The organism is Mesorhizobium sp. M0768 (assembly GCF_040320195.1).
Taxonomy (GTDB): Bacteria; Pseudomonadota; Alphaproteobacteria; order Rhizobiales; family Rhizobiaceae; genus Mesorhizobium.
In genome coordinates this window covers 1-56,148 of the sequence record NZ_JAMYPD010000010.1, presented here as the reverse complement: position 1 = coordinate 56,148, position 56,148 = coordinate 1, and the positions used below count along the sequence as shown (strand labels likewise).

At 61.4% G+C, this 56,148-nt stretch carries 57 protein-coding genes and 1 pseudogene (1 of these 58 only partly in view); 22 read left to right on the top strand and 36 right to left on the bottom strand.

Going from position 1 to position 56,148, the window contains the following annotated elements; translation table 11 throughout:
* A protein-coding gene (locus NKI08_RS15450) for a sugar ABC transporter substrate-binding protein (protein WP_502893787.1) crosses the window boundary here: on the bottom strand, positions 1-146 show its start. The gene continues 832 nt to the left of window position 1, outside the view; the window shows 146 of its 978 coding nt (coding positions 1-146); it begins with the start codon at positions 144-146; its stop codon lies beyond the left edge, outside the window.
* Positions 147-413: 267 nt separating this feature from the next.
* Here NKI08_RS15450 and NKI08_RS15445 point away from each other — a divergent pair, with 267 nt between their 5' ends.
* The 6 genes from NKI08_RS15445 (at position 414) to NKI08_RS15420 (ending at position 5,816) form a co-directional block, all read left to right on the top strand.
* A complete protein-coding gene (locus NKI08_RS15445; RefSeq protein WP_352470950.1) occupies positions 414-1,643 on the top strand; it encodes an ROK family transcriptional regulator in 1,230 nt (409 codons plus the stop codon).
* Positions 1,644-1,645: 2 nt separating this feature from the next.
* Complete coding sequence (locus NKI08_RS15440; RefSeq protein ID WP_352470949.1) at positions 1,646-2,092, top strand: RbsD/FucU family protein; 447 nt, start codon at positions 1,646-1,648, stop codon at positions 2,090-2,092.
* Positions 2,089-3,012: a carbohydrate kinase family protein gene (locus tag NKI08_RS15435; RefSeq protein WP_352470948.1), complete on the top strand. Its 924-nt coding sequence runs from the start codon at positions 2,089-2,091 to the stop codon at positions 3,010-3,012. Before NKI08_RS15440 ends, NKI08_RS15435 begins: the two co-directional genes overlap by 4 nt.
* Positions 3,013-3,266: 254 nt before the next feature.
* Positions 3,267-4,409 carry a DegT/DnrJ/EryC1/StrS family aminotransferase gene (locus tag NKI08_RS15430; protein ID WP_352540722.1) on the top strand — a complete coding sequence of 381 codons (1,143 nt, stop codon included), beginning with the start codon at positions 3,267-3,269 and terminating at the stop codon, positions 4,407-4,409.
* 18 nt (positions 4,410-4,427) lie between these two features.
* Positions 4,428-4,634 carry a hypothetical protein gene (locus tag NKI08_RS15425; RefSeq protein ID WP_352470946.1) on the top strand — a complete coding sequence of 69 codons (207 nt, stop codon included), beginning with the start codon at positions 4,428-4,430 and terminating at the stop codon, positions 4,632-4,634.
* A gap of 162 nt (positions 4,635-4,796) precedes the next feature.
* Positions 4,797-5,816, top strand: coding sequence for an LLM class flavin-dependent oxidoreductase (locus NKI08_RS15420; RefSeq protein ID WP_352470945.1), 1,020 nt, complete (start codon positions 4,797-4,799; stop codon positions 5,814-5,816).
* Positions 5,817-5,854: 38 nt separating this feature from the next.
* Here the strand turns inward: NKI08_RS15420 and NKI08_RS15415 are convergent, their stop codons facing one another.
* From NKI08_RS15415 to NKI08_RS15405, 3 genes are all read right to left on the bottom strand, one after another.
* Entirely contained in the window at positions 5,855-6,337 is a 483-nt protein-coding gene (locus NKI08_RS15415; protein WP_352503465.1) for an RES family NAD+ phosphorylase, read from the bottom strand.
* Positions 6,334-6,768, bottom strand: coding sequence for an antitoxin Xre-like helix-turn-helix domain-containing protein (locus NKI08_RS15410; protein ID WP_352470943.1), 435 nt, complete (start codon positions 6,766-6,768; stop codon positions 6,334-6,336). The genes NKI08_RS15415 and NKI08_RS15410 overlap by 4 nt, the downstream gene beginning before the upstream one ends.
* A gap of 69 nt (positions 6,769-6,837) precedes the next feature.
* Entirely contained in the window at positions 6,838-7,464 is a 627-nt protein-coding gene (locus tag NKI08_RS15405) for a CDP-alcohol phosphatidyltransferase family protein (RefSeq protein WP_352770542.1), read from the bottom strand.
* Here NKI08_RS15405 and NKI08_RS15400 point away from each other — a divergent pair.
* From NKI08_RS15400 to NKI08_RS15390, 3 genes are all read left to right on the top strand, one after another.
* Entirely contained in the window at positions 7,463-7,723 is a 261-nt protein-coding gene (locus tag NKI08_RS15400) for a hypothetical protein (protein WP_352614884.1), read from the top strand. The two genes, NKI08_RS15405 and NKI08_RS15400, sit on opposite strands and share 2 nt — an antisense overlap.
* Positions 7,724-7,774: 51 nt before the next feature.
* Positions 7,775-8,287, top strand: coding sequence for a phosphatidylglycerophosphatase A family protein (locus NKI08_RS15395; RefSeq protein ID WP_352470940.1), 513 nt, complete (start codon positions 7,775-7,777; stop codon positions 8,285-8,287).
* A 79-nt stretch (positions 8,288-8,366) separates the two neighbouring features.
* Positions 8,367-9,443, top strand: coding sequence for a tartrate dehydrogenase (locus tag NKI08_RS15390; protein ID WP_352470939.1), 1,077 nt, complete (start codon positions 8,367-8,369; stop codon positions 9,441-9,443).
* A 96-nt stretch (positions 9,444-9,539) separates the two neighbouring features.
* On the opposite strand, the gene NKI08_RS15385 is transcribed toward NKI08_RS15390, so the two are convergent.
* On the bottom strand, positions 9,540-11,141 hold the full coding sequence (locus NKI08_RS15385) for an FAD-dependent monooxygenase (RefSeq protein WP_352770538.1): 1,602 nt from the start codon (positions 11,139-11,141) through the stop codon (positions 9,540-9,542).
* A 97-nt stretch (positions 11,142-11,238) separates the two neighbouring features.
* On the opposite strand from NKI08_RS15385, the gene NKI08_RS15380 reads away from it, so the two are divergent.
* The gene (locus tag NKI08_RS15380; RefSeq protein ID WP_352470937.1) at positions 11,239-11,682 is read left to right on the top strand and encodes a MarR family winged helix-turn-helix transcriptional regulator; all 444 of its coding nucleotides are present in this window, start codon (positions 11,239-11,241) and stop codon (positions 11,680-11,682) included.
* A gap of 287 nt (positions 11,683-11,969) precedes the next feature.
* Here the strand turns inward: NKI08_RS15380 and NKI08_RS15375 are convergent, their stop codons facing one another.
* From NKI08_RS15375 to NKI08_RS15350, 6 genes are all read right to left on the bottom strand, one after another.
* Positions 11,970-13,277, bottom strand: a complete 1,308-nt coding sequence (locus NKI08_RS15375) for a type II toxin-antitoxin system HipA family toxin (protein ID WP_352770535.1) — start codon at positions 13,275-13,277, stop codon at positions 11,970-11,972.
* Positions 13,277-13,660: a helix-turn-helix domain-containing protein gene (locus tag NKI08_RS15370; RefSeq protein ID WP_502899609.1), complete on the bottom strand. Its 384-nt coding sequence runs from the start codon at positions 13,658-13,660 to the stop codon at positions 13,277-13,279. Before NKI08_RS15370 ends, NKI08_RS15375 begins: the two co-directional genes overlap by 1 nt.
* 135 nt (positions 13,661-13,795) lie before the next feature.
* Entirely contained in the window at positions 13,796-14,974 is a 1,179-nt protein-coding gene (locus NKI08_RS15365) for a hypothetical protein (RefSeq protein WP_352470935.1), read from the bottom strand.
* Between the two features lie 55 nt (positions 14,975-15,029).
* On the bottom strand, positions 15,030-16,037 hold the full coding sequence (locus tag NKI08_RS15360) for a succinylglutamate desuccinylase/aspartoacylase family protein (protein ID WP_352470934.1): 1,008 nt from the start codon (positions 16,035-16,037) through the stop codon (positions 15,030-15,032).
* Between the two features lie 9 nt (positions 16,038-16,046).
* The gene (locus tag NKI08_RS15355; RefSeq protein WP_352470933.1) at positions 16,047-16,391 is read right to left on the bottom strand and encodes a RidA family protein; all 345 of its coding nucleotides are present in this window, start codon (positions 16,389-16,391) and stop codon (positions 16,047-16,049) included.
* A 49-nt stretch (positions 16,392-16,440) separates the two neighbouring features.
* A complete protein-coding gene (locus tag NKI08_RS15350) occupies positions 16,441-17,760 on the bottom strand; it encodes a type III PLP-dependent enzyme domain-containing protein (RefSeq protein WP_352503469.1) in 1,320 nt (439 codons plus the stop codon).
* A 77-nt stretch (positions 17,761-17,837) separates the two neighbouring features.
* Between NKI08_RS15350 and NKI08_RS15345 the strand changes: the two genes are divergently transcribed.
* Positions 17,838-18,779, top strand: a complete 942-nt coding sequence (locus NKI08_RS15345; protein ID WP_352770533.1) for an amidohydrolase family protein — start codon at positions 17,838-17,840, stop codon at positions 18,777-18,779.
* Here the strand turns inward: NKI08_RS15345 and NKI08_RS15340 are convergent.
* From NKI08_RS15340 to NKI08_RS15325, 4 genes are read right to left on the bottom strand one after another with little or no spacing between them, the layout of a single operon-like run.
* Entirely contained in the window at positions 18,753-19,724 is a 972-nt protein-coding gene (locus NKI08_RS15340) for an ABC transporter permease (protein ID WP_352770530.1), read from the bottom strand. The genes NKI08_RS15345 and NKI08_RS15340 overlap by 27 nt on opposite strands.
* Positions 19,721-20,686: an ABC transporter permease gene (locus tag NKI08_RS15335; protein ID WP_352770527.1), complete on the bottom strand. Its 966-nt coding sequence runs from the start codon at positions 20,684-20,686 to the stop codon at positions 19,721-19,723. The genes NKI08_RS15340 and NKI08_RS15335 overlap by 4 nt, the downstream gene beginning before the upstream one ends.
* Positions 20,683-22,191 carry a sugar ABC transporter ATP-binding protein gene (locus tag NKI08_RS15330; protein ID WP_352614870.1) on the bottom strand — a complete coding sequence of 503 codons (1,509 nt, stop codon included), beginning with the start codon at positions 22,189-22,191 and terminating at the stop codon, positions 20,683-20,685. The genes NKI08_RS15335 and NKI08_RS15330 overlap by 4 nt, the downstream gene beginning before the upstream one ends.
* An 18-nt stretch (positions 22,192-22,209) precedes the next feature.
* Complete coding sequence (locus NKI08_RS15325; protein WP_352470927.1) at positions 22,210-23,262, bottom strand: ABC transporter substrate-binding protein; 1,053 nt, start codon at positions 23,260-23,262, stop codon at positions 22,210-22,212.
* 239 nt (positions 23,263-23,501) lie between these two features.
* On the opposite strand from NKI08_RS15325, the gene NKI08_RS15320 reads away from it, so the two are divergent.
* Complete coding sequence (locus tag NKI08_RS15320) at positions 23,502-24,302, top strand: IclR family transcriptional regulator (RefSeq protein WP_352470926.1); 801 nt, start codon at positions 23,502-23,504, stop codon at positions 24,300-24,302.
* Positions 24,303-24,467: 165 nt separating this feature from the next.
* On the opposite strand, the gene NKI08_RS15315 is transcribed toward NKI08_RS15320, so the two are convergent.
* From NKI08_RS15315 to NKI08_RS15285, 7 genes are all read right to left on the bottom strand, one after another.
* The gene (locus NKI08_RS15315) at positions 24,468-24,665 is read right to left on the bottom strand and encodes an SDR family oxidoreductase (RefSeq protein WP_502899608.1); all 198 of its coding nucleotides are present in this window, start codon (positions 24,663-24,665) and stop codon (positions 24,468-24,470) included.
* A 39-nt stretch (positions 24,666-24,704) separates the two neighbouring features.
* The gene (locus NKI08_RS15310; protein WP_352770524.1) at positions 24,705-25,994 is read right to left on the bottom strand and encodes an ABC transporter substrate-binding protein; all 1,290 of its coding nucleotides are present in this window, start codon (positions 25,992-25,994) and stop codon (positions 24,705-24,707) included.
* Positions 25,995-26,022: 28 nt separating this feature from the next.
* Positions 26,023-26,859: a carbohydrate ABC transporter permease gene (locus NKI08_RS15305; protein WP_352770521.1), complete on the bottom strand. Its 837-nt coding sequence runs from the start codon at positions 26,857-26,859 to the stop codon at positions 26,023-26,025.
* On the bottom strand, positions 26,849-27,796 hold the full coding sequence (locus NKI08_RS15300; protein ID WP_352770518.1) for a carbohydrate ABC transporter permease: 948 nt from the start codon (positions 27,794-27,796) through the stop codon (positions 26,849-26,851). Before NKI08_RS15300 ends, NKI08_RS15305 begins: the two co-directional genes overlap by 11 nt.
* A 24-nt stretch (positions 27,797-27,820) precedes the next feature.
* Positions 27,821-28,684: a TauD/TfdA dioxygenase family protein gene (locus tag NKI08_RS15295; protein ID WP_352503733.1), complete on the bottom strand. Its 864-nt coding sequence runs from the start codon at positions 28,682-28,684 to the stop codon at positions 27,821-27,823.
* Between the two features lie 111 nt (positions 28,685-28,795).
* A complete protein-coding gene (locus tag NKI08_RS15290; protein ID WP_352683792.1) occupies positions 28,796-29,458 on the bottom strand; it encodes a TetR/AcrR family transcriptional regulator in 663 nt (220 codons plus the stop codon).
* Positions 29,459-29,728: 270 nt separating this feature from the next.
* Entirely contained in the window at positions 29,729-30,211 is a 483-nt protein-coding gene (locus NKI08_RS15285; RefSeq protein WP_352540712.1) for an Lrp/AsnC family transcriptional regulator, read from the bottom strand.
* A gap of 87 nt (positions 30,212-30,298) precedes the next feature.
* Between NKI08_RS15285 and NKI08_RS15280 the strand changes: the two genes are divergently transcribed.
* The 4 genes from NKI08_RS15280 to ftsH all read left to right on the top strand — a co-directional run bounded on the left by NKI08_RS15280 (position 30,299) and on the right by ftsH (position 35,358).
* Positions 30,299-31,399, top strand: coding sequence for a pyridoxal-phosphate dependent enzyme (locus tag NKI08_RS15280; protein ID WP_352770514.1), 1,101 nt, complete (start codon positions 30,299-30,301; stop codon positions 31,397-31,399).
* Between the two features lie 68 nt (positions 31,400-31,467).
* On the top strand, positions 31,468-32,085 hold the full coding sequence (locus NKI08_RS15275) for a glutathione S-transferase family protein (protein ID WP_352470919.1): 618 nt from the start codon (positions 31,468-31,470) through the stop codon (positions 32,083-32,085).
* A gap of 514 nt (positions 32,086-32,599) precedes the next feature.
* Positions 32,600-32,962 (top strand): hypothetical protein, encoded by a 363-nt coding sequence (locus NKI08_RS15270; protein WP_352770511.1) that lies wholly within the window; start codon positions 32,600-32,602, stop codon positions 32,960-32,962.
* Between the two features lie 461 nt (positions 32,963-33,423).
* Complete coding sequence (gene ftsH, locus NKI08_RS15265; protein WP_352770509.1) at positions 33,424-35,358, top strand: ATP-dependent zinc metalloprotease FtsH; 1,935 nt, start codon at positions 33,424-33,426, stop codon at positions 35,356-35,358.
* A 91-nt stretch (positions 35,359-35,449) separates the two neighbouring features.
* Here the strand turns inward: ftsH and NKI08_RS15260 are convergent, their stop codons facing one another.
* The 7 genes from NKI08_RS15260 to NKI08_RS15230 form a co-directional block, all read right to left on the bottom strand.
* The gene (locus NKI08_RS15260) at positions 35,450-36,307 is read right to left on the bottom strand and encodes a protein-L-isoaspartate O-methyltransferase family protein (protein WP_352770506.1); all 858 of its coding nucleotides are present in this window, start codon (positions 36,305-36,307) and stop codon (positions 35,450-35,452) included.
* A gap of 187 nt (positions 36,308-36,494) precedes the next feature.
* Positions 36,495-38,126: an ABC transporter ATP-binding protein gene (locus NKI08_RS15255; RefSeq protein ID WP_352770503.1), complete on the bottom strand. Its 1,632-nt coding sequence runs from the start codon at positions 38,124-38,126 to the stop codon at positions 36,495-36,497.
* A complete protein-coding gene (locus tag NKI08_RS15250; RefSeq protein WP_352770500.1) occupies positions 38,116-39,000 on the bottom strand; it encodes an ABC transporter permease in 885 nt (294 codons plus the stop codon). The genes NKI08_RS15255 and NKI08_RS15250 overlap by 11 nt, the downstream gene beginning before the upstream one ends.
* A complete protein-coding gene (locus tag NKI08_RS15245) occupies positions 38,997-40,043 on the bottom strand; it encodes an ABC transporter permease (RefSeq protein ID WP_352770497.1) in 1,047 nt (348 codons plus the stop codon). The genes NKI08_RS15250 and NKI08_RS15245 overlap by 4 nt, the downstream gene beginning before the upstream one ends.
* Before the next feature lie 94 nt (positions 40,044-40,137).
* A complete protein-coding gene (locus tag NKI08_RS15240) occupies positions 40,138-41,745 on the bottom strand; it encodes an ABC transporter substrate-binding protein (protein ID WP_352770494.1) in 1,608 nt (535 codons plus the stop codon).
* A gap of 112 nt (positions 41,746-41,857) precedes the next feature.
* Positions 41,858-42,211 carry a Rieske (2Fe-2S) protein gene (locus NKI08_RS15235; protein ID WP_352770491.1) on the bottom strand — a complete coding sequence of 118 codons (354 nt, stop codon included), beginning with the start codon at positions 42,209-42,211 and terminating at the stop codon, positions 41,858-41,860.
* An 11-nt stretch (positions 42,212-42,222) separates the two neighbouring features.
* Complete coding sequence (locus NKI08_RS15230; protein WP_352770488.1) at positions 42,223-43,305, bottom strand: amidohydrolase family protein; 1,083 nt, start codon at positions 43,303-43,305, stop codon at positions 42,223-42,225.
* Positions 43,306-43,438: 133 nt separating this feature from the next.
* On the opposite strand from NKI08_RS15230, the gene NKI08_RS15225 reads away from it, so the two are divergent.
* A complete protein-coding gene (locus NKI08_RS15225; protein WP_352503720.1) occupies positions 43,439-44,296 on the top strand; it encodes a LysR family transcriptional regulator in 858 nt (285 codons plus the stop codon).
* A 91-nt stretch (positions 44,297-44,387) separates the two neighbouring features.
* The gene (locus tag NKI08_RS15220; protein ID WP_352614844.1) at positions 44,388-45,464 is read left to right on the top strand and encodes an FAD-binding oxidoreductase; all 1,077 of its coding nucleotides are present in this window, start codon (positions 44,388-44,390) and stop codon (positions 45,462-45,464) included.
* 234 nt (positions 45,465-45,698) lie between these two features.
* Here NKI08_RS15220 and NKI08_RS15215 read toward each other — a convergent pair whose 3' ends face one another.
* From NKI08_RS15215 to NKI08_RS15200, 4 genes are all read right to left on the bottom strand, one after another.
* Complete coding sequence (locus NKI08_RS15215; RefSeq protein ID WP_352614842.1) at positions 45,699-46,844, bottom strand: LacI family DNA-binding transcriptional regulator; 1,146 nt, start codon at positions 46,842-46,844, stop codon at positions 45,699-45,701.
* Positions 46,845-46,932: 88 nt separating this feature from the next.
* On the bottom strand, positions 46,933-48,462 hold the full coding sequence (locus NKI08_RS15210) for an amino acid ABC transporter permease/ATP-binding protein (RefSeq protein WP_352503717.1): 1,530 nt from the start codon (positions 48,460-48,462) through the stop codon (positions 46,933-46,935).
* Positions 48,463-48,538: 76 nt separating this feature from the next.
* Positions 48,539-49,375 (bottom strand): ABC transporter substrate-binding protein, encoded by an 837-nt coding sequence (locus tag NKI08_RS15205; protein ID WP_352770484.1) that lies wholly within the window; start codon positions 49,373-49,375, stop codon positions 48,539-48,541.
* A gap of 180 nt (positions 49,376-49,555) precedes the next feature.
* Positions 49,556-50,392 carry a PfkB family carbohydrate kinase gene (locus tag NKI08_RS15200; RefSeq protein WP_352770481.1) on the bottom strand — a complete coding sequence of 279 codons (837 nt, stop codon included), beginning with the start codon at positions 50,390-50,392 and terminating at the stop codon, positions 49,556-49,558.
* Between the two features lie 103 nt (positions 50,393-50,495).
* Between NKI08_RS15200 and NKI08_RS15195 the strand changes: the two genes are divergently transcribed.
* The 4 genes from NKI08_RS15195 to NKI08_RS15180 all read left to right on the top strand — a co-directional run bounded on the left by NKI08_RS15195 (position 50,496) and on the right by NKI08_RS15180 (position 53,824).
* On the top strand, positions 50,496-51,497 hold the full coding sequence (locus tag NKI08_RS15195; protein ID WP_352503714.1) for an SIS domain-containing protein: 1,002 nt from the start codon (positions 50,496-50,498) through the stop codon (positions 51,495-51,497).
* A 64-nt stretch (positions 51,498-51,561) separates the two neighbouring features.
* Positions 51,562-52,689, top strand: coding sequence for an NAD(P)/FAD-dependent oxidoreductase (locus NKI08_RS15190; RefSeq protein WP_352770478.1), 1,128 nt, complete (start codon positions 51,562-51,564; stop codon positions 52,687-52,689).
* A 456-nt stretch (positions 52,690-53,145) separates the two neighbouring features.
* Positions 53,146-53,388, top strand: coding sequence for a type II toxin-antitoxin system Phd/YefM family antitoxin (locus NKI08_RS15185; protein ID WP_352467423.1), 243 nt, complete (start codon positions 53,146-53,148; stop codon positions 53,386-53,388).
* A complete protein-coding gene (locus NKI08_RS15180) occupies positions 53,369-53,824 on the top strand; it encodes a type II toxin-antitoxin system VapC family toxin (RefSeq protein ID WP_502899607.1) in 456 nt (151 codons plus the stop codon). Before NKI08_RS15185 ends, NKI08_RS15180 begins: the two co-directional genes overlap by 20 nt.
* Before the next feature lie 141 nt (positions 53,825-53,965).
* Here the strand turns inward: NKI08_RS15180 and NKI08_RS15175 are convergent.
* From NKI08_RS15175 to NKI08_RS15160, 3 genes and pseudogenes are all read right to left on the bottom strand, one after another.
* Positions 53,966-54,401, bottom strand: a pseudogene (locus NKI08_RS15175) (TA system VapC family ribonuclease toxin).
* Positions 54,398-54,625, bottom strand: a complete 228-nt coding sequence (locus NKI08_RS15170; RefSeq protein ID WP_352503709.1) for a CopG family transcriptional regulator — start codon at positions 54,623-54,625, stop codon at positions 54,398-54,400. The pseudogene NKI08_RS15175 and the gene NKI08_RS15170 overlap by 4 nt, the downstream one beginning before the upstream one ends.
* A gap of 333 nt (positions 54,626-54,958) precedes the next feature.
* Positions 54,959-55,984: a zinc-binding alcohol dehydrogenase family protein gene (locus NKI08_RS15160; protein WP_352770743.1), complete on the bottom strand. Its 1,026-nt coding sequence runs from the start codon at positions 55,982-55,984 to the stop codon at positions 54,959-54,961.
* Positions 55,985-56,148 lie beyond the last annotated feature (164 nt).

The following is a 56,148-nucleotide window of genomic DNA, read 5'->3' as shown; positions in this document are numbered from 1 at the left end:
CCGGCGTAAGTCTTGAGATCGACGCCAAGCTCCTTGGCCTTGGCCGCCGCACCTTCCTTCATCTTGACGAAGAAGGGATTGGTGTCGGTCTTGGTGATCAAGCAGGCGCCGACCCCGGCGGCCGATGCCGTCGACGCAAAGGCCATCAGGCTCAGTCCGGCCGCGGCAAACACGGTGGATTTCAACAGTTTTGACGTGGTCACGATTTTCCTCCCATGGAACCATTTAGGATGCCGGCCAACCGGCATCTGCAGCGCGTCCGACGAAATCTCCCAGTGTCGGCGCCGACCTCAAGAGACACCAGTCCGGCAGCACTGTCAATAATTAAATCACTCTTATTTATTATTGACAACGCAGGATTGTTCACTCACTCTAGACCAAAAGCATTGAGGGGAAACGACGGGAGGAACAGGGTGGAGACCGGCATTACGAGGCACGGCTCGCCCGATGCGGCCGAAAGCCGCCTGCACCGCGGCACCAATCAAAGCGGCATGCGGGACCACAATGAGCGGCTGGTGCTGTCGCTGGTGCGCCAGCACGGCAGCCTGGCCAAATCCGACATCGCACGTATGACCGGCCTTTCGGCGCAGACAGTGTCGGTCATCATGCGCGAGCTGGAGGAGGACGACCTGCTCGTCCGCCAGGCGCCGTTGCGCGGCAAGATCGGCCAGCCCTCGATACCCATGGCGCTCAATCCCGACGGCGCCTATTTCATCGGCCTGAAGATCGGCCGCCGCAGCGCCGAATTGGTGCTGATCGATTTCCTCGGCAGTGTGCGCTCGATGCTGCAGCATTCCTACCGCTATCCGGCGCCGCGCGAAACGGTGGAATTCGTCACAAGCGGCATGAAGAAGATGCGCGGCGAACTCACCCCGGCGCAGGATAAACGCATTGCCGGGCTTGGCATCGCCATGCCGTTCGAATTGTGGAACTGGGCCGACACCGCCGGCGCGCCGCGTGAAATCATGGACGAATGGCGCCATCGCGACATCCGCGCCGATATCCAGGCGCAATGCGAATTTCCAGTCTATCTGCAGAACGACGCCACCTCGGCCTGCGGCGCCGAGCTCGTGTTCGGCCACGCGGCGGGTGCGGCACGCGATTTCGTCTATTTCTATATCGGTGCCTTTGCCGGCGGCGGCATCGTGCTGAACGGCCGGTTGTTTGGTGGCCCAACCGGCAATGCCGGCGCGCTGGGCTCGATGCCGGTGCCAGGGCCGGACGGCAAGCCGACGCAGTTGATCGACGTGGCGTCGATCGCCATGCTGGAAAAGGCGCTCAACGCGCGCGGCATCGAGGCCTCGCATCTGTGGACATCACCGGGGGACTGGGGCGAGATCGGCGCCGAGCTTGACGACTGGATCGCCAGCGCCTCGCAGGCGCTTGCCTATGCCATCGTTTCGGCCTCCTCCGTCATTGACTTCGATGCCGCGGTGATCGACGGATGGATGCCGCTTGCCGTGCGCAGGCGGCTTGTCGATGCCGTTATCCAGGCCATCGGCCGGATCGACGGCGAAGGCCTGAGGCTGCCGGCCGTTCGCGAGGGAACCGTCGGCATCCATGCGCGGGCGCTGGGTGGCGCCAGCCTGCCGCTGTCGGAGCGCTTCCTCATCGGCTCGACCACGATTTCCCGGAGCTTCTGAGCATGCTGATCGGCATCCCGGCGCTGCTCGGCCCCGAGCTTCTGGCGATATTGCGCGCCATGGGCCATGGCGACGAGATCGCCTTGGTCGACGGCAACTACCCGGCCGAGCAGCAGGCACAGCGGCTGGTCCGCGCCGACGGTCATCATCTCGTCCCCGTGCTCGATGCGGTATTGAGCGTATTGCCGGTCGACGACGCCGTGCCGCAGGCGCTGTTTCGCGCCTCGGCCAAAGGCGATCCCCTGCTCGCCGATCCGGTTCACTATGAGATGGAAGCGATCTGCGCCAGGCGTGCGCCGGGCCGCAAGGTGGTTGCGCTTGCCGGTGCCGACTTCTATGCACGGGTCAAGGCCGCGCACGCGATCGTCGCGACTAGCGAGCCGCGGCTTTATGCCAACATCATCATTCGCAAGGGCGTGATCTATCCGCCGGAAAGCAAGACTTCATGATCCTCTGCTGCGGCGAAGCCCTGATCGACATGCTGCCGCGGACCACGACGGAGGGCGAGCCGGCCTTTGCCCCCTATGTCGGCGGTGCCGTCTTCAACTCGGCCATTGCGCTAGGCCGGCTCGGCGCGCCCGCTGCCTTTTTCTCCGGCCTGTCGTCGGATCTGTTCGGCGGGCAGTTCAGGGAGGCGCTGGGGAACAGCAAGGTCAGCTCGACCTATGCGCACACTTCGCCGCGGCCGACCACGCTCGCCTTCGTGCGGCTCACCAACGGCCAAGCGACCTACACCTTCTATGACGAGAACACCGCCGGGCGCATGCTGACCATCGAGGACCTGCCGGAACTCGGCAGCGAGATCGAGGCCATGCTGTTCGGCGCCATCAGCCTGATCTCGGAGCCGGCCGGATCGGCCTATGAGGAGTTCATGCGGCGCGAACATGAGCGTCGCGTGATGATGCTCGACCCCAACATCCGGCCAAACTTCATTCCCGACAAGGCCAAGCACCTCAGGCGCATCCGCGGCATGATGGCGATGGCCGACATCGTGAAACTGTCGGACGAGGATTTGAACTGGTTCGGCGAAGCCGGCTCGCATGAAGACGTCGTCCGTAACTGGCTGGATCGCGGCCCAAAGCTGATCGTGGTCACCCACGGCAGCGAAGGCGCGGTCGGTTACAGCAGCCAGCACCGGGTCACCGTCGTGCCGGACAAGGTCGAGGTGGTCGATACGGTCGGAGCCGGCGACACATTCAATGCCGGCATTCTTGCCTCCTTGCATGAACAGGGTCTGCTGTCGAAGACGGCAATCGCCAGTTTGCCGGAAGACGCCATCCACAAGGCGCTGACGCTTGGCGCCAAGGCCGCGGCGGTGACGGTATCGCGGGCCGGCGCCAACCCGCCATGGCGGCATGAAATCGCCTGACCGGCTGGTGCGCAGCCCATGGACTGCTCACCGGCGATCACTTTATGTTTCGTCCAGCCTGGCGGGCGGGGTGCGAAGCCTGTAACAGGCCGGCCGAAGCCCGGATTTCCACGCCTTTAAGAGGCCAGATCGGAAATCAGAGGTAACAGGCTGCGACACTTGAGCAATTCAGGGTTTTTGCCCTGCGGCTTTCTCGGCCGTACCAAGTCTGCTACCAGCGGCCGGTTATCTGACTAAAACCGTTTGAGGCCGACATGCAGTTCATCGATCTTGGCGCGCAGCGCGAACGCATCCGCGACAGGCTGAAAGCGGCAATCGACCGGGTTGTCGACGAAGGCCGCTATATTCTCGGACCGCAGGTCACCGAATTCGAAAACAAGCTCGCCGCCTATATCGGCATCAAGCACGTGGTCGCTTGCGCCAACGGCACCGATGCGCTGCTGCTGCCGCTGTTTGCCGCCGGCATCGGCCCGGGCGACGCGGTGTTCGTGCCGAGCTTCACCTTCGCCGCCACGGCCGAAGTGGTGGCGCTGACCAAGGCCGAACCGGTGTTCGTCGATGTCGATGCCGACAGCTACAATATCGACATCGCCAGCCTCGAGGCGGCAATTGCCATGATCAAGGCGGAGGGCCGGCTGAGGCCGAAGGCAATCATTCCCGTCGACCTGTTCGGCCTCGCCGCCGATTACGAGGCGATCATGGCCATCGCCGATCGCGAAGGCCTGATGGTCATCGAGGATGCGGCGCAGGCGACCGGCGGCTCGGCTGACGGCAAGATGTGCGGCTCGTTCGGCACCGTCGGCTCGACCAGCTTCTATCCGGCAAAGCCGCTCGGCTGCTATGGCGACGGCGGTGCGATGTTCACCAATGACGATGCGCTGGCCGAACAGCTGCGCTCGTTCGCCTTTCACGGAAAGGGCGAAACGCAATATGACAATGTCCGCGTCGGCATCAATTCACGGCTCGACACGCTTCAGGCGGCGATCCTGATAGAGAAGCTGGCCATCCTCGAGGACGAGATGGTGGCGCGGCAAGCGGTCGCCAATCGCTATGCCGAAGGTCTCGGCGATATCGTCAAGGCGGCGCGCAATCTGGGCGGCGGCCGCTCGGCCTGGGCGCAATACGCCATCGAAACGCCGAAACGGGACGGGCTCAAGGCACATCTCGGTGAAAAGGGCATTCCGTCGGTCATCTACTATGTGAAACCGCTGCACAGCCAGATTGCCTATCGCGATTATCCGCGCACGCCGACCGGCCTTGCCGTTTCGGAAGAGCTGCCGAAGCGCATCCTGTGCCTGCCAATGCATCCCTATCTGAGCGAGGCTGACCAGGACCGGATCATCGAAACGATCCGAAACTATATCGGCTCGAATTCGGCGCATGTAGCGGCGGCATAAATTCGAAAGCTTCGAAGCATGGTCGCGGAATACATCGACGAGTTCATCATGTTCTGCGCCGGGTTGTGGATGGCTGGCATCGGCTTCGGATTTCTCGCGGACCCGTTCCAAGCTCGCCCCGGCCAGCAGCAAGCATGGTGGACCAACTTTGGGACTCGCTTCAAATGGATGGGACCGCTGTTGATCCTCATCGCGATAGCGCTCGCATTCGCGGCACCTTCCTAGGCTGGCGTCCGACGGCAGCTCGGCACGGTCGGCCATCGTTGATCAACAACCGCCGATTCAAGCTTTGCGCGTCAAGGCAGGCGGTCATCGGCACCGATTTTGCGATGCTTTGCTGCGCGCCGCAGCATAGTCTGCACCTGGCTCCCCTTTAGGCTGGTTCTCATGAAGAAGATTGGTTTCCTCTCGTTCGGGCACTGGACGCCCTCGCCGCAATCGCAGACGCGGACGGCATCCGACGCGCTTTTGCAGTCCGTCGAGTTGGCGGTCGCGGCCGAGGAGCTGGGTGCGGACGGCGCGTATTTCCGCGTGCATCACTTCGCCCGCCAGCTCGCCTCGCCCTTCCCGCTGCTGGCGGCGGTCGGCGCAAAGACCAGCCGAATCGAGATCGGCACGGCGGTGATCGACATGCGCTATGAGAACCCGCTCTACATGGCCGAGGACGCCGGCGCCGCCGACCTAATCGCCGGAGGGCGTCTGCAGCTGGGCATCAGCCGAGGCTCGCCGGAGCAGGTGATCGAGGGATGGCGCTACTTCGGCTACGCCCCGCAAGAGGGCGAGAGCGATGCCGACATGGCCCGTAGACACACCGGAGTGCTGCTCGAAGTGTTGCTGGGCAAAGGCTTTGCGCAGCCCAACCCGCGGCCGATGTTTCCCAACCCGCCTGGCCTGCTTCGCGTCGAGCCGCACTCGGAGGGCCTGCGCGAGCGCATCTGGTGGGGCGCCGCCACAAACGCCACCGCCGAATGGGCGGCGAAACTGGGGATGAACCTGCAGAGCTCCACGCTCAAATTCGATGAAGGCGGAAAGCCGTTTCACGTCCAGCAGGCCGAACAGATCCGGGCTTTTCGTGAGGCCTGGAAGGCGGCCGGACACACGCGCGAGCCGCGGGTGTCGGTGAGCCGGAGCATTTTTGCGCTGGTCGACGATCGCGACCGAGCCTATTTCGGCGGCAACCAGAGCGGAGATCATTTCGGTTACATCGAGGCAGACAGACGCGCGGTGTTCGGCCGCTCCTATGCCGCCGAACCGGACGTCCTGATCGAGCAGCTAAAGGGCGACGAAGCCATCGCCGAGGCCGATACGCTGCTGCTTACCGTCCCCAACCAGCTCGGCGTCGAGTACAATGTCCATGCCATCGAGGCGATCCTGACCCATGTCGCTCCAGGCTTGAGTTGGCGCTGACGGGTTGTGTTAAGTAGGAACCTGCCTCTCTGCCCGGCTCAGGAGCCAAACAGGCGGCTATCCCAGTATACGGGTTGATGCAGGCTGGCCGTGATCAGGGAAAACTCCGGATGTGCCGGATTGATCAACACGTTGTTGTCGGGGCGAGCCACGACGCTTGGCACGATCAGGATCGCGCTGCGGCGCTCGACACACCATGTCTCACCGAATTCCTTGCTCACCGTTGCCGGCATCATATCCCATCCGGGCAACGACGGCTGAGAAAAGATTTCGTAGCTCAGCCCGCGCGGAAGCATGATCTGGACGTAAGGCTGGTTGGGCGGCAGTCTGCCGCTGCCGTGCACCAGCTTTTCCAGCAAGGCCGTTGAATAATGCTCGCTGGTGTAGATCAACGGGCTGCCGGGCGTGTTCCAGCGGCCAGGCGCTATCGTCGAGCCCGTCGCGTCGAAGATCGGATATGTGCCGGCTGGATCGCCGATCCTGAAGCACTGCAGCATGCGATCGAGTATCTGTGCCGTCAAGCAGCGGTGCCGTACTTCAGGCCTGCAAGGATATCGAGCACCAGTTCGGCGCCGATCTCGCTTTGAATGACCACGTCGATCGGGCGTCGGTCTTCCAGCATGGGATGAGACCGAAACAGAAAGTCACGAGCCTCACCTTCGATCTGCCAAACGTCGAGGGCCAGGTTCCATAGGCGCGCCACCCGCGCCACCCGCATGCCCTCTTCCGAAGAGAGTCGGAGAGCACCTCTCTTGCGGCGCTCATAAGTTGCCTTTGGGACGAGGCGATATTTGAATTGCGTATCGGCCGGTGCCAGCAATTGTGAGACGCGTTCAAGCGCACCCAACGGCAATCCGTCTTCGATTCGAGCCATCAGCCCGAATGGCGACCGTGCAGCCGTCTCCTTGGGCGGCAGCCCCAGCACATCGGCTATATTTCCAAATGCCAACATCGCCGCTCTCCATTCATGTGAAGCATTGCATAGCCTCAGGTGAGGCCAAGTGCAAGCATCCCCGTAGTCTCACGGCTGCTTCCCGTCGGCTCGTTTCAGCATCGCAAATGCGCGACTGACCCGTTGCAGGGCTGTGGCGTTGGCCAGCACTGCGTACAGCGCGAACCCACCCGCCAGAATCCAGGGCGAAGCCGCGCCCATCGCGGTCGCGACTCCGTCGGCGGCGAGCAGCACGCAAATGAACACCAGACGTTCCATCCGCTCGAAGAAATCCGGCCAACCGTGGTTTTTCACAGGGATTTCCAGCGCCGTCCGCGCCTTGGCGTAACTGGTGAGGATCCCGCCCGCGAATGCGAACATTGCGATCGCCCACAGATCGGCAACCCAGCCGATAGCCGCAAAGACGGCCAATTCCTGATAGCGGTCGACGACGGCGTCGAAATAGCCACCGGCCTTGGTGCTCATATTTGTCCGGCGGGCGACCGCACCGTCCAGCGCATCGAAGCTGAAGGCAAACGCCAGGCAAAGGCCAAAGGCAAGACTTGAATGATGAAACGCGTAGGCGGCCGAAGACAAAGCCACGAGCACCAGCCCGCTGGCCGTAACCTGGTTCGGCGTCATGCCGATCCCGATCAGCGGAGAGGCGGCCTGCTCCCATAGCGGGTCGATGCGACTTTTCATGAGACCGGCGATCATGGCGGCTCCTCTGATGATGTCGGTTGACGGAGCTTTACCAGCAATTTGCGGGTTTGTTCCACCGTCGCCACCGTTTCGGTTGGCCAATGCGGGCCGAGACCGGGCTCAGCAACGTTCTCAACTTGCCGCAAAAATGATCTCGTTTGGCGAATGGGGCCGGCGGATTAAGGTACTCGCCGAGCTGGCGGCGAAACAGAACTTCCAGTCGCTGCGACAGCTGCCCGACAGCATTTTCACGGTTTGGGCGATGCCCTTGTGAGGTGGTGCAAATCGAACAGCAGTCTGGCGGCAGCACCCGAACGATGTGACTATGATCGCTTGCGATCCGTGGGAAGCCGGCCGAAAATCGATGCATAAGTTTCCACCCAAGTTCGCCTACCTGCTCGCGACCTCTGTCGGCGCGGGATTATCTCCAATATGGCCGGGCACGGCCGGCGCAATGGTTGGAGTGGCTGTTGCCGCGGCTCTGATACCCGCATCACCTTGGCTGACGGTGCTTGCCTACGTGGCCCTGTTCGCCGTCGGCGTATGGGCGTCATCGTATGTTATCTCCCGTACCGGGACGGAGGATCCGCAGATCGTCGTCATTGATGAGACCTTCGGCGCGGCCCTAACCCTTTCCATGCTGCCCCTCGATCCGCTCTGGTGGGCAGCAGGCTTCCTTGCTTTCCGGTTTTTCGACGTCGTCAAGCCTTGGCCCATCCGTATCGCACATGACAAGGTAAGGGGTGGGGCCGGTATCATGGTGGACGATGCGGCTGCGGCTGTGGCCGCCGGGGTGCTGCTGCTCCTGCTGAACGGATTGATTGACCATTTGCCGTAATGGCGGCATTCGGCCTCACGGCCAAAGGCCAGCACGATGGTCCATGCTAGTTTAGCGCCACAAGGGGAGGACTGGACTAATGCGAAGCTATAGGATCGCGGCCATTCCAGGCGATGGGATCGGCAAGGAAGTCGTAGCGGCCGGCCTTCGTGCGCTGGCCGCCTGCGCCACGCGCGACGGCGGTTTCAGTCTCGAGGTGCAGCATTTCGACTGGGGCTCGGACTACTACAAGTTCAACGGCGTGATGATGCCCAAGGACGGCACCGAGCGGCTGAAGGCCTTCGATGCGATCTATTTCGGCGCTGTCGGCGCGCCAGACGTGCCCGACCATCTGACGCTTTGGGGGTTGCGGCTCGCGATCTGCCAGCCCTTCGACCAGTACGCCAATGTCCGCCCGACCCGCATCCTGCCCGGTATCGAGAGCCCGCTTCGCGGCGTCACGGCAGGGGATCTCGACTGGGTCATCGTTCGGGAGAATTCGGAAGGCGAATACGCCGGCCAGGGCGGGCGCTCGCATCTCGGCCTGCCTGAGGAAATCGCGACCGAGGTCTCGATCTTCACCCGCGCCGGCGTGACGCGCATCATGCGCTTCGCCTTCGAGATGGCGCGGTCGCGGCCGCGAAAGCTGTTGACCGTGGTCACCAAGTCGAACGCCCAGCGTCACGGCATGGTGCTCTGGGACGACATCGCCCGTGAGGTCGCGGCCGATTTTCCTGATGTCGCATGGGACAAAATGCTGGTCGACGCGATGACAGTGCGCATGACGCTCAATCCGCGCTCGCTCGACACAATCGTCGCGACCAATCTTCACGCCGATATCCTGTCGGATCTTGCGGCCGCACTTGCCGGATCGATCGGCATTGCGCCGACTGCGAACCTCAACCCCGCGCGGCGGTTTCCGTCGATGTTCGAGCCGATCCACGGCTCGGCCTTCGACATCACCGGCAAGGGCATCGCCAATCCGGTCGGCACGTTCTGGTCGGCGGTGATGATGCTGGAGCATCTTGGCGAGCCGGCTGCCGCGGCGCGCCTGATGCGCGCCATCGAGCGCGTGACGGCGGACGCCTCACTGCACACGCCCGATCTCGGCGGAAGTGCCACCACCGATAAGGTCACCGAAGCGGTGTGCGCGGCCCTACTCGGCGACAACGAGTAGGAAAGGAGCAAGCGCCTGGCATCGTTGTCATTCCCAGTGATGGCATCGGCAAGGAAGTCATGCCCGAAGGCGGGAGGCATCCGCACTCGCCGCCGCTCACCGATGATGTTCGTGCGCCTCCGTGCGGAAACCGAGCCCATCAAGTGTTTCGATCAGCACCTGTACAGGATCAGGCACACCGTGCGTTGACCGCCACGCGACAAATCCGTCCGGTCTGACCAAGGCGGAACCGCCGCTTTTAACCCCGAGCACGGAAGGCCACCGATGGTCCAAGTCAAGCAGATCCCCATTCGCACCCAACGAGTGGCACGTCAGCGGCATCCCGAGGCGCTGGCTTACGGAGTCAGCGGCCTGACACCATGCTTCGTCGGCGCAGAGGAGAAGAAGATCGCGGTCGCACAAATCGAGACTCGAAATCCGCTGGCCGGCACGCCCGACCGCGAAATGCGGCAAACGCGTGCCGGGGCGGCCCGACAGCTCCGTGGATTTTTGGAATGGGTGATCGTCCGGTGTGGATTCCAGAGCCACGATGCCTGCAGCGTAGCGTTGGCCAAATACCACGCCGTAATCCTCGACGATCGCAACAGGAGGAGGCAACCGCTTCGACGGATCGTCGAACCATTTCTGTAGGCGGGCGAGCGCTTGCGCCAACGTAGCCTCGATGACCGGCCGGCGCTCCGTGTCATAGCTATCCAGCAACGAGGGATCGGCATGCCCGCGTGCTACCATCGCAAGCTTCCAGGCAAGGTTATGGGCGTCGTGGATACCTGAATTGCCACCGAAAGCGCCTGTTGGGGGCATCACATGTGCGGCATCCCCCACAAGAAACGCGCGGCCTCGGCGGAATTGGCGCGCTGTGAGGGCGGCCACTTCCCAGGAGCGCGCATCGACAAGCCTCGTCGTGATGTCCGGCCGGCCCGCACCTCGTATGATCAGTTCCCTGCACTTGGCTTCATCAAAATCCTGTGGTTTCTCGCCCTTTTCGGGAAAGTACTGGAGCGCCAGAAGCCATCGTCCACCCTGTCTGGGCGTGAAGGTCCCGTTGAGGTCCGTCACGAAGCACGACGTGAAGCGCTTGCCGCCTATCGTCGGAGGCATGTCCGTGTCAAAGACGACATTCATCCAGTGCTGAAGGCCGCCTGCCCCGCTGCGGCTGATCTCCAGCCTCTCTCGCAGGGAACCGTTCGCACCGTCCGCGACGATCAGATAGTCGGCCGAGATGACCTCCTTTGCGCAGGTCGCGATACCGCGAATTTCCGCGCGGACGACGGTCTCGTCCTGATCGAAAGTCACCAGCTCCGTGCTGAAACGCACGTCTGCACCGTTCCGCTCGGCGTAGCGGCGCAGAATCGGTTCCAGGACGTGCTGATCACACGTCGCTGGTTGCGTGGGGCTGAGGGCACTTGCATCCGGCCACGCCGGTCCGCCCCATTGAATCTGCGGATCGGCGAGATTCCTGGCGCGCGCAATAGCGCCTGCCTGCTGGTCCCCCGTCCGATTTGTACGAATCTCCTCCTCGAGGCCGAGGCTTCGGAATATCTCCATGCTGCGCGGGGAGATGCCGGCAAACTTGTACTGGATTGACGTGTCGGGATGACGCTCGACGAGGACACACGCAATGTCGTTGTGAGCCAAAAGGGCGGCCGCCGTCAGACCGTTCAGGCCGCCTCCGACGACGAGAACCGTGGTATTGGTCATCTCGGATCTCCTCTCATTGCTTTGACCACAAAAACATTTTGATTGATCAAATCATACGATTGGTCCAAGTATGTGTCAAGACATGAAGGAGCGTGGAATGAGACCGAGCCAAGATCGCTTGCAGCACGCCACCGAGGCATGGCGCCTGATGTTTGATTTCCTGATGCGGTCCGCGCCGGACCGGTTGGCGATCCAGCAGAAATTGGGCCTGACGCCCAACGACTCCCGCGCCCTCTTCACGCTCGACAAAGATGCGGGCAAGCCGATCGGCGCATTGGCTGCTCAATGGCAGTGCGATCCATCGACGGCGACCTGGCTGGTCGACCGGCTTGAGCAGGCGGGGCTCGCCGAACGGATTCCGTCGCCAGGCGATCGCCGTGTGAAGCTTGTCAAGCTCACACCCAAAGGTGCCGCAACCATCAAGGAATTGATGAAGGAATATCACAAACCCCCGCCCGAGATACTTGCGCTTCCACGCGCTGATCTGGATCAGTTGATCGGCCTCGTAAGAAAGTTACAGGCTGGCAAATCCGTGAGTTGATCCTATCCCGGAAAGGCACTGGCTAGGATCGGGTAGCGCCGCGTCACACTTTCCATGCTGCCGCTCGAGCCGCTCTGGTGGTCGGCAGGTTCCTTGCTTTCCGGTTTTTTTGACGTGGTCAAACCTTGGCCCATCCTATCGCGCATGAGAAGGTAAGGGGTGGGTTCGGCATCATCTGGACGACGCAGCGGCGGCCGTGGCCGCCTGGATGCTGCTGCTGCTGAAGAAGACCATTTGAGCGTTGTTGCAATGGCGACATCAGTCTCGTTGCGTCTCTACTTTCAGCATCACGCCTCTTCCAGTCTGCGTACACGAGCCCTGACCCCATTGCCGATGGCATCAGCGACTTCCGCAGGAAAATCCTTTGGGAGCGATGCAGAAACCAGTTCGACCGCCGCTAGCGCCTGTTGGCGCAGCTCATCAAAGATCGCCTTGACGGGTTTCGGACCGATCCCTGCTTTGGCGGCGGTCTGGATAAAATGGCGTGGCATGACGCTGTCGACGAGGTAGTGGCGTGTGTCACCAATAGCCATCGCCAGTTTCATTTTGTTGCGCTTGATCTGTCCCGCATCAAGGCTGGGCTGCGCTGAAATCACATCATAGAGCGGCGTTATGCGGAACCGGCCGCCGGGGGAAAGAAAGACGCTAAAATTCTTGGCGTGCCCATCTGTGGCGCCGAGAAGCCAAAAGGCAACCACGGCCTTTAAAACCGCAGCCTGGTCTACCTCCGGTTGGTCGCTTCCCTTCATCAAATTGAGGATAGCCGGAACGCCAGGCCCGCCGTCGGATTCGTATTTCAGTGACGGCGGCACAGAAAGGGCCTGGCAGCAGTCTTCCTGGGGCAAACGCAGGAGACGATTGTCACTGGTCCATCGGCGATCGAACCGCTCGATCGCGAGCACGCGATTGCCTTCGAACTCCTCGATTGCGACGACGGCGCTCGGGAGCCCTAGGGCGGTTGTCAGCTTGAGGCAGAAAAATTCGTTCTCGACGCTGAAGGAAAGATCGATGCCATTTGGCAACCGTCCAATCTGTGGTTTGAGGATGTGCGTCGTGGCAGTCGTCGCCAGCGGCTTGTACCAACGTCCTTTCCAGAACAAGAGCGCAGTCTTTTCCTGAGCGCCAGCGATCGAGATCCGGAAGTCCTCGTCCTCGCCAAGCCCAAGGGGAGCCGATGCCAGATCGAGGAGAAGACGAGCAATCTCGGTATCGTCAACGGGTTTGCCGTTGACAATACCGGCGGGGCCTGGCTCGACACCATCCGGCAGGAATTGCAATGCGCCGACACAATCGCGCCCGACAGCGGCAAGCAGGTCGTAAGCGTCTATTCCTTGAGCATGAACACGCTCCGCCATACGGCGGCGAATGGGGACGTTGTCGGGCAGGAGATTGTCGAAGACGGCGATGACGGGCGCACCGATATAACGATCTTCACGCAGAGGCAGTGATAGCGAGACGGGCAGCGCGTGCTCCCAAGCAAGCCAGGACGGATCGTACTGAAAATCGATCGCGCCGCTGGATTGTCTATTCAGCCGCCCGACGAGACGGCTGTTCAAGAAGACATTTAGCGGGATGTGCTGCCGCGGACGAGCCATCAGAAGATGTCCTCGATCTCAGCCGGCTTTGCCTTGGTCCGAGGGCGGACGACGAATTCGAGGTCGAGCGCTGCGAGAATATCGCAAAGCGTTCCGAGCTGGGTCCCAGGCGCGCCACTCTCGACGGCCGAGATGGTCGCCTGACGCAGCATCGTTTGGTCCCCGACATTGGTCTGGTTGAGGCGGAGCTTGCGACGCTGCCGGCGGACGGCATCTCCAATTTGCTTGGGTGTTCGGGCGATTTGGTCCACAGCATACCTCTCTAGCCATGGTATTATACGCTCGCGCAGATAAATTTCAATATACGCTTTTCCGTATCGAATTTTGTATACTTTGAAGCGTATAAGCAGCAATATGGTCGGCGTATGATCTTCGATCCGCATGGACCGTCACCGCCATGCTTTCAGCTTGTCCGGCCGCCGCCGGCCAATGTGACCGAAGCGAATAGCCGGCATGCTCATAAAGCTCCAAGGCAAAGTGAGGTCAGTCCTAGCAGACTGCGGCAACGGATCGGTTTTTCAAACGGATCTTGCGGCACTCACCCAATCGAGGCGTGCGGCAGGGACAAGGCCATAATTGTAAAAATTGATGCCGTCGACATCCGGCGCCATCGCAGCTTTGACCTTGGCGGTGAGGATGTCGGGGCCGGCCATTTCCGGATAGAACAGCCGGTAGCCGGCGCCGAGGAACTTTTTCACGCCAAGGGCTGCGCGTCCGGCCGCCATCAGGCTGGCGACATCGCCGGGCTGCATGTCGTAGGCACACAGGATTGCCCCGTCACAGACCTTGCCGAGCGCCGCGAGATCGCAGCCGCCAAGCCAACCGTCTTTCAAATCGATGATGACAACGCGGGTCGCCGGATTGGCCACCTCGCGCAGTTCGGCGACCAGGCTGGTCACCGGTTCGAACCGCCACAGCAGGTAGCCATGGAGTTCCGGCCATGGCAAAAAAGTGTCGAGGCCGCTCCCCGGAAAGTCTGGAAAGCGCCGTTCGGGCACGGCGCGCTCGCAGGTCTCGACGATCCATTGCCCGACGAGCTTGCGCGCTACTTCGCCGTCGACGCCGGCCTCGGCCGCGCGCGCAAGGCAGGACGGGCAGAAACATATCGACAACAGAAAATCGTCTTCCGGCATCAGCCCGACACCGTCTTTCTCATGATGGTATTCGTGGGCGAAGCCCATGAATGACGGGCTTTCAAGCTCGATCCGGTCCGGCCTGTAGCTGTGCGAGATATCGGCGATCAGCGCGCGGACATAAGCGCGCGCTTCCGGATGTGATGGGCAGAGATTGTAGTAGTTGGCATCGCCGAAGGCGTTGCGGGTTACGGCCTGCGGATGAAGCATGCCGAGCCGGGTGTTGTGCAAGCAGACCGTCCAACACGAAACGCCCAGCCCGCCCACCTCGCGCCGGCGGACAAGGTCGCCAAGCACATCGCCGCCTTCCATGATCACCTTCGCCACCTTGGGCTGGATGGCTAGGTCGGCCCAGTGTGCCGCATCTGGCTTGAAATAGATGGTTCCGTCTTCCGGAAAATAGGCTTTCCGGCGCGGGCTGCGCGGCTGCAGAAACCGGCCAGCGTGATACGAAGTCGCCAGACTGATCATGTTGAGCCCGGCACGCTCGACAAGATCGCGCTCGACCATCTCCAAGCCCAGATCCTGGACATCCCAAGGATAGGTCCACATCGACAGTTGCATCCGGTTATCCTCAGTCTTGATCCTGATATGGGCGTATGGTCGGGAGGGCTTCTTATCAGTCGACCGGCTCGGCGACCTGCATGAGGCAGTCTCCCGCCTCGCACATCGTGTGCAGCCGGCGCGAAAGCACAATGCCGCTTTCGAGGAAGTGCAGGGCTTGCTCGGCGAGGTCGAGTCGTTCGAGGTCGTGGTACCAGCCCGCCAGTTGGCCTGAAGTCACGCTGTCGCCCAGCCTGACTGCCGGCTCGAACCAACCACGGCTTGTGGCATAAAGGCCCTGACTGTGCCGAGACAACGAAAGAAGCCGCGTCGGCGCCGAAGGTCCGGTTGCCGGTGCAAGAACCGGCGCCTCAACCACTCCCAAGGCGGCCATCAGGGCGTCGAGTGCGCGGGCGGTAATCTCCATCGTATCGACCGTGACAGTGCCACCGCCGCCGAACTCTCCGCTGACGCCGATGGCGCCGGCCCGGCGCGCCGCACCCATGGAGGTCGGTGAGGCCTGGCCGTTGTCGGCCACGAACCCATAGGGCATGCTGAGCGTCCGCATTAGCTCCACACCGCGCCGGTGCCGGTCGGGATCGGTATTGTGCTCGACAAGCGCGGTCGGCAGATGCTCCATCGAGGTGCCGCCAGAATGAATGTCGAAGATGACGTCGTGCCGGGGAAACAGTTCCATCTCCAGGAAATTGGCAAGCCGGCTTGTTGGCGTGCCTGACGGGTCGCCCGGAAAGGCGCGGTTGAGATTGCCGCCGTCGAGTGGCGAGCAGCGCTTTGCGGCGATCACCGCCGGCACGTTCGCCATCGGCAGGATGGTGACGCGACCCTTGATCTGCTTGGGATCGAGCCGGCGCACCAGCTTTGCCAACGACAGCTCGCCTTCATATTCGTCGCCGTGATTGCCGGCCATCAGAAGCACCGACGGGCCTTCGCCGTTGCGGACAAGGCAGATCGGGACCTTGACCTGGAAATAGGGCGAACGGTCGATCGAAAACGGAATGCTGAGATGGCCGAGTGTCTTGCCGTCCCGGTCGAAGTCGAGCGTATGGCTGAGGCCGGTGTGCATGGCGGCGGCTCAGATAGCTGCGATCGCAGTGACCTCTATGCGGAGATCGGGATCGGCGAGACGCGCCTCGACACAGGCGCGCGCCGGCAGGCGCGCAGGATCCACCCAGGCATCGTAGATGCTGTTCATGGCATCGAAGTCGGCGATCTGCGGCAGGAAGATGTTGATCGCCACTAGCCTCGACTTGCTGCTGCCGGCCTCAACAAGGAGCGCCTCGACCTTGGAGAGCACGTCGCTCGTCTGACCCTCGATGCCGGCCTTGCGGTCGTCTGCCACCTGGCCTGCGATGTGCACGAGGCCGCCATAGACGACCGCCTGAGACATGCGGGAGCCGGACTGGAAGTACTTGATCATATCAGATCCTTTCGAGGTTCTCTTTTTTGGAAGTGGCCGCGATATCTGCTCAGCCGAAATAGGTAGGAAAGGCGTGGCGGACATACCCGGCCGCGTCGGCGCCGAAGATCACGCGATAGCGATCGAGGCAGGTGCAGGGGTGCGAGATGCCGAATTCAACGACGTCACCAACGGCAATATCGTCGCCCGACGCAATTGTCAGGAAGGCGTGCTGGTCGTTGAGCTTGAAGACCTCGGCACGCGCTTTCGGCAGCTGCTTGCCGGCACGAAAGATGGTCACGACCTTCGGAAAGCCCTGGTCGAACGACACGTCGCGCATGCCCATACCGCAGATAGCAAGGCCGGGCTCCGGCCGCGACAGTACCTCGGCCCAAAGACGTAAAGCCGGATGGAAGGAGTTTCGTGCGGAAGCACCGACGCCGCCGATCGCAAAACCGTCGCGGGCATCGAGTGCGCCGAGCGACCTGTCGTAGACGCCATGGTCGTGAAAGAAGATGGCGCCGCTGCGCAGCACCAACGTGGCATTGCCGTCCCTGGAGACGAGGGGCGAAAGCGCTGCGACCACCTTGTCGAAGTACACCGAGCCGCCGGCGGTGGCGATCAGCGGGGTGTCGCCGCCGACGCGGGCGCGGAGCCGCAGGAACATATCGGCTGTCATTGCCAACAGCGCGGATATCGCCTCATCGGTACGGCCAGGATCGGCTTGCGCCGCGGCACCTTCGTAGGCTGCGACGCCGGCGATCAGCAGCCGCCCTCCGGCAGCTACAACCGCGTCGGCGATCGCCTCGGCTTCGCCGGTGGTCCGGGCGCCTGCCCTCCCCGCACCAAGTTCGACGAGCACGCGCAATGGCGGCAGCGTCGCATTGGCGCGCCAAGCTTCAGCAAGCGCATTCACGGCGTCGAAAGAGTCGGCAAAAACGTAGAACTCGGCGCTTGGCCAGGCGCCGACAAGGACAGCAAGTCGGTTCGCACCACCTGGTCCGCCGACCTCGTTGGCGATGATCAGCCGAGAGAGCCCGGATCTGAGCATTACTGTGGCCTGCCTTATGTCGGCGACGGTCGTGCCCCATGCTCCGGCCTCGACCAGCGACCGGGCAAGGTCCGGCGCCATCGGGGTCTTGGCATGCGGGGCGATCACGGCGCCCTGTTCTCGCGCATACCCCAAGAACAGGTCACGATTGGCGATGAAGGCCTCCTCGTCGAGGGTCAACACCGGCAACGACATACGTCCATGCGCTGGATGCCAGCGCTCAGATGCGACAAAGCTGCTGTCCAGGCCGAGGGTGCCAGGCGGAACGCCGCGGATACGATCGTCGAGCAGGAAATTTTCACGGGTCGCGAGCGACAGTACGGGTGAGTTTTCGGTCATCCGATGCTAGTCCTTTCGCTTTCGCAGGATGAAGTCCGGATCGATTTCCGATGCCGGCCACACCATGAGAGAGATGCGTGCCAAAGCGTTACTGCGGACCGATCATCGATGCCCACCATCACCTGTGGGATCTCGGCCTCGGCCGCCATCCCTGGCTCGCGCCCACGGCTGGCGAACGCGGCGGTCTGGGCGAGCTTGGCCCCTTGCGGCGAAACTACCTTCCTGAAGATTATTTGCGCGACGCCGGCCAGCACAGTGTCGTCGCCACCGTCCATATTGAAGCCGGTTGGGCCGGGGATGACTGCGTGGGTGAAACGCGGTGGCTTGAAACCCTCGACAAGTCGCGCGGCGTGGCCGCCCGTTACGTCGTTCACGTACCTCTGGCGAACCGCCAAGCGCCGGCGCTGGTCCAGGCGCAGGCGGCATTCGACCGTGTCGTCGGCGTACGCGACATACTGAGCTGGGATCCTGATCCCGCCCGTCGTTTTGCCGCCCGCGACGGCATCATGGACGATCCGGCCTGGCGTGCCGGCCTGTCCCTGCTTGGGCGCCGCCGGCTGGTTTTCGACCTGATGGTGTTTCCGCGCCAGCTCACCGGCGCGGCGCGCCTCGCAGCGGCATTTCCAGACCAGCTCTTTGTTCTCAACCATTGCGGCAGCCCGATCGATCGCGATGCGGACGGAATGCGGGTGTGGCGCGAGGGGCTGCGGCTTTTGTCGGAGCGCGAGAACGTCGCCATCAAGATATCGGATCTGGTCGCCTACGATCATGATTGGACGCTCGACAGCCTAAGGTCGGTTGTCATGCATTGCATCGACTGTTTCGGTACGCGGCGCGCGATGTTCGGCAGCGACTTTCCGGTCGCCGGCCTGCATGCATCGTTCGGTGCGGTGTATGACAGCTTCAAGGCCATTGCAGGAGAGCTTTCCGCGGACGAGCAGACGGCACTGTTCTACGGCAATGCACGGCGCATTTATCGGCTGGACGATATGTCATCGGCGGGCCTGCTCTCTGCCTGAGAGAAGCAGCAGCCCCAGGATCAGCGACCCGAACAGGATACTGCGCCAGCCAGGCGATGCGTTGACCACGGTGATCAGCGCCGTGATCGTAACCAGCAGGATGGCGCCGGGGATGGTGCCGGCATAGGTGCCGAGCCCGCCGAGGATCGAGGTGCCGCCAAGCACCACGGCGGCAATCGAGGCGAGCAGATAAGGATCGCCGATACCGACATAGCCTTGTCCGTTCATGCCGAGGACCAACACACCGGCAAGTCCCGCACAGAAGCCGCTGATGCCGTAGACCGCCAGCGTGGTCGAGGCGACGGGAACCCCGGACAGCGCCGCGGCGAGCGGATTGGCGCCCATCGCGAATATCCGGGCGCCAAAGGATGTCGCATGCATCGTGGTCAGAACGATCACTGAAATGACCACCCACAAAAGCACGCCTGCCGGAATACCGACCGGCCGCGCATTGCCGAGCCAGCGGACCAGCGGGTTCTCGGCGGTCACGGCACTGCCGCCGGCGATGATGATCAGCAGACCTTGCAGGAATGTCGCCATCGCCAGCGTCATGATCATTGGATGAACGCGCAACAGCGCCACGCCCAGCCCGTTCACCAGACCGATTGCGCTCGTCAACGTGAGAACTGCAAGAACGGCGGTGAGCCCTGTCGGATCCGCCTGCCATGAAAGCAGCGGCAGGCTGACAGCGCTAACCGTGACGATCGCCGCGACGGAAAGGTCGATTCCGCCGGCAATCACCACGAAAGTTTGGCCCGCCGCGACCAGGCCGACCACCGCGCCCAATTCAACCAAATAGCGCAAATGCCCATAAGCGCCGAAGCCAGGTGAAGCGAAGCTCGCCGCGATCCATACCGCCGCAACTATAGCGATCGTAAGGAAGGGCCGGCTGCGCAAAATCGTCACGGCGCGCCTGCCGCTCACACTGACTTTCCGTGCTGTCATTGCTGCACCTTGCGGAATTGCGGGATGGCGACCGCCCCGATGATGATGAGGCCCTGGGCGACATATTGGGCGACCGGCGTGAAGCCGAGGAAGAACATGACACTGATCATCAGGCTGAGCAGCAGGCTGCCCGCAAGAGCGCCGCGCATGGTACCTTGGCCGCCAAGGAAACCGATGCCGCCGAGCACTGCGGCGGCTATGGAATTCAGCGTGAACGCCGTGCCGATGACTGGATCGCCCGAACCCGTTTGCGCGGCGATGAACAGGCCGGCGCCTGTGCAAAGCAGGCCGCTAATCGCGTAGGCGGCGATCCGGGCACCGTCGACCGGCACGCTGGAGCGGTAGGCGCCGACGGGATTTTCGCCTGCAGCATAGATGCTCAAACCAAGCGGCGTGGCGAGATAGAGTTTCCACAAAACCACGATGAGTACCAGCAGCACGAATGCCGCCGGCGTGTTGCCGGCAAGCAGGTCCGACAGCCACTCGGGTATGGCGCCCCCCGGCCTCGGCAGGATGAGCAGGGCAGCGCCGCCGATAATGAAGGAGCCAGCGAGCGTCACCACGATCGCCGGAAACCGAAGTTTCACGACGATGAACCCGATCGCGGCACCGATGACGAGACCGGTCAGCGCCACCGCAGCGACACCGCCGGCTACGCCCAGCGGTCCAGTCATCGTCGTCGCAGCGATCACTGCGCCCAGGCTGACCATGGCGCCGATGGCCAGGCTTATGCCGCCGGTGAGCATGAGGATCGCCTGGGCCATGGCGACCAGCGCCAGCGGAAACCAGCTCTGGGTGAATTTGGCGAAACCGGACGCTGTCAAGAGGCCGGGAAACAGGAAACCGTAAGCAATGACGAACGCCAGGACCACAGCGAACAGGCTGCGCACGCCGACATTGCGGCGCAGCTGAACCGGCCAGTAGAGCGCGCCGGCTTGGTTTGAGGATGCGACCGCGCTCATGCCGCAACTTTCTGCTGTTCGGCGCCCATTGCGGCGGAAACGATGGCTTCCTCGCTCAGTGCCTCGCGCTCGAGCATGGCCACGATGCGGCCTTCGCGGACCACGCCGACGCGGTCGCAAAGGTGCACCAGTTCGGGTGTGTCGGAACTGAGCAGCACGATCGCCTTGCCGGCGGCGGCGAGTTTGCGAAGCATCATGTAGATCTCACGCTTGGTCTCGACATCGACGCCGCGCGTCGGGTCGTTGAGGAGAAGCACAAGCGGCTCGTGTGGCATCCATTTCGCCAGCGCGACCTTCTGCTGGTTGCCACCTGAGAGTGCCTGTGCCGGGCGGTCGAGGTCGCCCTTGATGGCAAGCTGGGCGGCGAGACCCCTTGCCATATCGCGCTCGGCACGCCGACTGCGCAGCTTCAGCGCCGGCAGCCTTGCGAAGGCGGGCAGCATCATATTGGTGATGATGGGATGGATCAGGTGCAGGCCTTCGCGCTTGCGGTCAGCCGGGACATAAGCGAGGCCGAGCGCATTGGCGTTCGGCACGCCGCCGGGCAAACCCGAAACACCGTTTACGGTCGCGGATACCGTCCTGGCGGGGATCGCGCCGTAGAGGCCAAGCAGCAGATCTTCCTGCCCCTGCCCGACCAGGCCGCCAATGCCAAGCACCTCGCCCGTCCTGATGTCGAGATCGACGTCGCGCATCAGGCCGGCCGAAAATTTACGAACCGAGATGGCGTCGGCCGGCGATGGCGAAGGCCGCCATCGTGGAAAGAGATCGCCGGGGTCGCGTCCTACCATCAGGCGTACCAGCCCGGCGGCATCGGTTCCTTCCAGCGAGCAGTCCGCCGTGCAGGTCCCGTCCTTGAGCACGGTGACATGCTTGCACAGCGCCATCACCTCGTTCAGTCGGTGTGAGATGTAGAGAATAGCGATGCCCTCGCCCCGAAGCCTCTCCAGCAGGTCGGTGAGGATTTTTGTCTCAGTTGCCGATAGCGATGAGGTGGGTTCGTCGAGAATGAGCACGCGCGGCCGGCGGTAAAGCGCCTTGGCGATCTCCACCATCTGCCGGCGGCCGAGGGACAGGTGCCCCACCGGCGCAGACAGCGGTTCGTAAAGCCCGACAAGATCGCATGCGGCCCTGGCCCGGACGGCAAGCTCGTTGTAGTCGATCAAGCCGAACCGCTTGGGATAGGCACCGAGCCCGATGTTTTCGGCAATGGACAAGCTGGTCGTCAGGCTGAGTTCCTGCTGGACAACGGCGATTCCGGCCTGTCGCGCATTAGCGGGGGTCATGCGCGAGACCGGGCGCCCATCGACCTCGATCGCCCCGCCGTCCGGGCGCAAGGCGCCGGACAAAAGGTTGATCAGTGTCGACTTACCTGCGCCGTTCTCGCCCAGCAGTGCATGCACGCGGCCGGGCTGGAGAGCGATTGAAACGTTGCGCAGAACGGGGTTGCCGAAAAAGGACTTCGACACCCCCTGCGCGGCGAGAAGCGGAGCCGTGGTTGTCAATGCTACAACCCTTCAGGCTTATTTTTGGGCCAGCAGCTTCTTGAATAGATCCTCATCGTACGGCGAATAGATGTAACCGTCAGCCGGGAAATCCTTCGCCCGGGCGAGGTATTCGTCGATGTTGGAATTGTCGATCACCGGCAACGGGATCTTGACGAAAGCCGGCACATCCTCGCCCTCCAGTGCCTGGACGGCGGTGTAGGTGGCGAAGGCGCCGAGCCAGTTCGGCTGCATCGTCGCCCAGCTCTTCAGGCCCTTTTCCTTCCACAGTTCGAGAAACTGGCGCGCATTCTCGCCGGTGATCGGCACCTGGTCGCGGCCCTGCTTGTCGAGCGCGAGCACGGCGCCCGCCGACAACGCGCCGCCCAGCGACAGGATGCCGTCGATTTCGGGGTTGGCGAAAAGCAGGCTGGTGACGGCCTCCTGGGCGGGCGCGACATTGTAGGGCGTGTTCGTCTCGGCAAGCACCTTCACATCGGGATGGGCCTTAAGCTCGGCATCGGCGCCTTTGCGCCGGTCGTCGCTGACCGAAACGCCGGCTGGGCCATTGAGGATGAGGATCTTGCCCTTGCCGCCGATGGCGTCGATCAGGAACTTGGCCGCCTGATCGCCCCACTGTGAGGAATCGGTGTTGACCTTGGCGGTCACCTGGTCGGTATCGACGAGGCTGTCGAAGTTGATGATGGCGATGCCTTTGGCGCAGGCGTCCGCCAGCACGCGCGCCGGCGCGGTCGACGAACCAGCGATCAAGATGATGGCATCGACATCGGAATCGATCATCGACTGGATCTGCTGAATCTGGACGTTGGCGTCGCCCTGGGCATCGGTCACGACGAGTTTGTCGACCAAGCCTTGCTTCTTCAAAGTCTCGACTTCGGCTTCGATCGTGCCCTGTGTCTGCTTCATCCAGGTCGGCACTGAATAGATATTGGCCCAGCCGATCGTATATGGCGCTTTGCGATCGCCCTTGATGCATTTAGCGGCGGCGTTGGCCTGCGAACCGGCGCCGAGGCTGAGGAGGAGGCCGAGGCAAAGGGCACTGGCGGACGCGAAAAACGATGATTTCGTCATGATTGTTCCCTTCTGAAGTTATGCCTGGACGTGCGGGATCGGGACGAGAGAACCCGCCGGTTGCCGCATCGGAAACCGCCCGTTTTTCTCGTCAGGACTTTCTGCGCCTGGCTCGTTATTGTCCGATATTTCAGACAGTAGGCCTGTATATCGGACAAACGGGATGCTAGACTGAGCCTTGACATCTTTCAAGCGTCTTGAGACGAGGGCCGAATGATTTTTGCGCGGGTGCGGCCTACATGAGCGATGGCGTCACTGGTCTAATTGAAACGGAAGCCGGCGCCGAGCCGCGCAATGGCGAACGGCGTCGCGGGATCGACCGAGTCATCATGCTACTGGAGGCCCTTCTGCGGCACCGCGCGCCGATGCGCGTCGGCGACATCGCCAAGATGATCGGCGCGCCGCGTTCAACCACTTATGAAATCGTCAACAGCCTGCTGGAAGCCGAAATGCTCGAAAATGTCGGGACGGAAGGCTATGTCTATTTCGGAAAGGCGATGCATCTGTTCGGCTGGGCCTACTCACATCATAATGCCCATTACCGGCGCATCATCGAAACCCTAGACAGACTAGGCGCGGAGACGGGCGAGACCGTCCAACTGTGCGGCCTGCGCGGGACCAAATATGTCGTCCTTGATTGCCGGGACTCGCCTGGCCCGTTCCGGATTTCAAGCGATGTCGGCGTCGAGGTGCCGATACCGTGGACGGCGTCCGGTAGGCTGCTGCTCGGCCATATGAGCGAGCAGGAAATACGGGACTTCATTCCGCCTGGCGACTACACGCTTCCAGACGGCCGTGTCATTGCGCCAGCCGAGTTCTTCGGCGATGTCGCTCTGGCGCGCCAGCAAGGTTTCAGCGAGACCGCCGCTCTGGCCGACCGCTTCACTTGGTGCATGGCCGCGCCCATCCGCGACGGCAACGGAGCCATCAACAAGACGCTTTGTTTCGTGTTGCCCGTCGACACGCCAGAAGCGCGGCGCAGCGAATTGCTTGCCCTGTTATGCGAGCGCGCCAGTGGGTTGTCGCTCGCGGGAAGCTAGTAGAAAATCGGCGCGCGAAGGTCCGGGGTAGGCTCCGTTCGTTCAGCCGCAGCAGCGAAACCCGAAACTGGTACTCCGGTGAGTATGGCAAAGGCGGCAGCGCGCTCCTGCTACCAGATCATCGGATATTCGATCGGAAAGATCGGCGGTCGGCTTCGGCCTGGTTCAGACCTGCCTACGGAGTGTCGCCGACCATGCCTGAGAACAGCACCGAACCGCGCTGGTCGAGAAGAGAAAGCGAAGGGAAGTCCAGTCCAGTATCGAGAGCCCTCCGTCGGCGATCAGGGTTTGGCCTGTGACGAACGAAGCTTCATCACTCGCGAAGAACGCCACCGCCGCAGCGATTTCGGCCGGCGTTCCCATTCGGTATGTGCGAGGCGATATGAACGTCGGTTCATATGATTACGCTGGCATCAGCGGTTTGACGCGGTCGATAATGGCGGCGACCGCTTCCTTCGGGCTCTTGCGACCGAGGACAGCGAGTTGAACCTCCTCGAGAAACGTCGACTGAGCGCGAGCGGCTTCGGGAAAAGCCGGAAATGCCGGTCGCGCTTTGGCGAGCGCGGCAGCCTCGACCTTCGCCTGCGGCAGCGACCCGGCGAACGACGGCTCGGCATAGGTCGAGGTGCGGACGGGGCCATTGCCGTTGCGCGCCATGTCGAGTGTGGCGGCCTTGCTCGCTACGAAGCGGATGTAGCTCCAGGAGAGCTTCTTGTCCGTCGAATTGGCGGGAATGGCCATCGCCCAGGATTCGACGACCGGATGCATTTCGTGACCGCTGCCGAGGGTTTTGGAGCCGGGGAACTCGATCGCCTTGATCTTTCCCGGTGCGGTCGACTGTTCCTTGTTGTTGAGCTGCGCGTAGCGGGCGAAAGGCAGCACCGCGAAGGCCGCGCGCCCCTGCTGCATCCACGTCACCATGTCGTCGTTGCGCGTTGTGGCATAGCTGCGGGGGAGCGCGCCGGCCTTGAAGAGGTCGGCAAGCGCGGACAGGCCTTTTTCCATCGCCTCCGGATCGGGGACCACCTTGAACTGCTTGTCGATGAAATCGCCGCCGAAGGCGCGGGCGAACATGACCGGGAAGACGGCGAGGTCGCTCGCAAGGATCATGCCGACGACGGGCGTGCCGGACCTGGAGGTGAAGGTCAGCTTCTTCGCCTGCTCGACCAGCTCCTCCAGCGTGTTCGGTGGCGCCGAAATGCCGGCCTCCTGAAGCAGCTCCTCGTTGTAGAAAAGCCCCTGCGTGGCATGGCGCACCGGAACGCCGACGAGCTTGCCGCCGACGGTCATCGAGTGGCGCAGGCCCTCGGCGATATCGTCGAAATCCTCGATCGGCTCGGCTTTCCGGAGATCGTCTAGCGGCTCGAATAGCGAGGCGATCTGCGACGTCATGCGGTTGTCGATGACATAGCCGATGTTGAAATCGGTCTCGCTCAGGCTCGCCTCTCGGAACAGCCGGTCCTGGAGCGGATTGCTGTCAAGCGTGGTCCAGGATATCTGGGCATTGTTCTTGTCCTCCCAGGGCTTGATGACATTGCCGGCGGCGCCGGTCGTCAGGTTGGCTTGGTGGACGCGATGGCAAAGCACATTCAGCGTCTTTACCTGGGCATGGGCCAACCGACCCAAGGCACCCGTCGCGCCGGCGGCCATCGCCGTCGTCAGCAGGGCTCTGCGTGTCATGTGCAAAGGCATTGTCTTCCTCCCTTTCTCGGTGACGTCGTCACCCCTTGGTCGCGCCGGCGGTCAATCCGGCGACGAGAAACCGGTTCATCAGGACCACGAAGACGAGAACCGGCAGCAATTGGACGGTAGAGGCAGCAAAGAGGACGCCCCAGTCGACGCCATCGATCGAACTGATCATCTCCGAAAGGACCAGAGGCGCGGTCTTGGCGTGGTTGGCGGTGAAGATATAGGCGAACAGAAACTCGTTCCACGCGAAGACGACCACGAAGACGGCGACGGCGAGCATGCCGGGCGCTACGAGCGGCAAGATGATCTTCACAAGGATCGTCAGCGGCCGCGCGCCGTCGAGGACGGCCGCCTCGTCGAGTTCGCGCGGTACCTGGTCGATGAACGTGCGCATCAGGAGCGTGCCGAGCGAGACGAAGAAGGTCGCGTAGAGCAGGATCAGCACCAGATGGGTGTCGTTGAGCCCGAGCCGATTGACGACCGGGAACAGTGGCAGCGTTACGACGATCGGCGGGATCAGCCGCGATCCGATCAGAAACATCACCGATCCCTCCAGGAAACGGACGCCTCGATAGCGCGAGTAGGCAAAACCGGCGAGCAGACTTGCCATGACGGCAAGCGCCGTCGCCCCGGTGGTGATGATCAGGCTGTTGACGAGCCCGTCGAAAAAGGCCGGCCAGCGCTGCCACAGCGAGGCGTAGTGCTCGAAGGTCGGTTCGAAGAAGAGCTCCGGTGGAACCGCGAAAATCTCGCGACCGGGTTTGAACGACGAGAGCACGATGAAGCCGATCGGAAACAGTGACCAGACGACGATTGCCGCAACGGCGAGCGTCTTTCCGGCACCGATGGCGAGACGCCTAGAACGCATTGGCCATGGATTCCTTGCGCAGCCGCCAGACATAGCCAGTCGCAAGCAGCAGCGAGATGACGACCATCATCCATGCCGTCGCGGCCGCCGTGCCGAACGAGTTGTAGCGGAAGCCTTCCTGATAAAGATAAACGGAAACGACCTCGGTCGTGCGTGCCGGGCCGCCCTGGGTCAGGAGCCAGACCTCGGAAAAGAGACGGAAGGCGAAGATGTAGCGGAAGAGCAGCGCGATCAGCATCGCTGGCGCCAGAAGCGGCAGCGTGATGTTGCGGAAGAGCTGGAACGCATTGGCTCCGTCGGTGCGCCCAGCCTCATAGAGCTCCTTCGGAACCGCGAGCCGTGCCGCATAGAGGATGATGAATGTGAATGGCAGGTGCAGCCAGATCGTGAGCAGGCCGACGAGGATGAGGCCGTGAGAAGGGATGAACGTCCAGTCGAGCGTCGGCAGACCGGTGTATCGCAGCATCAGCGTGATCGGGCCGACGTCTGGATCGAACAGGAAGCGCCACATTGCGACCGCCGTCACCTCGCTGATGGCGTAGGGAGCGAGCACCACGACGAGCATGACGCGCTGGAGGGGAAGCCCGGAGGCGAAAAGCAGGGCCAGGCCAAGGCCGAGCAGCAGTTCGATATGAACCGCCACGGCGACGACGAGGACCGTGTTCCAGACCGAACCCCAAAAATAGGGATCGGTGAGGACGCGGATATAGTTATCGAAGCCAACGAAGGTTGCCGATTGGCCGAATGACGAGGCTTCGAAACTCAGCCACAGGACGAAGATCGCGGGGAGCACGATGATCCCAAGCACCAGGAGGTGCACGGGCGTCGCATAGAGGTAGGCAGGCGAAAACGCGAAGCGCCGCCTCATGGTCTCGCCAGCCGCTTCCGCCGCCCCTTCCCCCCTATGGCCGACGGACGCCTCGGAACCAAATGCCATTGCTCCTCCCTGAGCGGTTGCGTGTCAGCCGTCCCTGGCGGCAAGTGGAACGGTGCCCTCCACCGTTGTTCTGTACATTACCCGGCGATATCCAGGATAATCGTTGATGGCGGTGTGCAGGACATGGGGATTGTTCCACATACCGAGCGTCTTCGGTTCCCAACGCAGCCTGCAGTTGAACTCGGGCCGGACAGCCCGCGCCATCAGGAAGTCGATCATCGGCTTGCTTTCTTCCTCCGTCATCCCCTTGAAATTGGTCATCACGCTGCTGACGAAGACATAGCGCCGGCCAGTCTCGGGGTGGCGACAGATCACAGGATGCTCGACGACGGCATTCTCGATCGTCTGGACATCGGCCTTGACGCCGAGCCGGCTGTGGGCCGCGTTGATGGCGAAGACCCCGCGGCCGCTATGGACGCCCGTCAGGCCTTGCAGGATCTCGACCAGCCGCGGCGAAAGCGAGTCATATGCCTTCTCGAGGCTGGAGAAGCAGGTGTCGCCGCCAACCGGCGGCACCTCCTCACCGTAGAGAATCGTAATGCCCGGTGGCTTCGGTAGCCAGGCGAGGTCCATGTGCCAGTCCTCGCCGATCACTTTGCCCGTGTCGTCCGGCTCGCGCACGAAGCGCACGATATCGTCAAAACCGTCGATCGGCGTGTGCACCGGATTGCCGCTAAATGGTCCGAACCGGCGGGCGACCTTGTGGACGCCAGCGGCGTCAAGCTCCTGATCGCGCACGGCGAGCGCATGATATTTGTAGAGCGCGCGGCGAACGTCCTGGAAGGCATCCTCGCTCGCGCTCGCCAGATCGATCCCGCGAATTTCTGCACCGAGTGCACCAGTGAAGGGGCTGACCTCGAAACGGGTGAATGCATCATCGCGCAGCACGTGATCCTCCCTAATACGCGCCTCGTCGCCATCATGGGCTGACTTACCTGCAAGTAAGTAATGTGAAAGCCAAAGGCTGTCAACTCACCTTCGCTTTGATCCACCCGATGTCTAGCCTCGATCCGAGCCCTTTCCCGCATCCTGCCAAGCGGCGCGGATGATCGCAGCGAGCGCTGCGAAGGTCCTGGCGACCTCGTCGAAGCTTCCGGTGTCCTGCGTCATCGGTGGACAGGACAGAAGGGTAATGCGCAGCATGTGCACGAGTTCGTTCCTGAGTGTGTGGGAGGAAAGCTCTCCGTCCTTCACCGCCTGGTCCACCGCATGACGCAGGCTCTGATCATAGACCCGGTTGACGCGCTCCAGGGCACGTTCCGCTGGTTCTCCGAGAACCGGGAGGTCGTGGCGAAGGCGCGAAAGCGGGCTCCACATATTGCGGGCTCCCTTCACAGCGTTGAAACGTTCGTAGAAGCGGCGCAGATCCTCGAGCTGCATATCGAGACGGTCGAAGAACCGGATATCGGGGGTCGTCCAGAAGCGCTTGATGCGGGCCTCGGCGTTGGCGGCGAAGTCCGCGATCAATTCCTCCATCAGCTGACGCTTGTTGCCGAAGTGATGATGGATGTTGGCGCGCGTCGTGCCGATTGCCGTCGCTATATCGCCGAAGCTGAAACCATCGTGGCCGCGCAGGACATAGAACTCGGCCGCGACCTCTTTGATTCTGCTGCGGGTAGAGTGCGCCTCATCACCGGGAGATCCTGAAGTGTTGGCTCTCATATCCCTTCCGAAATTCATGCCGCCGTTGGACGATCAGTATACGGGAGCGAGTTGCACCCCCCGTTTCATACATGGATATTCTTCTACGCACGAGTGGAAGTAATTTGCGCCAGGGGCAGACATTCGCGAAGCATCTTGGCGGCAGCGATTAGCTCGGTGCGGCGGGTGAGTAGATACGGGATGCGTGTAGCGAACTTCAATCGGGTTCGCGCCCTTGACTAGAATTCCGGGTCAAGCAGGGCAGTCAGCTTGCCGGGGGCACGCCGCAACTCAGGCAGTGGATAGCGGCCGCGCATCCGCTGCGCCAACCACTTCCCGCATTGTCACGATGGTGCGGAACGCCCTCACGTTCGAATTGGCGTGGAAGACTTCCCGCGCGAAGACATCGTACGCCTCCATCCCCGGCAATTGCAGGAGGAGCACGAAATCGGCTTCACCGGTGACATACCAGGCCTGACGAACCTCCGAGCGCCCGCGGAGCTTGCCGATGAAGGCGTCCAACTCGACAGCGCTCTCCCGTTCCAGCGAAACGAGCACATGGATGGTTAGCGGCAGGCCCACGGCCGCCGGACGAATGACGGCAATATCCGCCGCGATCACGCCATCCTTCCGCAGCCGGCGCAGGCGGCGCAGGACCGCACTCTGGGAAAGCCCGACCTGCTCGGCGAGACGCCGCGCCGGGATCTGGTTGTCGCGCTGAACCAGCGACAGCAGCACATGGTCGAAGCGATCGAGGGCAGCGGTTTTCGTCATTTGGACAGGCATCTATGACGAAATCAGGCAGCTGGGCAACGATAATAGGCGCCAAGCGCCATCGTTTCGGGAATAGAATTTCGCCTCATGACCACAGACACACAGCCGGGCCTTGGCCCTGATCTCATTGCGGCGCTGTTACAGCGCCTGTCGCCGTTTTATGCACCGACACCGCTGCTCGACCTGCCAAGCCTGGCTGCGAGCCTGGATGTGACCCAGGTGCTTGCCAAGAACGAGGGCCACCGTGCCCTGGGCAGCTTCAAGTCCCTCGGCGGCACCTATGCCGGTCTGTGCGCTCTCGCTCGCGCTACCGGGATGGATATCGATGAACTGCTCGATCCAGAGCGGGCCCAGACGCCGCTGCCGGCGCTAATCACGGCCAGCGCCGGCAATCACGGACTTGCCGTCGCCGCGGCGGCGAAGTTTGCCGGCGGGAGGGCAAGGATATACCTCCATACGGGCGTCCCTGCGGGCCGGGTGCGGCGTATCGAGTCCCAAGGCGCCGAAATCGTGTGGGTCGACGGCACCTATGACGATGCCGTCGATCGGGCCTCTGCGGCAGCCCGCGCCGGGGAAGGCATTCTGGTGGCCGATACCTCGAGCGACCCGGATGATCCAGCGGTCGCTGATGTCATCGCTGGCTATGCCGTGATTGCCGCGGAAATCCGTCGCCAAGTCGAGGAGATTGGCCATCTGAGGCCAACCCACCTTTTCGTGCAGGCCGGTGTCGGTGGACTTGCCGCCGCCCTGACGACTGGGCTGAAGGACTGGCTGATGCCTCCGGCCATGATCGTCGTGGTAGAACCAGAGGCCGCAGCCTGCGTCGCGGCCGCGCTGTCGCAAGCACGCTCAGTTCGGATATCCGGCGATCTCAAGACGTCGGCAGACATGCTCGCCTGTGGCGAAGCAGCGGCATCGGCGCTCGACGTACTGCGCCAAGGCAACGCTCGGGTCATAACCGTGTCCGAAGCGGCGCTTGCCGACGCGAAGAGCCGGCTTCGTGAGGCAAACGGTCCAGACACAACCCCGTCGGGTGCCGCAGGCCTCGCCGGCCTCGCCACCGCCGTCGCGGCTTACGGCCTGTCGCAGGAGCTTGCGCTCGACGAATCGAGCCGGGCGCTGATCATCGTGACCGAGGCCGAACTGGAGAAGGACACAGGACGATGGCACCGGACCCGGGATCATTGAACGGAAGAGCGGCTGGGCCACGTACTGCTCGATATGTCCGCATTCCAGACCCAACGCAGAATGGGTCCATGAAACTCATCTACCAGACCCACTCTCCCTACGCGCGTAAGGTTCTGGTCTTTGCCCACGAGACTGGGCTTGCCGGACGTCTGCGCGTCATTCATCAGGAGACGAGCCCCATCAATCGCAACGATGATGTGTTTGCGATCAATCCGCTTGGCAAGGTGCCCGTTCTCGTTGTCGACGACGGCTATGCTCTCTTCGATTCGGGCGTAATCTGCGACTATCTCGACAACCTTGAAAGCAGTCGTCGGCTCATCCCCGAAACAGGGCGGGCCAAATGGTCCGCCCTGCGCCTCCAGGCGCTTGCCGGCGGCATGTGCGACGCAGGCATTTCCATCCGCTGGGAAAACGAGCGCCGCCCTGAACATCTGCGTTATCCCGCCTTGGGTGCAGGCATGACGATGAAGCTTATCGAATCCTATGACTTCGTGGAAAGCGAGGTCGAATTCGACGCGCCGCTCCATGTCGGCCACATCGCGCTCGCCACTTGTCTAAGCTGGCTGGAATTCCGCGGACTGCCCGACTTCCTGCAGGGAAGGCCACGACTGGCACAATGGTATAGCTCCTTCGTGGAACGCCCTTCAATGCGTGCCACGCCCTACGGCGGCGACACGCGAGATTGATATCGATCGCCAGGCTTTCGAGTTCCAGCATGTGTCCCTCATCAGCCAGGCATTCTCGCGGCCATTTGCTGGTCGGCCTCGATAATAGAGCGCGAAACCGGTAATCTTGCCCGGGCTCGCGACCACGGCCGGCAGCTTCTGACGCAGGATTGCGCCGAAGTCGTTCGGGATTTCCTGTGCTGAAACCGGAGCAAAGCCGCCAGCCGAGAGCATCAAAATTCCTGCGACCAAGCCAATGCACAGTCGCTTCCTGGAAATGTAAGAAATGATTGGTTCTCCTGCCCGACCGCCCTGGCGCTGCCGCGCGACTTGTCCCAGGCGCAAGAACTGACATTCACGCCGATTGTTTCACCGGTTCGAAAAAATGTTGATGGCGGGCGGAACTGCGAGGATGTGGCGTTGCGGAGCCATTGAAATTTGGTCGAAACTCTCCAAAATTTTCAGCTGGTGGAAATCGCGAGAGCCACCACAGACGACGTCAACAGAGGAGACTATTCAAAGCGGAGGACTATCGATGGAAGGAGCCATTTCGACGAGTTTTCCCCCAATCGGGCCAGAGGGCCCTGATGTTTTTCTTGACCGGTTGCTCCATCCGGCACGGCATTTCGAGCGACCTGAGAACGTGCTGACCGACGTGACGCTGGACTTCCAGGAGAAGCGTGCAATCCTTTCGTCATGGGCATCGGATGCCTGTGCAGTGGAATCGGTGCCGGCGCTGCGCATGCCGCCGGGAGCAACCGAACCAGTCAGCTTCGATGCCATCATGGACGCGTTGCGCCAATTGGATCAATTGGAGAAGCTTCCCGGCGCCGGTCGCGGTCGTGAAATCGAAGGTATCGCGGTCACCGGTTTTACAGCATCCGTCGATCGACTTTGAGTTGAACGCGGCCATTCTCTGCATCCGAGGCATCCGCCCGCCGGCGAGGAACTCGCCGGCGGGCGAGGACTGGCGCGTTCTCTCCGCGTCCATTCATGTAGGGTTCCATAGGTCCGGCTCTCGCCTGAGTGTTGGATCCTTGCGATGCGGAAAAGCGGCCGCATGCCGGCGCAGATGTTGTCTGGAACTGCCTGGCGTTGCTGCAGAGCAGCAACCGCCACCGGTCGCAGGCGCTTGCCTGCGAGTGCAATGCGGCCGTCAGCCGTCATTTCAACGACGTTTTGAAGGGGCTATCCGGCGGAGGAAAACGGCATGCCGGGCATGCCGCGCAGGAAAGGACAATGCAGACCCACTATCGTCGCCGGCCGGTCTGGGGCCTCCCACTTTTTTGCGCCGTACCTGGCCTGCACCGATGCCGCGCGGGCTTGGCGACCTATATCCGGTTCCCTGTGGAGGCCGCCATGGACATGAGCAACAGAAAGACGCGGTTCAATATCTGGTACTGGGTCGCGGCGTTCGTGGGCGTGATGGTCGTCCAGTATATCTATGCCACGACGCAGCACGTCGCCGAGATACCGTACAGCCAGTTCGAGACCTTGCTGAACGCCGGCAAAATCGCCGAGGTGCAGGTTTCGGACCGCTTCATCCAGGGCCGCTTCAAGGAGCCGCAAGACGGCAGGCCGCTATTCATCACCACACGCGTCGAGCCGAACCTCGCCCGTGACCTGCAGGAGCACGGTGTCACTGTGACCGGCCAGGTCGAAAGCACCTTCCTGAGCGACCTGCTTTCCTGGGTTGTGCCGGTGCTCGTCTTCTTTGGCCTGTGGATGCTGCTTCTAAGACGCATGGACGGCGGCGTCGGAGGTTTGATGCAAATTGGCAGGAGCAAGGCCAGGGTCTATGTCGAAGCCAATACCGGCGTGACGTTCGACGATGTGGCGGGGGTCGATGAAGCCAAGGCCGAGCTGCAGGAGATTGTGGATTTTCTCAAGAACCCGGGCGAATACGGCCGCCTCGGAGGCCGCATGCCCAAAGGCGTGCTGCTGGTCGGACCGCCGGGCACGGGCAAGACTCTGCTCGCCAAGGCCGTCGCCGGCGAAGCCAAGGTCCCGTTCTTCTCGATCTCCGGTTCGGAGTTCGTCGAGATGTTCGTGGGGGTCGGGGCCGCGCGCGTGCGCGATCTTTTCGAGCAGGCGCGGTCCAAGGCTCCCGCAATCATATTCATCGACGAGCTCGACGCTCTTGGCCGCGCCCGCGGGACCATGGTCGGCGGCCACGACGAAAAGGAGCAGACGCTCAACCAGCTTCTGGTCGAACTCGACGGTTTCGATCCACAGATCGGCGTCGTGCTGCTGGCCGCGACGAACCGTCCTGAGATCCTTGATCCGGCACTTCTGCGCGCCGGCCGTTTCGACCGCCAGGTATTGGTCGACCGGCCCGACAAGCAGGGTCGCATCAAGATCCTGCAGGTTCACATGAGCAAGGCCAAGCTGGCGACGGATGTCGACGCGGAAAAAGTGGCGGCGCTGACGCCCGGTTTCACCGGTGCTGACCTGGCCAATCTCGTGAACGAGGCGACGTTGCTCGCCACGCGCCGCAAGGCGGATGCGGTAATGATGGGAGATTTCAACAATGCGGTCGAGCGCATCGTCGCGGGACTGGAGAAACGCAACCGGCTCCTGAACCCGAAGGAGCGCGAGATCGTCGCCTACCATGAAATGGGTCATGCGCTGGTAGCCATGGCCCTGCCTGGCGTCGACCCGGTGCACAAGGTGTCGATCATACCACGCGGCGTCGGCGCGCTCGGCTACACTATCCAGCGTCCGACCGAGGATCGCTTCCTGATGACACGCGAGGAGCTGGACAACAAAATGGCAGTGCTGCTCGGCGGCAGGGCGGCCGAATGGATCGTATTCGGCCATCTGTCCACCGGAGCCGCCGATGATCTCGCCAAGGTAACCGACATAGCGCGCGCCATGGTGACGCGTTACGGCATGTCGGCAAAACTCGGGCACGTGGCGCTGGAAAAGGACCCACGCTCCTTCCTGAGCCCCAACCCGCTCGCCGGCGGACCGCGCGAGCACGATTACGGCGAAGCCGCCGCCGATGCCATCGACGCGGAGGTGCGCGACATTGTGGAGGCCGCGTTCGAACGAACCGTCAGCCTGCTCACCGAGCGGCGCGACGTGCTGGAAAGGGCGGCACGCAGGCTGCTCGAGACCGAGACGCTCGATGAGACTGAACTTGCGGCGCTGGTCGGAGACGTCTCGACGGCGGATCATGCTGCGCAGTATAGTTCCAGTCCGTCTTCGCATAAGAAGAAGGCTGTGCTGCAGCCGGCCAGGACCGCGGCTGCAATCCCCACGCGCGGATCGGGGAAATTTCGGACGCAATAATGATGTTTCGGACTGCTCCCGCCGGCATAGATCGCTCGTGGAAAGCCGTGCCGCACGCTACGACGGTGACACGCAAGATCGACATTGATCTCTAGGCTTTCGAAATCCAGTATGTGTCGGTCACCAACCAAGCGTTCTCGATGCCATTTTTCGGTCGCCCTCGGTGATATTGCGCGAGACGGGTGACCTTGCCTCGCGCAGCCTTGAGGGCGACCATCAAGGCCTTTTCTTCGTCAGTGCGCCTGGCTCCGCTGCAGGGGTAAAATCCGCATGGCACAAGTGATCGTACGGGAAACGTATCGCCAGCCCTTTCCAGAAGCATCATGAAACCTCGTCGGTCTTCACCCGTGAACGGCAATGCCATCCGGCCAGCGTCGGACAAATTTGAAAGCCACCGTTCCGGCACGTGCGTCACTCCGGCAAAGGCGATCACGACATCGAGGTCTGGCAGATCAATTGCCTGCGTTGCATCACCGCACGTCACTTCGACATGCGCATATTGAGCAAGATTGCCTTGCGCGCGACGAGCTAGTTCTTCGTCGATCTCATATGCAATCACGCGTCCTTCAGAACCCGTCAGTTCAGCGAGGATGGCGGTGAAATAGCCGACACCGGCGCCCACCTGAAGGACGGTCTGGCCGGGAGTGATGTTCAGATGGTCGAAAACCAATGCCCAAAGCGACGGCAAGCCGCTGTTCAGTCCGCGTTTTTCGTCAAGCAAGACCAGAACGTCGTGGTAGATCTCATGAAGTGCGGCTGAAGGGCTGGTATGGACCGCCCCGATTTGCAGTCTCGAATGGATACGCCATGGCCCGTCGCCAAGGTAGTGTTCGCGCGGAACCCTTGCAAAGGCCTCGATGACCGCAGGATTGTGCAAGACAGGTGATGCGACACGCAGGTCTTCGGCAAACCACCGGCGCGCTACCCTAGCATCGATTTCTGTTGGCATAGAGTATCGGCTCCCGGATTGCGCGTACTCCATCATGCTCTCAGAAAACCGAGTGACGGCAAAGGGCGCCTATCCTCGTATGGACGGGGCGACGCGCGCTGTCCGTTTGCGACCGAGCGCGGTCTCGCCGAGCGCCTTCCGCGAGACCGTAAACCGTGGCGATATGGAAGAACACTCTGCCCGACGATCACATCGTCCGGCTGGCGAGCAGCCTTGTGAGCCAATCCGGATCCATTTCCGGCACGGAGGACAGAAGCCGTTCGGTATAGGGGGCATGCGGCGGCGTGAGAATTTCGCTCTTTAATCCCTGCTCAACGACTTTACCCTGGTGCATGACCACAATTTCGTCGGCGATCGCCCGCACGGTGGCAATGTCATGGGTGATGAAAATGTAGGTCATGCCGAGCTCGCGCTGAAGCCGGATCAAGAGCTTCAGGATTTCCTCTTGCACAATCTGGTCGAGCGCGGACGTGATTTCGTCGCAGATTATCAGCTCCGGATCGGCGGCCAACGCCCGGGCGATGCAAACGCGCTGCTTCTGGCCTCCCGACAGTTCGGCCGGCAGACGATCCAGGTAAGTTTCGCTCATCTCGACCATGTGCATGAGTTCGCCGATCCGCCGATCCCGTTGTGCACCCTTGAGGCCAAGGTAGAATTCAAGCGGACGAGCTATAACTTCTTCGACTGTCTGGCGCGGATTTAGGGCGTTGTCGGGCATTTGATAAATCATCTGTATGCGTCGCAGGATCTCTTTTGGGCGCAACTTCACGGTCTTGGAAAGGGCCTGGCCGGCAAAGGAAATCGACCCCGAAAGCGGGGGCAGCAGGCCGGTAACGACGCGAGCGAGCGTCGATTTGCCGGAACCGGACTCGCCGACCACAGCCACTGTTCTTCCGCGTGGAACTTTGATCGAGACATCCTGGAGCACCTTAACCGCCCGGCCGTAGGCCGCGGTGACGTTGTCTATCGTAAGCAAATATTCATCGGCCGGAACTTCGGGCTTGGCGAGCTTGCGCACGGCCCAGAGCGTCTTGGTATATTCCTGGGTGGGCGAGGCGAGCATCTGGCGCGTTTCTGCCTCCTCCACGGTTAGTCCATGGCGCAAAACCATGATGCGGTCCGCCATTTGCGCCACCACCGCCAGATCATGCGTCACATAGATTGCAGCGGTGTTGAACTCCTCCACGATGTTGCGAATGGAGGCGAGAACTTCGACCTGCGTTGTCACATCGAGCGCCGTCGTTGGCTCGTCGAAGACGATGAGGTCCGGACGGCAAGCCATCGCCATCGCGGTCATCGCCCGTTGCAATTGTCCGCCGGAAACCTGGTGAGGATAGCGAAAGCCAATGGTCTCCGGATCTGGAAGCTGAAGACGCCGATAAAGATCGACCGCACTCCGGTTCGCTTTCTCTCGGCTGGCAATCCCATGCGCCACCACGGTTTCGACAGTCTGATCGAGGAGTCGGTGGGCCGGATTGAAAGAGGCCGCCGCGCTTTGCGCGACATAGGCGATACGGGAGCCTCTGAGGCGACGCCGCCCTATTTCGCTTAGTGCCAGAAGATTGATCCCGTCGAACAGGATCGAGCCCTGTGTAATACGGCAGCCCGGCTTGGCGTAACCCATCGCCGCGAGGCCAATGGTGGATTTGCCGGCGCCTGACTCGCCGATCAGGCCAAGAACGTCCCCCCGCTTCAGCGCCAGATCGACCCCGCGGACAATGGGATACCACCGCTCGTCCGAGAAACCCTCCACATGCAGATTGCGGATCTGAAGCAGATCCTTGCCTTTTTCGCGCAATCCGGGAGCGCTATTTTTCATCCCGCAACCCGCTCGTTGCATGCAGGAACCAGTCCACGACGAAATTCACAGAGACCGTGAGGAGGGCAATCGCGCCGGCCGGCAGCAGCGGCGTGACATCGCCGTAGGTGATCAGGGTCGCATTCTCGCGCACCATCGATCCCCAATCGGCGGTCGGTGGCTGAATACCGACCCCCAGGAAGGACAGTGCCGCGATCGTGAGGAATACGAAGCAAAATCGCAAGCCGAACTCCGCGACCAGCGGCGGCATCACGTTGGGAAGGATTTCCTTGGCGATGATCCATTTCGGGCCTTCGCCGCGCAATCGCGCCACTTCGACATAGTCCATTACCGCCACGTTAAGCCCGACGGCGCGTGCGAGCCGAAAGACACGGGTAGAATCGAGCAGCGCAATGATGACTATCAGGCTTGTGATCGACGAGCCGAAGATCGAAAGCAGCACCAGGGCGAAGATAAGGCTTGGGATCGACATCAAGACGTCCACCGCACGCGACAGTATCTGGTCGAGCCATCCTCTATACAACGCGGCAAGAAGGCCTAGCGAGACGCCGACTGCGAAGGACAGCAATGTAGTCGCGACGGCTATACCGATGGTGTTGCGCGCACCGTAAATCAAGCGTGTGAGCATGTCGCGGCCGAGCTGGTCGGTTCCCAGTTTGAACTGCTGGCTCCACGGTGCGAAGGCCTCGCTGAAGACCTGTGTTTCGCCGTATGGGGCGATCCAGTGCGCGAAGACCGCAACGACGACATAGCCAATGATCACGAGGATGCCGAACCAGGCACTGAAGGGTGCCTTCTTCAGCGCCGTTTTGGCCCGGGTGGCGCGCGAGCGCCTCAGCCTGTGAACCTGCGCGATGGGTTCGTAGCTGGTCATCGTGGATGCAAGAGCCTGGGATTGGTGGCGATGGAAATGATGTCGGCGGTCAGATTAAGGAGGATATAGGTCGCCGCGAAAATCAAGGCGCAAGCCTGGACAACCGGAACATCCCTTGATTTGACCGCGTCGACCATCAGCTGACCGATGCCGGGATAGACGAACACCACTTCGACGACGACCACCCCGACCACGAGATAAGCAAGATTGAAGGCCACCACCGTGACGATCGGAGCCCATGCGTTGGGCAAGGCATGCCTGAGTACGATGGCCATCGGCGAGACTCCTTTGAGACGCGCCATGTCGATATAGGGGCTTGCAAGCATGTTGATGATCGCCGCTCGTGTCATGCGCATCATGTGTGCGACGATGACGAGCGTAAGCGTGGTCGCCGGCAAGGCTACTCTCCAGACCTGATCCCAGAACGGCGTCTGGTCGTTTACGTTCGACAATGTCGGGAACTTGGGAACTGCGTTAAGTATCCAGTTCACTGACACTGCAAGCCAATGCGGCAGGGATTGTGCGAACTCGGAGCCGATGAATGTGTCGCGCGAGATGACCAGGTAGGCAAGCATATAGGCGACGAAGAACTCCGGGAACGAAATGGTTGTCAGCGTCACTGCGTTCACCAGCCGGTCGAACCAGCCATTGCGGTAGAGCGCAGCGAGGATGCCCAGTCCCAGGGCGAGCGGAACTGCGATCAGCGCGGTCATCGATGCGAGGAACATCGTATTGTAAAGGCGCGGCGCGATGATCTCGGCGACGGTGCGCCGATATCCGGTGCGGCTTGCGAACGAAGAGCCGAAATCTCCATGGAGCATCTGCCCGACCCAGACGAAATAACGCTCGACAGGCGGACGGTCGATGCCAATTTCTCGCTGGAAGGCGGCGACCGTTTCGGGTGTCGCGGATTGTCCGAGCATCGCCTTGGCGAAGTCGCCCGGCAGCATTGCAATCGCAGAGAAGATAATGATGGAGACGATGAACAGCGTGACCAGGCCGAGGCCAAGGCGCTGCAGAACCGTTCTTGCGACCGGGTTCATTTGCTCGCGTTTCCCGTTGCCCTCGCTGCCCTGCCGGCAGGGCACGCGGCTGCAAGCCGAAGCCCAGTAGCCATCGCGGGTCCGGCCCGCTCTCTCACGCAGTGGCGATCCACCAGCGTTCGGCCATCTTCAGTCCGTCGTTCTCCCAGTTCGGCGCCACTTCGCCATGTGCGAGCTTATTGGATTTGGCGCTGACGAAGTTGTTGAAGACCAGCACGATGCTGCCGCCATCATCATGCGTCAGTTGCTGCATCTCGGCATACATTGCCGCCCGCTTGGCCTCATCCGTCTCGGCGCGCGCCTGGACAAGCAACTCGTTGAAGCGGGGATTTTTCCAGAACGACTCGTTCCAGCTGGAATCGGCGGCGAAGGCTTGCGTGAACATCCAGTCGGCCGTCGCGCGACCGCTCCAATAGGAAGCGCACCAAGGTTTCTTGAGCCAGACATTGTCCCAATAGGCGTCCTCGGCCTCGCGCACGACGTTTACGTCGATACCGCACTGGGCTGCCGTCTCGCGGATCAGCGCAGCCGCGTCCACCGCGCCTGCAAAAGCGGCATCGGCGACCGAGAGGTCCACCTTCAGTTTCTCCATTCCAGCCTTTTTCAGATAATGCTTGGCTTTCTCCGGATCGAAACTGTGCTGCGGCTGCGGATTGGTGGCGAATTTAATCGCCGGCGCGATCGGGTTGTCATTGGCCACAGTGGCGTGACCGAGAAAGATCTTGTCGACGATCTCCTGACGGTTGATCGCCCACTTTAAGGCCATCCGGACATCCGCATTGTCGAACGGCGCCATCGTGACATTCATCGGCAAGGTGTAATGGCCATAGCCGGTGACCTCGACGATCTCCACCTTGGGGTTGCGTTTCAACATGCCGAGGGTCTTGAGGTCGGCGCGGCCGATATAGTCTACCTCCCCTGTCGATAGCGCGGCCATGCGAGCGGCGAGATCGGTGATGGCGATGAACTCCACCTCGTCGAGATAGGGTTTGCCGTTCTTGAAGTAGTTCGGATTGCGCTTGAGTTTGGCCGAAACGCCGGGCTGGAAATTCTCAAGCACGAAAGCGCCGGTGCGAACGCCCGATCCCCAATCCGCCTTGCCGTCCTTGGCCGGCATGATGACCAGATGGTAGTCACTCATGATGTAGGGGAAGTCGGCGTTGCCGCTTTTCAGCGTGAAGACAACCGTTTCGGGGCCATCCGCCTTAATGCTGGCGACGGGCTCAAGCAGCGGCTTCGCCGCCGACTTAGTTTCGTCGCCCATATGATAGCGAAGCGAAGTCACGACATCGTCCGCCGTCACATTCTTGCCGTTGTGGAAGGTTGCGCCCTTGCGAAGCTTGAAGACCCAGGTTTTGGCGCCATCGGACGATTCAAAGCTCTCGGCAAGGTCCGGTTGGACGTTGCCTTTGGCGTCGACCTCGGTGAGGCTGTTGGACATCGAGCCCGAGAACGCTGTCTGTGTGAAGGTGTCCGGGTAGCCGGCCGGATCGATCGAATCCGTCGTCGCGCCATGTGCCATTCCGAGCTTGGCGAAGCCGCCCTGCAGCGGTTCGGCGCGGGCCGTGCTGACGAAGAGCTTATCCGCAGCGGTAAGCGTCAGCCCAGCGGCCAGCCCAAGATGAATGAAGTCGCGACGGGAAATCTTGCCGCGACCGATCAGGCTTTGAGCGATACCAAGCTTGTATCCAGATTCTGACATTTGACTCTCCCATTGCGGATTTTCCGCGTTATTGTTCGTGCCGCACCCTGTGAAGAAATCTGCCCGTTAGCCGCGATCACCCTTTCTGCTACTTTTCGAATCCGTACCTCAATCAGGCCGTCACATAGATGCTGCCCGCCTCGACCGTTACTGGAAATGTGCGCGCGCGAACGGACGGATCGACCAGGGCCGCGCCCGATTTGATGTCAAATTCCCAGCCATGCCAGGCGCAGCGCACGATCTCGTTTTGGCGGTGATAGATGAACTGCGCCTCTTCGACCGGTGCAGTTGTTCCACATTGCGGCCCCTCGCAAAGGGGAGCGCCGCGGTGCGGACAAACATTCAGCAGCGCGTGGAATGAATCTCCGATGCGAAAAACGCCAACCGAAAGGCTGCGGATCTTGGCGATGAAGGGAGATCCGGTTTCGATCTCTTCGACTCTACAGATGTATGTCTTCTCGGGCATCGTCTGCTTCCTCAGGCAGCATTCGCCGCTTGCGCGCGCGGGATGCGCTTGTAAACCTCCAGCGCATTCAGCCCCATGATCTTGCTCTTCCAGGCAGGAGGGATTTGCAGCGTGTTGGCATCGTCATAGTCCCAATGCGGATAGTCGGAGGCAAACATCAGCGCATTTTCGCCGTCCATCGCCTCGAGAGTGGACCAGAGATGCTGAATATTTGCGGGCTGCTCCAGCGGCTGCGTGGAAAAGCGGATATTTCGCCGGCAATATTCGGACGGCAGCATTTTCAGCCATGGCGTCTCTTTGCGTAGGGCTTTGTAGTCGGCGTCCAGGCGCCACAATACCGATGGCACCCAGGCGACGCCGCATTCGATGACCACGAAGTAGAGGTCCGGCCATTTTTCGAAGACGCCATGCGCAATCATGCTTGCGACATGCGAAATGGCCGACATGTGCAGGATGGCATGGGTCTCCCAGAAGAATGTCGTCGGGGCCGGAGCAATCGCGGTCGAATTCACGCCACCATGGCCGCCCAGATGAATTGCAAAGGGCAGCCCCACCTCGGCGCAAGCCTCATAAATTGGATGGTAAAACGGATCGCCATAGGGCTTGACGGAGCCTTGCGAAGCGAGAACCTGAACCATGCGCGGGTGATTGCCCAGACGGCGTATCTCGGCGGCCGCGAGCTTCGGATCCTGTGGCGCGACGATGATCGAGCCCATGAAGCGATCGTCCTTCGGCAGCCATTGGTCGATCTGATAGTCATTGTAGGCGCTGACGAGGGCGCTGGCATAATAGGGATTGGCGAGGGTGGAAGCCTCGATCGGCTCATCGCCGGTCAGGATCGCCACATCGACCTTGTACTTGTCGAGGTGTTTTTCCTTCATGATGAGATAGTTGTCGGCTTCTGTTTTCGGACGGACGTCCTTGCGTGAGAAGTCCTGCGGATGAAACCAGGGACGATGGCCATGCGGGAAGGCGCCAACGGGACCTGTCTTCTCGCCTTCGACGAACATGTCCTTCCATAGGCCGGAAAGGTAAGGCTCCAATACAGTCGCGCTCGACCAGTAATTGTGACAATCGCAGTCGACTATGAACACGTTGCTCAGCTCCGTAGCTTCAGCCTGGACGATCTGCCGGCCGATTTCACCGCGTGCAGCTTCCGCCTTGAGTATTGTTTGATCAAGCTTATGATCCTGCGCAATATGATCGACTTTTTCGATCGGAGGTCATGTGCAGCTAGATCACATCGAAACCTTTCTCGACATCATCGAGTCGCGAAATTTCAATCGTACCGCCGACCGGCTGGGGTTGACCCAGTCGACGATCAGCACCCGCATCAAGAATCTGGAGAGCGCGATCGGGTCCGAGCTCTTTCTGCGCGGGCGCGCCGGCGCTGAGCCGACAGCCGCCGGGCGGCGGTTCGAAGCCTATGCCAGATCCTTGCTGTCGACGTGGTCGCAAGCTCGACACGATGTGCGAGCGTTCAACCGTTTCGAGGGCACGTTGCGCATCGCCGCACAGGTGGGCATGACCCGTTCGGTCCTGCCGGGATGGGTCGAGACACTGTGCCAGGCGCTTCCAAAATCCTCGATCCATGTCGAGTCGGACTATTCGAACCAGATGGTCAGCGACCTAAGCATGGGAAATCTCGATATTGCCGTGCTTTATGCGCCTCGTTACCTGCCTGAGATCGCCTACGAGCATCTGATGGTCGAGGAATATGTGATGGTTTCGACGGCTGCCAGAACGCTGTCCGATGTCGACCCTGAAACCTACATTCGCCCAGGCTACACCGCGGTGCTGGAAAAGACGCACGCAGAGCTGCTGGCCGAGCTGGCGATCTGTCGGCTTTCGACGGGATCGGAAACTCTGGCGGAGATCATGCTGCGGCGAACGGGCGGCACCTGCTACATGCGCAGCGACGATGCGCGCCGGTTCACGGCCGAGCTCCCATCGTTCCTCGTCGAGGGAGCGCCGACGCTGCACCAGCCAGTCCACACCGCGATCCTTGCGCGCCGCAAACACGAACCCATTATTCGCAAGGGCATCCGAGCTCTCCAGGTGGCTGTAATGTCCCTGGAAGTGTAATCGAAATTACCGATCATAACGGCAGGATTGCGCGGCTGTTCAGCGGGGTTTGAAGTGGCATCTTGGCTCCACTTCAAACCCGAGTTGAATGATGAATGCTTACGCGGCCTTTGCAGCCTCCGGCTTCGCCCCAACAAAGCTTCACCGGGAGTGGGCACAGACCACGCCGCAGCTTGTGCTCTGCCGGCGCGTGATCGACGAGACGCACGATGTGAAAACATTCGTTCTCACACCCGCTTCAGATCGGATGTTCTGCTTCAGCGCTGGCCAATATGTTGTGGTGCACCTGAGGATCGAGGGGGCCGCAGTGACGCGCTCCTACTCTGTTTCGTCACCGCCGACGCGACCGCTCGACCTGCAGATCACTGTGAAACGGACGCCGGGCGGGCTCGTTTCGAATTGGCTCCATGACAATTTGAAGCCGGGCGATGGGATCGAGATCGAAGGGCCGCTCGGCTCGTTCAATCTCGACGATCTGCCGCATGCAAAGTCCCTCTTCCTTTCAGGTGGCAGCGGGATAACTCCCGTCATGTCAATGCTGCGGGCATTTACCGACCGCGCAGCAAACCAGGATATCCACTTCATTCATAGTGCGAGAACGCCGGACGACATCATTTTTCGGCTCGAACTGGACGCACTTGCCGCTCGCTTTCCCAATGTTCATGTGACTTGCATTTGCAGTCATGGAGACCCGGCCTGGACGGGTCCAACCGGGCGAATTAACAGTGAGATGCTCCTGACCTTGGTTCCCGATCTCCATAGCCGCACGATTTTTGCCTGTGGGCCGGAATCCTACATGAAGGCTGCACGCAGCTGCCTCGATGCAATCGGGCTCGCCCCTTCACAGTATCATGAGGAGAGCTTCGGGGGCGGCAACATTTCGCGTTCGCTATCGGATTCAAAGGTTTCGTCTTCGGTCCGCTTCGCCCGCTCCGGCCTTGCATATCATTGCGCGCCCGGAGAGACCCTGCTGGAAGCGGCGCGCCAATGTGGCGTCTATGTCCCAACCGCTTGCCAGCAGGGAGTTTGCGGTACGTGCCGGATCGCCAAGCTGTCTGGCGAAGTCGTCATGGATGACCTAGGCGGACTGACCTTGGAGGATAAATCGGCAGGCTACATCCTGGCGTGCTGCAGCCGCCCACAAGGCGACATTTTGCTTGATCTATAATTGTACCCATCGCGGAACGAAATCGGGCAGCCTTTGCGTTCAACGACCAAGCCATACTACTGCGACCGCACGTGATTAGGTTTCGGAACCCGGATGGGCTCGCCCGATTTCTGGCGCAGCTCACGCTGGGCATCGCAAGCGACAAAAGTCCTACCCAGCAATACGCTTGAGCTATCATTCAGCCGTTGCATGGGACCGACCTCGACACAAAGAGGCGCGGCAATTCGGCTCCAGCTACACCGTCGCAGCCGGATCAGGGGCGTTGCGGTTGAGATGAACCGCAATCGAATTACGGTTCACCAGGCGAGCCGCGAGGACACGGTGTTCAAACGGTGCGGTGTCGCCAGCCAGCCTCTTCAAGAGAAGCTCGGCTGCCGTCGCCCCGATCAGATGCGCCGGCTGCGCGATGGCTGTGATACCTTGGGCCACGAACTGCATCCAGTCGAGATCGTCGAAGCAAAGCAGCGAAACCTCTCCCGGAATCGCAAGCTTCAGTGCGGATGTCGCCTCCAGAACGCCTGTCGACATCACACCGTCGGCGGTAAACAGGGCGGACGGCGCATTGCGCATTGTCAGCAGATCGAGTGCCTCCTTTCGGGCTGCCTCGCTGGAATAGACCGCCACGCGGCGGATCAACTGTGGATCCGGCGAAATGCCCGCAGCGCGATGGGCTTCGAGATAACCCAACAACCGTTGCCAGCTTGGATGATGGTAGCGAACGTCGGAGCTGGAGAGATCAGCGTTTGTCACAAAGGAACCAACATCATCGCGTTGGTCCGGCCCCAGTTCCGCCAATATTCCGATGCGGCTGTGTCCGGCGGCGATGATCGCCGCTATGCTGCTACGCGTTACAGAAACGTTATCGACCACGACCGAATCGGTTTCCATGCCCGCCACGATGCGGTCGAACTGCACGACGGGACAGCCGGCCGCGACTGCGTCACGAAGATGATCCGGCTTGTCCAAGAAGGTCGATGAGACGACTAAACCATCGACCTGCTTTTCCAACAGCAGCTGCACCGCCTCTCGCTCGAGTTCGGCATTTTCGTCACTATTCGTAACGATAACCCCGAAGCCGCCACGGCGCGCGACGTCCCCTATTCCGCGCAGCACGCTTGCATAGAATGGGCTTTCGATGTCGCCTACGACAACGCCGATAGTCTGGGTCTTACCGGTGATCAGACCTTTGGCCAGGCGATTGGGCCGATAACCCAGCGCAGATGCCGCGGCGCGCACCTTCTCCTGGACCTCAGGGCTGCTGTACCCGTAGTCACCAAGCACACGCCCAGCCGTGGCAGAGCTCACTCCAGCCCGGCGAGCGACTTCGATGATAGTTGCGTTTTTGGATCTTTGAGTCACCCAGCAAGTCCCGCCGACCATGCAACGTCGTGGCGACGAACTAGCGGCAGTTAGGCACGCCCCGCAAGGCCGAACACCGCAGAACCCGCCGCTGCGCACACCATTTGAATCACAGCACCTCCGACAGAAAGCGTCGAAGACGCGGGCTCTGCGGATTGTCGAATAGGTCTTCTGGCCGGCCTGCCTCGACGATCCGCCCCTCGTCCATGAACACGACCTGGTTCGCGACCTTGCGAGCGAAATTCATCTCGTGCGTAACGACCACCATCGTCATCCCGCCCCGCCCGAGGTCGGCCATCAAGTTCAGGACACCTTTGACCAATTCTGGATCGAGGGCGCTGGTGACTTCGTCGAACAGCATAATTTCGGGTTCGAGGGCGAGCGCACGCGCGATGGCCACCCGCTGCTGTTGCCCGCCCGAGAGATTGGCCGGCCGATGGTCCTTGCGCTCCAGCAGTCCGACTTCATTTAGCCTCGCCAAGGCCGCGTCATTAGCCTCCTCGCGCGACATGCGTTTAACTTTGCGCAGCGCCAAGGTGATGTTGGCGAGCGCGCTACGGTCGGGGAACAGATTGAACTGCTGGAAAACCATGCCCACGCGCCGCCGGAGTTGGTCAGGGGTCTGCTTGTAGATGCTTTCGCCGTCGAGCAGAATGTCACCGGCTCGGCATTCTACGAGACGGTTGAGGCAGCGCAGCAAGGTCGACTTGCCCGATCCGGACGGACCGATGAGGCAGGTGACGGTCCCGGGCTCCACTTTCAGACCGACGTCATGCAGCACCTGGACGGCGCCGTAGGCCATGTCGATATTTTTGACCTCGATGCCGCCACCCTTGAAGCGTGTGGGCGCTGCTGCAGGCAACGTCGCTGCTCCCTGCACGACGGCTTCGGCAAGCTCGGCGACCTCTTGGAGGCCACTCTGCACGGCGGTTATTCGTTTGCCGACGCGCATGCGCGCGTCGATGTAGTTGACGAGATGGGTCAGCGGCACCGTGATCACGAGATAGAACACTCCGGCCAGCAATAGCGGCGACAAGTTGCCGGTCAGCACAGCCTGGTCCTGGCCGACGCGGAACAGTTCGCGTTCGGAGGCGAGCAGACCAAGGAAATAGACCAGGCTGGAGTCTTTGACATTGCCGATGAACTGGTTGACCAGTGCAGGCAGGACGCGACGGATGCCTTGCGGGATCACCACCAGGCGCATGCCTTGGCCATACGTCATACCGAGAGTGCGCGTGGCGTCGATCTGACCCCGCTCGACGCTCTGAATGCCGGCGCGGAAAATCTCCCCGATGTAGGCTCCGGCGATCAGGCTGAGCGCCAGAATGCCCAGCGGATAAGGCGATGGACCGAACAGATCTCGGCCCAACCGCGCGAAGCCTTGGCCAATGATCAGGATCGTGACAATGGCAGGAAGCCCACGGAAGATATCGGTGTAGACTCGGGCAAGGAGTTTCAGCGGCCGGTTCTCTGAAATCCCCATGACTGCGAGGACGATACCGATCAGCGTCCCGAAAAACGTCGAGGCAAGGGCCAGGATCAAAGTGTTCTTGAGGCCGACCATCACCATGTTTGGCAGAACTTCTGCCATCGCCTGGAAATCAAGGAAGCTGCGGGCGAAGGTATCGAACCAGCTCATATCAAGTCCATCTATAACTCGGCCGGGCACCGTTGCTGACGGGCCCGGCCGGAAACGAAAATGAATACGCGCGAATTTACTTCTTGGGCAGATATTGATCCGGCATCGGAGTGCCCGGGAACCACTTCTCATGCAGCCGTTTCCAGGTGCCATCGTCCATGGCCTCGCGCAGCGCCTTGTTGAGCGCCTCGCGGAAGGCATCGTTGCCTTTCTTGACCACGAACCCGGCCGGCGCGTCGAAGGACGGCACGTTCATTGTTATCTTCAGGTTCTTATAGCGCTCCACATACTGCTTGGCCGACTCATAGTCAGTGAAATGGCCATCAATCGTCCCGTTATTCAGCGCCGCCACCGCAGTGTTGTTGTCGGGAAATTTGACAATGTCGCCCTTGAGGTTCTTCTCGGCATAGATTTCCTGCAGCGTTCCCTGGATCACGCCGATGCGCTTTCCGGCGGTGCTCTCATTGCTCGTCAGTGCCGGATCCGCCGAAATGATCGACAGGTAGCCGGCGAGATAGCCGTCGCCAAAGTCCACGGTCTTCTTGCGCTGCGCCGTTGTGCCGATGGCGGCGACAGCGACATCGAAGCGGCCGTTGGCAACGGAGGGCAGCAGCGCCGAGAATTCCTGGCCGGTGAAAACGACCTGCGCCTCCTTGAACCCGAGCCGGCGCGCCACATCACGGAAGAGTTCGGCGTCGAAGCCGGTGAAGTTACCGTTGGTATCGGTGAAGACATAGGGTTTCGCATCGCCCATGGTTCCGACGCTGATCACCGTCGGGTCGATGAGGTTATAGGGGTTGTCCGCCGCGTTTGCCTGAGTTGACGAGGCCAACGTGCCAAGTCCTGTCAACAGCGCGATCGTCAGCGCCAGACCGGATTTCAAAAGTAGGCGCCTGTTCGAATTCGTGTGCATGTCTTCTCCTCTTACGATTGGCCGAACTCGGCCTTGCGATCCCACTCGACGTCTCATCTATCAAAACGCTCTTGGACGGCGTTCGGCCAGGAAGGTGAGAACGTTATCATTTTCTCTAGCATTGTCCATTTCTCGCGTCAATTGTTTCGGAGGATTTCGCAGCTAGATGGTTTTCCAGTCTTAAGCCTGGGGGATCTCCGGCGTCATCTTTCCTAGGTCGATTGCTGTCGCATGGCCGATTGCCCCGTAGTACCGGCAGGTAGCAGCAGCCGCCTCTGCGGCATGGCCGAGAATGTCTTGAGGCGGCTCTTTCTTAAGCAGGCCGAACAGCGTTCTTGCGATGAAGGTGTCGCCCGCGCCCAGGGTGTCGACGGGTTTGACCAACCGCGCCGGGGTTCGGTAAGAGACGGTGTCGCCGTGAAGCACCGCGCCGGCTCGACCACGAGTCACAAGAACCCACTTTGAACCACATGCAAGCAATTCGGCCGCGATTGCGGCCAATTCCTTGTCGTCGAGACCGTCACCCGAGACACAAGCCAGATAGCAATAGGGTCCAATCTCGCGTCGATGTCCCGGGTCCCGTCGCGTGGAAAAATCATAAGACAACAGTGACTTGCTTGATACAGCGGCAACCCACGGGTCCAAACCGCTGGACTGGCCGATGTGGACGGCCTGAAAGCCCGAGAGAAAATCCAGATCTTCTTGCGTCGGCGTAAACACCGAAACTCCGAGATCGAAGTCCAGGAAAATCCGATCGGCGTTGCGGTGACCTATGAGGCAGTAAGCGGTCGGTCCCTCGAGACGCCGTAATCGGGTGATGTCCACGCGCTCCGACGCCAGTGCAGTGCAGATAAGGTCCCCTGCCCGGTCTTTGCCGATCGCTCCGACATAGGCCGATCGCCCGCCGAAGCGGCTGACATAAACCGAGACATTGAGGCAATTTCCACCAGGATACATCTCGCCGCGAGCAAGATAACAATCGACCACGTTATCGCCTATCGCGGCAATCTTGACCATTGCAGGACTTTCAGTTTAAAGGGTGTGATAACGTTCGCACAATGGCCGCCCACCTGTCAATTGTGGGCCGGCCCCTAGCTCTGCCAACGAGACGAGGAAGCTCATGATTTCCGCCCTGCCCTCCGACGTGGAACGCGCCCTGACCGTTACGGCGGGCACGCAGTTTTCGCACCTATTCCTCGTGGCGTGCGGCGGTTCGCTCTCGATCATGATGGCAGGCAAATACTTCGTCGACCGTCACAGCGGCGCATTCGCCTGCGACATCTACAACGCGGATGAGTTCGTCTGCCGAGACCCGCGACGGTTGGGACCTGACGCGCTCGTTGTCCTTTGCTCGCAGACCGGCACCACCCGCGAAACTGTGCGAGCGGCCAATCATGCAAAGAATCGAGGCGCAACGACAATCGGCATGACGCTCGACCAGATATCGCCCCTCGCGCTGGCGGTCGACCACGCAGTCGCCTACCAGGCCTCCTACACGACGGGCAAAGCAATCGATTCAGCCTGCAGCAACTACGGCGTGCTCTATATGTTGCTCGCCGGCCTGATCGATGCTCGGGAGGATGCCGGGCTAACTGCCGATCTGCTGAGGAGCCTGAGCCATCTTCAGCCGGCGATCGAGCGTGCGCACCGGACCTATGCCGACCGGTTTCAGGCCTTCGCCCCCCGTTTCGCGCCGCGCAATGCGATCCACACACTGGCCAGCGGTGCCAGCTATGGTGCGGCCTATTCGTACGCCACCTGCGTGTTGATGGAGATGCAGTGGTACGATTCGCAGGCCATACACGCCAACGAGTTCTTTCACGGCCCATTTGAGGTGGTCGACCGGGACGCTTGCTTCGTGGTCTTAGTGGGTTTGGACGAAACGCGGAGCCTTCCCGAACGTGCCCGAGACTTCCTTTTCAAGTACGGCAGCCGGGAAAACGTCCTGGTGCTCGATGGAGCTGAACTCGACCTCAGTGGTATGTCCGAACACATCAAACCCTATCTCGTGCCCTTGGTCTTCTTCGACACGCTTTGGCGTTTTGCCTACGAGCTGGCCGCCCTGCGCGGCCGGCCAATGCTTGAGGGCCGGCGCTACATGAAGAAGCTCACCGACTATTAGTTCCGCCGCGCTCTGCAGCCATCCAACAACTCCCAGCCCGGCTGCTGCGAAGAAGGATTTCTCCATGACTGCATCACCAAAGCCGCGCCATGTCGTTGTTATCGGCGCGGGCATCTTCGGCATCTCTTCCGCATTGCACCTTGCTCGTCTTGGCCTTGATGTAACGGTTGTCAACGACGGCGCGCCAGCCAACGGTGCATCCGGCCGTTCACTTTCCTGGCTGAACTCAGCGCGACGTGCGGACACTGCCTACCACCGCTTGAGGCTTGCAGGCATCGACCGTTATCGGACCCTGGCCGCCACAAGGCCGGAAACGGGATCGTGGCTTCGCTTTGACGGCGGCCTCACCTGGGATGCGGATGACGAGACGAACCAGATCGCGCCCGTCTGCCAGCTGGAGCAGGATATTGGTTATGACGCGCTTCTGCTCGGCCCTGCCGAAGTCGGTGCAGTGGTGCCCGGCGTCAACGCGAGCGCAATTACCCCCCAGGGTGCCATCTTCAACCCCGGCGAAGGATGGGTTGACCTGCCGTCTTTGATCAGTCTGCTGCTCAATGAGTTCCGCTCCAGCGGCGGCAAGTTTGTTCGGGACGCTGGACGCGTCCGGATAGATGCCACAGGTGGTCGCGCGCGTGGCGTCGTCACTGCCGACGGTGTGCCGGTAAAGGCGGATGCAGTGGTCCTTGCGGTCGGGCCAGCGACGCCTATCATGCTCGCAGAGATCGGAGTTCGTGTCCCCGACGCCACGCCAATTTCACTTCTCTTGAAGACCAAGCCGATCAAGACCGAGCTCCGTGCCGTGCTGAATACGCCCCGCGTGGCGGTTCGCCCGACGCCGGACGGCGCACTTGTTTTGGATTCGGCGTGGTCGGAGGAAGAAGTCGTGGTCAACTCTGACGGAACCTACACCGTGCACGACAAGACCGTCAAAGGACTGCTCGAGGAGGCTAGTGCGGTGCTCGAGGGCAATCCGCGGCTCCAACTCGCTGCCTATGCAGTTGGCCCGAAGCCCATCCCCGGCGACGGCGAGCCAGTGCTTGGCTGCGTCGAGACCGTTGCCGGACTTCACGTCGCCTTCAGCCACAGCGGCGCCACGCTTGGATTGATCGTCGGCGAATTGCTTGCCAAAGAAATCGCCTCTGGCAATCCGCATCCCATGCTTGCAACGTTCCGCCCTAATCGTTTCAGCTGAAAGGGCAATTTGGGGCAAGGCCGAACTGTCCAGATGGGTCGCGGGCCTGGGGAAGAGCCGCGTGATCGGGTTGTCGTGCTACGGCAACAGAGACGGCGAGAGGTCGGCGCTGCGCGTCCAAGCGCGAACGCCCGAAGAAGAATGCCCCGCAAACTATGGTCAGATAGCCACTCGCGATCCACTGGAGTGCGCTAACCGCGACAAGTTGCGCAAGATTCCGCCCGCAAAATCAGACACTGCGCATAATCAGAAGCCGTTGCTCCAGAACGATTTCACCTTGTCAAGAGACGGCCCGCCTTGCGGCGTGCGAGGGGTCGGCAATGACTTGACCAAGCCTTGACCAAGGGTCAGGATTGCGCCTATCGTCGCGTGCAAGAGCGATTGTCGAGCAATCCACACTCAGCTCGGCAATGAACACGGCTCGCCACGTTGACCCGACGCGCGCAAGGACAGGAAATGACCATCACGGTGAAAGTTGGCGAGGCCAAAACGCATCTCTCGGAACTGCTTTCAAGGGTAGAAGCCGGCGAGGAGGTGATTATTTCGCGCGGCAATGATCCCATCGCTAAACTGTCGCGGATTCAACGCCGCAACGATGTCGAAGCCGTGATCGAAGAGATCAGCGCTGCCCGCGCCCGCGCCAAGCCCGTGACGCAGGACGAAATTCGGGCCTGGCGCGATGAAGGGCGCCGCGCTTGATGGCGATCATCGTCTGATGCCTTTCGTTGTCGACCTTTCCGTGGCGGCTGCCTGGATTCTTCCTGATGAAGACAGCGAGGCGGCGGCCGCCCTGATGCGACGATTGCCGGGAGCAACCGCGCCTGTCCCTTCCCTGTTCTGGCACGAGGCGCGTAACGTCGTATTGATGGCCGAGCGGCGTGGCCGCATCGCGGCGGGCGAAGCTGCCACCACCATGGCACGGCTGCGCCGATTGCCGCTGGAGGACGCCGGCGGCGGGTCGGACGGCGCAGTGCTGACATTAGCGGCTTCGCACGGGCTCAGCGCCTATGACGCCGCCTATCTGGCGCTGGCAATCGAAACCGAGTTGCCGCTGGCCACCCTCGATCGGAAGCTCGCACTTGCCGCACGCCGCCAGGGACTCCAAATTCTCGGGCCGCTCGCGAATGGCAATTGACCTCTTCGCTCGGCCACCTGCCTATGTTATTCGACGTGCAGAAGTCTTTGACGCTCTCGATTCCGTGCTGACTCTGGACCTCCGCGACTTTCTCGCCGAAGAAACCCGAGAAGATCGGAGGTAGACCGCACCGAAGAGTCTCTACCTTGTTGGAATCAGATGCAGTGCAGACTTCCCGCCCTTCACGGCCGCCGCTGACAGCTTGCGGTCAAAGCTGGCAAGTTGGCCGCCGCGCGCCTTGGCGAGCGCGAGAAGGTACGTAGCCGTCACCTGCGCCGAGGTCAGGATTTTGCTGCATCAATGTCGCCGGAGCCAACCAGGCTCACATCGTCGGGCCAGAAGCTGTGCCCGTGCAGGGTCCGCAACTTGGTAACGATTCGCGCAACAACAGCTGGTGAGCCGGGAGAATTGGGATATCTTTGGTTGCCGACGATGCGCAGGACGCCGTTTTCGGTGATGGGACACGTAGCCATGCCGCGTTACCGGTCTCTTCGAACCAGCCATGCGCGTCGTCATGGGCGACGTGGCCAGGATCGATCAACGCGACCAGCACGTTGACGTCGAGCAGGAATGTCACTGCAGTTCGTCTCGCAAGGCGTTGACCGTTTTAAGCGTGACGGGAGATGCATCCGGCCGAGGTGGCAGAAGAGGGATCCCGTTGCACTCGCCGCCGGCTTGAGGCCGGCGCAGCGAGCGCCGGGCGAGATCGGTGATGACCTCGCCGAGGCTGCGATCCTGCTGCCGGGCGATGGCCTTGGCCGCGACCAGGACATCGTCATCGATCGCCAGTGTGGTTCTCACGTTGCCCTGCTTGGTGCGCATCAAACATCACGCATCATATAGAATAGCGACTGGGATACTCAACCGGTGCGAATAGCCGGTGGACTTGGCGTGGAACACGTTTGTGCGGAAGAATCGTCGCTTCACGGTTTCAACCCTTGTATGCGACGAGAACTCCGCCCGCTGCAATCAGTGAAACGCCAAGCCAGTTCGGCAGGGACAATTGTTCACTGAGGAAACCCACTCCGAATACTGTGTCAAGCGCGCCGCTTAGCCTGGCGTCACCGAGCAACTCCCCCTCCCATAATGCAGCATCAGGGCTGCGGTCACATATCTTGATTGTGTTTGCCGACGTCAGCCAGCTCCAGCCACGTCGACAACAGCCTTGATCAGACCGGACTTCTGCTGCGCCCAGATCGCAATATCGCGTGGGCTGTCTCGCAGGGTAGTGCGATGGGTGACGAGTCGGTCGATTGGTATTTTTCCAGCGCGGATCGAGGCAATGACGTGCTGGAAATCGCTACGCGTCGCGTTGCGACTGCCGATCAGCATCATTTCCCGCTTGTGGAACTCTGGATCTGAGAAGGTTATGTCGTCCGGCACGACGCTGACCATCACCATGACGCCACCATGGGCAACATAGGCAAAGGCAGCCTGCATCGAACGGCTGTTTCCCGTTGCGTCGAAGACGACGTCGAAACCTGCTCCCGCAGTTCGCTCCGCTATCGTTTCGGCGATCGATCCCTTCGACGCGTCGATCACCAGGAAGCCCAATTGCCTTGCGGCAAAGGCCAGCCGCTCGGCATCGACGTCCATGACGGTCACGTTGAGTTGCGCTATGCGCGCAAAAAGCGCGGTGCCGAGGCCGATCGGCCCGGCGCCGATAACCAAGGCGCGAATGCCCGGCCCCGCCATGGATCTGCGGACCGCGTGAGCACCGATGGCCAGAAACTCGACCGTGGCAGCCTCCACCGGTGACAGGCCGGCCGCTGGTATCAAGTTCTGCGCCGGCACGAGAATCTGCTCGCTCATGGCACCGTCACGGTGCACGCCAAGCACCTCGATCGACATGCAGCAGTTCGGCTTTCCCTGGCGGCAGGCGGCACAATTTCCGCAGGCAAAATAGGGGTTGACGAGGATTTGCTCTCCAACCGACAGGTCCACCGGCGCGTTGATTGCCGCGATTGTTCCCGAAACCTCATGGCCCATGACGCGCGGATAGGCGAGATAAGGATGCCTGCCCTCGAAGATGTGGTAGTCGGTTCCACATATCCCGACATAGGCGACATTGATCAGTGCCCAGCCTTCGGGCGGAGTGCCTGATGCCTGCTGCTCCTCAAATACCAGCCTGCCCGGCTCAGCGCATCGCACGACTTTGATGGTGGGGCCCATGACTAGAATTCACCCCCCTTGCTAAGCTGGAGTCCGGCAACAGGAAGTGGTGAGGCGGGGGAAAAAGCCCGGCCCCAGGGGGGTGAAAAGCAACAGTGTATTTTAAAAAAAAACCAGCCCCCCCGAGCGCCGGCGATATAGGTTGGAGGGGT

Bases quoted from the DNA above. Each gene is read 5' to 3' on its own strand.
- NKI08_RS15245 (WP_352770497.1), bottom strand. From the start codon at position 40,043: ATGAACCCGGTCGCAAGAACGGTTCTGCAGCGCCTTGGCCTCGGCCTG.
- NKI08_RS15425 (WP_352470946.1), top strand. From the start codon at position 4,428: ATGGTCGCGGAATACATCGACGAGTTCATCATGTTCTGCGCCGGGTTG.
- NKI08_RS15185 (WP_352467423.1), top strand. From the start codon at position 53,146: ATGACCATCACGGTGAAAGTTGGCGAGGCCAAAACGCATCTCTCGGAA.
- NKI08_RS15410 (WP_352470943.1), bottom strand. From the start codon at position 6,768: ATGTTGGCATTTGGAAATATAGCCGATGTGCTGGGGCTGCCGCCCAAG.
- NKI08_RS15275 (WP_352470919.1), top strand. From the start codon at position 31,468: ATGAAACTCATCTACCAGACCCACTCTCCCTACGCGCGTAAGGTTCTG.
- NKI08_RS15430 (WP_352540722.1), top strand. From the start codon at position 3,267: ATGCAGTTCATCGATCTTGGCGCGCAGCGCGAACGCATCCGCGACAGG.
- NKI08_RS15190 (WP_352770478.1), top strand. From the start codon at position 51,562: ATGACTGCATCACCAAAGCCGCGCCATGTCGTTGTTATCGGCGCGGGC.
- NKI08_RS15400 (WP_352614884.1), top strand. From the start codon at position 7,463: ATGGCGGCTCCTCTGATGATGTCGGTTGACGGAGCTTTACCAGCAATT.
- NKI08_RS15310 (WP_352770524.1), bottom strand. From the start codon at position 25,994: ATGCCTTTGCACATGACACGCAGAGCCCTGCTGACGACGGCGATGGCC.
- NKI08_RS15240 (WP_352770494.1), bottom strand. From the start codon at position 41,745: ATGTCAGAATCTGGATACAAGCTTGGTATCGCTCAAAGCCTGATCGGT.
- ftsH (WP_352770509.1), top strand. From the start codon at position 33,424: ATGGACATGAGCAACAGAAAGACGCGGTTCAATATCTGGTACTGGGTC.
- NKI08_RS15250 (WP_352770500.1), bottom strand. From the start codon at position 39,000: ATGACCAGCTACGAACCCATCGCGCAGGTTCACAGGCTGAGGCGCTCG.
- NKI08_RS15200 (WP_352770481.1), bottom strand. From the start codon at position 50,392: ATGGTCAAGATTGCCGCGATAGGCGATAACGTGGTCGATTGTTATCTT.
- NKI08_RS15255 (WP_352770503.1), bottom strand. From the start codon at position 38,126: ATGAAAAATAGCGCTCCCGGATTGCGCGAAAAAGGCAAGGATCTGCTT.
- NKI08_RS15210 (WP_352503717.1), bottom strand. From the start codon at position 48,462: ATGAGCTGGTTCGATACCTTCGCCCGCAGCTTCCTTGATTTCCAGGCG.
- NKI08_RS15325 (WP_352470927.1), bottom strand. From the start codon at position 23,262: ATGACGAAATCATCGTTTTTCGCGTCCGCCAGTGCCCTTTGCCTCGGC.
- NKI08_RS15405 (WP_352770542.1), bottom strand. From the start codon at position 7,464: ATGATCGCCGGTCTCATGAAAAGTCGCATCGACCCGCTATGGGAGCAG.
- NKI08_RS15440 (WP_352470949.1), top strand. From the start codon at position 1,646: ATGCTGATCGGCATCCCGGCGCTGCTCGGCCCCGAGCTTCTGGCGATA.
- NKI08_RS15220 (WP_352614844.1), top strand. From the start codon at position 44,388: ATGAATGCTTACGCGGCCTTTGCAGCCTCCGGCTTCGCCCCAACAAAG.
- NKI08_RS15195 (WP_352503714.1), top strand. From the start codon at position 50,496: ATGATTTCCGCCCTGCCCTCCGACGTGGAACGCGCCCTGACCGTTACG.
- NKI08_RS15305 (WP_352770521.1), bottom strand. From the start codon at position 26,859: ATGCGTTCTAGGCGTCTCGCCATCGGTGCCGGAAAGACGCTCGCCGTT.
- NKI08_RS15370 (WP_502899609.1), bottom strand. From the start codon at position 13,660: ATGCGGATCGAAGATCATACGCCGACCATATTGCTGCTTATACGCTTC.
- NKI08_RS15385 (WP_352770538.1), bottom strand. From the start codon at position 11,141: ATGACCAATACCACGGTTCTCGTCGTCGGAGGCGGCCTGAACGGTCTG.
- NKI08_RS15335 (WP_352770527.1), bottom strand. From the start codon at position 20,686: ATGAGCGCGGTCGCATCCTCAAACCAAGCCGGCGCGCTCTACTGGCCG.
- NKI08_RS15315 (WP_502899608.1), bottom strand. From the start codon at position 24,665: ATGGGAACGCCGGCCGAAATCGCTGCGGCGGTGGCGTTCTTCGCGAGT.
- NKI08_RS15270 (WP_352770511.1), top strand. From the start codon at position 32,600: ATGGAAGGAGCCATTTCGACGAGTTTTCCCCCAATCGGGCCAGAGGGC.
- NKI08_RS15340 (WP_352770530.1), bottom strand. From the start codon at position 19,724: ATGACAGCACGGAAAGTCAGTGTGAGCGGCAGGCGCGCCGTGACGATT.
- NKI08_RS15390 (WP_352470939.1), top strand. From the start codon at position 8,367: ATGCGAAGCTATAGGATCGCGGCCATTCCAGGCGATGGGATCGGCAAG.
- NKI08_RS15395 (WP_352470940.1), top strand. From the start codon at position 7,775: ATGATCGCTTGCGATCCGTGGGAAGCCGGCCGAAAATCGATGCATAAG.
- NKI08_RS15355 (WP_352470933.1), bottom strand. From the start codon at position 16,391: ATGATCAAGTACTTCCAGTCCGGCTCCCGCATGTCTCAGGCGGTCGTC.
- NKI08_RS15280 (WP_352770514.1), top strand. From the start codon at position 30,299: ATGACCACAGACACACAGCCGGGCCTTGGCCCTGATCTCATTGCGGCG.
- NKI08_RS15180 (WP_502899607.1), top strand. From the start codon at position 53,369: ATGAAGGGCGCCGCGCTTGATGGCGATCATCGTCTGATGCCTTTCGTT.
- NKI08_RS15300 (WP_352770518.1), bottom strand. From the start codon at position 27,796: ATGGCATTTGGTTCCGAGGCGTCCGTCGGCCATAGGGGGGAAGGGGCG.
- NKI08_RS15290 (WP_352683792.1), bottom strand. From the start codon at position 29,458: ATGAGAGCCAACACTTCAGGATCTCCCGGTGATGAGGCGCACTCTACC.
- NKI08_RS15375 (WP_352770535.1), bottom strand. From the start codon at position 13,277: ATGGCTCGTCCGCGGCAGCACATCCCGCTAAATGTCTTCTTGAACAGC.
- NKI08_RS15350 (WP_352503469.1), bottom strand. From the start codon at position 17,760: ATGACCGAAAACTCACCCGTACTGTCGCTCGCGACCCGTGAAAATTTC.
- NKI08_RS15365 (WP_352470935.1), bottom strand. From the start codon at position 14,974: ATGCAACTGTCGATGTGGACCTATCCTTGGGATGTCCAGGATCTGGGC.
- NKI08_RS15360 (WP_352470934.1), bottom strand. From the start codon at position 16,037: ATGCACACCGGCCTCAGCCATACGCTCGACTTCGACCGGGACGGCAAG.
- NKI08_RS15260 (WP_352770506.1), bottom strand. From the start codon at position 36,307: ATGCCAACAGAAATCGATGCTAGGGTAGCGCGCCGGTGGTTTGCCGAA.
- NKI08_RS15235 (WP_352770491.1), bottom strand. From the start codon at position 42,211: ATGCCCGAGAAGACATACATCTGTAGAGTCGAAGAGATCGAAACCGGA.
- NKI08_RS15320 (WP_352470926.1), top strand. From the start codon at position 23,502: ATGAGCGATGGCGTCACTGGTCTAATTGAAACGGAAGCCGGCGCCGAG.
- NKI08_RS15435 (WP_352470948.1), top strand. From the start codon at position 2,089: ATGATCCTCTGCTGCGGCGAAGCCCTGATCGACATGCTGCCGCGGACC.
- NKI08_RS15285 (WP_352540712.1), bottom strand. From the start codon at position 30,211: ATGACGAAAACCGCTGCCCTCGATCGCTTCGACCATGTGCTGCTGTCG.
- NKI08_RS15380 (WP_352470937.1), top strand. From the start codon at position 11,239: ATGAGACCGAGCCAAGATCGCTTGCAGCACGCCACCGAGGCATGGCGC.
- NKI08_RS15205 (WP_352770484.1), bottom strand. From the start codon at position 49,375: ATGCACACGAATTCGAACAGGCGCCTACTTTTGAAATCCGGTCTGGCG.
- NKI08_RS15215 (WP_352614842.1), bottom strand. From the start codon at position 46,844: ATGGTCGGCGGGACTTGCTGGGTGACTCAAAGATCCAAAAACGCAACT.
- NKI08_RS15420 (WP_352470945.1), top strand. From the start codon at position 4,797: ATGAAGAAGATTGGTTTCCTCTCGTTCGGGCACTGGACGCCCTCGCCG.